Below are 52,936 nucleotides of genomic sequence, written 5' to 3' on the forward strand. Positions count from 1 at the left end.
ATTTACACCTAGCTCAATAGCAGCATTTGGTGAAAGTACACCTAAAGACAACACACCTCAAGTAACTATCCAAAGACCTAATACAATGTACGGTGTTACAAAGGTAGCAGGAGAAAACCTATGCGACTATTACCATCACAGATTCGGTCTTGATACAAGAGGAGTAAGATATCCCGGTATAATTTCTTATAAGACATTACCTGGAGGCGGAACAACTGATTACGCTGTTCATATTTACTTTGAAGCTCTTAGAAACAAAAAGTATACTTCATTTATAGCTGAAGGAACCAAGATGGATATGATGTATATGCCGGATGCATTAAAAGCTGTTGTGGATTTAATGGAAGCAGATCCTGCTAAATTAATAAACAGAAATGCATTTAACATAACTGCAATGAGTTTTGCACCTGAAGATTTAGAGGTAGCAATTAAAAAACTTATGCCTGAATTCGTTCTTGAATATGATGTAGACCCAGTAAGACAAGCTATAGCTGATTCTTGGCCAAATTCACTTGATGATAGTGCTGCAAGAGAAGAATGGGGTTGGAGTCCTGAATTCGACATCGACTCAATGACTGCAGATATGCTAAAGAACATCAAACTATAAAACTGAATAAGTCATAATAAAAACGCTGATTTCATTAGAAATCAGCGTTTTTTTAATCTTGACAACTTTGGTAGGATATAATATAATTGTCTAGAAATCGGAGGTGGATCGTGAGATTATCAACTAGAGGAAGATATGGATTAAGGGTAATGCACTATCTTGCTAAACAACAAAACGACAAGCCCATAGCTCTATCTAAAATCTCAACGGATTTAGATTTACCGCTAAATTATTTAGAACAATTGGTGAGAAAGCTTAGGGAATCCGATTTGGTAATAAGCATTAGAGGTGCACAAGGCGGATATAAGCTTACAAGAAATCCTGAAGATATTAGCGTTGGAGAAATTCTAAGGGTTTTAGAACAATATATGTCCACTACGGAATGTGCTGAAGGTGATAATGTTTGTGAAAGCGAAAATCACTGTGTGGCCAGGATAGTATGGAAGAAGATACAGAATAGCATCAATCTCGCTGTAGACAACTATACTCTTCGAGACATGCTGGAAGATGAAGATAATATTGAAAATACGGGGGACTGTTAATGAATAGATCAATTTATATGGACAATGCTGCTACAACCAGAATTTCAGACGAAGTTCTAGAAGCTATTATGCCATATTTAAAAGAAAACTATGGAAATCCATCAAGTATTTATTCTCTTGGTGGAAAATCAAAAGTGGCAATTGAAGACGCAAGAGAGACAGTAGCTAATTGTCTGGGTGCTAGTAAGAAGGAAATATTCTTTACATCCGGAGCGTCTGAGTCAGACAACTGGGCAATCAAAGGAATAGCTGAGGCGTTTGAATCGAAGGGAAACCATATAATCACTTCTAAAATTGAACACCATGCAGTTCTTCATACTTGTGAGTATCTTGAAAAGAAAGGCTTTGAAGTTACTTATCTGGATGTAGATGAAAATGGTGTCATAGATCTTGAACAATTAAGACAGAGTATAAATGACAGGACGATACTCATAACAATAATGTTTGCGAATAATGAAGTTGGTACTATACAGCCAATAAAAGAAATCGGTGAAATTGCAAAAGAAAATGGAATTATCTTCCATACAGATGCCGTACAAGCAATAGGAAATGTAAAGATAGATGTCAATGAATACAATATCGATATGCTATCCTTAACCGGTCACAAGATACATGCACCTAAAGGTGTTGGAGCTCTGTATGTTAGATCGGGTATTAGGATACCAAACCTACTCCATGGAGGTGCTCAAGAAAGAAGAAAAAGAGCGGGTACTGAGAACGTGGCTTCAATAGTAGGATTGGCTAAGGCGATGGAAATCTGTTCTTCAAACTTTGAAGAGCGAACAAAAAGAATTGCAAGCTTAAGAGACAGGTTAATAGAAGGTATAAGTACCAATATTGAAGAAGTCAGGTTAAATGGTCATCCTGTAGATAGACTATGTAATAATGTGAATATGTGCTTTAAATATATTGAAGGTGAGTCGCTACTGTTAATGCTGGATATGGAAGGTATACAAGGCTCGAGCGGATCGGCTTGTACTTCAGGTTCACTTGACCCTTCACATGTACTTTTGGCATTGGGATTACCTCATGAGATAGCTCATGGATCATTAAGATTATCTCTATCTGAATATAATACTGAAGAAGAAGTAGATTATGTCATAGAAAAATTGCAAGGAATAGTGCAAAGACTTAGAGATATGTCTCCACTATACCAAAGAGCTTAAGGAGAGAGTTATGTATTCTGAAAAAGTAATGGAACATTTTAGAAATCCAAGAAATGTTGGAGAAATTGAAAATCCAAGTGGTGTAGGCGAAGTTGGAAATGCAAAATGTGGAGATATAATGAAAATGTATCTCAAAATAAACGAAGACGATATAATTGAAGATGTAAAGTTTAAAACTTTCGGTTGTGGTTCAGCAATAGCATCTTCAAGTATGGCTACTGAGTTAATTAAAGGTAAATCAGTAAGTGAGGCGATGCAGTTAACAAATAAAGCCGTAGCTTCAGCACTTGACGGACTTCCACCTGTTAAAATGCACTGTTCTGTATTGGCTGAACAAGCCATAAAGGCTGCCTTATGGGATTATTCTAATAAGACAGGTAAGCATATAGAAGGCTTAGAAGATTTTGATCCGGATGATGATGGACATGATCATATGGAGGAAGAAGATTAGAGTTCCGATTTTTAGGGAATAATTTGAATTTAAGGTAGATAGATTCGAATGAATTTATCTACCTTTTTAGATTTTTAACAGTGTATTTACAGAAGGGCTCTAATTAGTGAGAATATCACAGAAGGTATCCGTTTCTAATATTTTTTATAATCCATATATTAATTTAGATAGTTCTACTTAATAAGCTCAAATAAAAATTCAATGAGTTAGAAAATATTATTGATGCTACATAGCCGGTTTGATTATAGCTTTTTGTTTTTTGAAATCCGGATTATATTTACCATATTAATATTTAGTTAAATATCAACTGAGAATTGGAATAATCTTAAACAAGTGGTATAATTACAATGATGGTTATCTTTATTATCAGGATACAAATTGAGTTTATTTTTGATTAGAATAATCAGAGTTTTTTGATAAATCAAATTATTAATTTGGCAGAAGGAGGCGAAGATGGGACAACTTTCAATAAATAATGTAATATCGATTTTGGTAGTAGTCTTACTACTTACTATAATATATTATTTGATAAATATAGGAAATAAATATGTAAAACCTAGCAATATGATTGTTTTAACAAGAGTTAATGTCATGAGAACCGTTTTGGCATTGGCATCGATTATTATAATTTTTATTGTATTTAGAAATTATCCAATAATTCCTACCACACTGGTTACAATAATTCTTGCGATTACAGTGGCGTATATAATTAATCCATTGGTAGTTTATTTTGAGAAAAAGGGATTTAAGAGAATAGTTTCACTGATTATAGTATATGTGCTTATAATTGGACTATTCGCAATCTTGCTTGGCATCGTAATTCCAAAGACTGTTAATGAGTTAAAAAATCTTATACAGGCACTTCCTAATATAGTGGATCAAACTCAAGAACAAATCCTAAAGTTTACAGATAGTCTTTTTAAAGACAATGCAATTCTTAAGGATAATAAACTTTTGGATGATATTGGTGAGAATTTTGACAAGAATTTTAAAGAGTTTATTTCAAAGATACAAACTTCTTTCTTTGCATGGTTATCAAATTTAGCTGATAGGGCACCAAATTATTTTTCATCAATGTTAAGAATTATCTTGGTTCCTGTGGTGAGTTTTTATATTTTACTTGATAAGGAAAAACTGATTGGAAAGACTAAAGATGCTATACCACAAAAATACAAAAAAGAAACTCTTTCACTTTTTAGAGATATCGATGATACTTTAACAGAGTTTGTAAGAGGAAGATTGTTGATGGCAGTTTTTGTCGGTATCTTGACCGGGGTTGTACTTTTAATACTCAAGGTCGATTTTGCGATCGTAGTCGGAATAGTAACTGCTGTGGCTGATATTGTTCCATATATAGGTCCTTTTATAGGATTCTTACCGGCAGTAATACTGGCCTCGATACAAAGTCCTATGAAGGGTGTATGGGTTGCGATTATCTTTGTTTTGATACAATGGGCTGAAAACAATATAATAGGTCCTAAGATACTGGGAGAATCGGTAGGACTTCATCCTTTGGTGATTTTGCTATCATTAATAATAGGTGGTGGAGTAGCAGGTGTACCGGGAATGATTTTTTCAGTACCGATACTGGCCACTCTAAAGGTGGTATTTAAACATATCGGTCCAATTATAAAAGAAAATATTTTAAAATTAATACGAGATTGACACTGTATTATTATATTCATATAATCTATCTATAATAACATTGGGGGTAAATATGAGAAAATTAGGAATGAACGAACTAAGAACAGAGTTCTTAGAATTTTTTAAAGAGAAAAATCATAATATTTTAGAGAGTTTTTCATTAGTACCTGTCAATGATGACAGTTTACTTTTAATAAATGCCGGAATGGCTCCTCTTAAAGATTATTTTACAGGTATTAAAAAGATGCCTAGAAACAGAGCTGCATCGAGCCAAAAATGTATTAGAACTGCTGATATTGATATGGTAGGAAAGACAGCAAGACATGGCACATTTTTTGAAATGCTTGGAAACTTTTCTTTTGGAGATTATTTTAAGAAGGAAGCTATAGCATGGGCATGGGAGTTTATGACCAAAGTTATGGAGATAGATCCTGAGATACTGTGGGTGTCCGTATATGAAGAAGATGATGAAGCTTTTGATATCTGGCACAATGAAATTGGAGTTCCAAAGGATAGAATTGTAAGACTTGGCAAAGAAGACAATTTTTGGGAGCTTGAAGTTGGACCATGCGGACCATGTTCTGAGATATATGTAGATAGAGGCGAAAAATACGGTTGTGGGGACCTTGATTGTAAGCCAGGTTGTGAATGTGACAGATTTATGGAAGTTTGGAATCTGGTATTTACTCAGTTTAACAAAGACGAAAACGGGGTTTATCATCCATTAGAGCATCCGAATATTGATACGGGTATGGGGCTGGAAAGACTTGCCCTTGTAAGCGAAGATGTAAACAATATTTTTGAAGTTGGAGTAATTAGGAATATTATCTCAACAATAGAGGAGCTTAGCGGAAAAGAGTACAATAAAGATGAAAGAGTTGATGAGTCAATCAGGGTTATAAGTGACCATGTAAGAGCTATAGTATTCTTAGTTTCAGACGGTGTCGTTCCAAGTAATGAAGGTAGAGGTTATGTACTTAGAAGACTTATAAGAAGAGCAATAAGACATGGAAGGTTAATCGGTATTAATGACGAGTTTGTTACTAAAGTTGCAAAACCGGTTATCGACTCATATAAAGGCAATTATCCTGAAATCGAAAGAGATCAAGAGAGAATTTTCAAAATCATCATTGCTGAAGAAGATAAGTTTAGAGAAACTATAATCCAAGGTTTAGAGAGATTAAATAGTCTTATTGAAATGTACGACAAAAAAGCTCTAAAGACCATCGATGGTAAAGAAGTATTCAGACTTTATGACACTTACGGATTCCCACCTGATTTAACTAAGGAAATAGCTTCTGAAAACCAACTTGAAATCGATGAAACGGGATTCCATGAGATGATGAAAGAACAGAGAATGAGATCCAGAGAATCCAGACAGGACGACGGCGGTTTCCACTCTTCTGAAATCATTATCGAAACAGAACTTAAGAATACCGAGTTTACAGGTTACAATAATATGATGGAACAAGCATCCATTCTTGAAATCTACAAAGACGGAGTTATGGTAGAGTCTCTTTCTGAGGGAGATCAAGGGGCAATAATCACCGATAAAACCTGTTTTTATGCAGAGAGTGGTGGTCAAGTAGGCGATATAGGTACTATCAATACAACCGGTGGTAAAGCAAAAGTACTTGATACACAAAAAAATGCGAGCGGTGCTGTAATTCATTATGTTGAAGTAATGGAAGGAATTATAAGATCAAATGAATCTGCAGGACTATTGGTAGATGAAGATGCCAGAAAAGCAACCATGAAAAATCATAGTGCCACTCATTTATTACACAAGGCGCTTAGAAAAGTACTTGGAGAGCATGTCAATCAGGCAGGATCACTGGTTGATAAAAACAGACTTAGATTCGATTTCTCTCATTATGAAGCAATTTCTAAAGATCAATTAATGGAAATCGAGAGAATAGTAAATGAGTTAATAGAGAACAATCTAAAGGTTACTTTTAACGAAATGAGTTTGGTCGATGCAAATAAGATGGGGGCAATAGGACTATTCGAAGACAAATACAAGGACATTGTAAGAGTAGTTGCGATGGGTGAACAGTCCATAGAGCTTTGCGGTGGAACCCATGTTAATCAAACATCTGAAATCCAAATGTTTAAGATTTTATCTGAATCCGGTATTGCTGCGGGTGTAAGAAGAATTGAGGCAATAACAGGTCATAATGTATACAATTATTTAAATAATTTGCAAAATAATCTTGAGATTATTGCCGTAAATTTAAAATCGAACTTAAATGATGTGGTTAAGAGAAGCCAGCATATAGTCGAGGAGTTAAAAGAAAAAGAAAAACAGATAGAAAAAATTAAACTTAGCTTAAAATCTTCATCTATTGATGATATACTTAAAGGAGTAGCTGAAGTTCAAGGTATTAAAATCTTAACTCATAAATTCGATGATGTGGATATGGATACGCTGAAAAAACTTGGAGATCAGATTAGAGATAAAATAGGCTCTGCTGTAGTTGTACTTGCAAGTCAAATGGATGGAAAGGTAACATTTTTAGCGACTGTTACTAAGGATTTAGTTAAAGAGGGAATTAATGCCGGTAATATAGTAAGAGAAGTTTCTAAGATAGCAGGCGGTAATGGAGGCGGAAGACCGGATTTCGCTACTGCCGGTGGTAAAGATGTATCTAAAATAGGAGAAGCATTAAATACTGTTATCAAATTAATAGAAATGGGTATAAACAAGTAATAATTAGTAGGAGGATGCGACTGTGAACGATAAATTTAACGAAACTATGAAATTTGAAGCGCCAAAGGAAAAATCAGTCATAATTTCCGGCATCATTAAGTCTGTTTATGAAGCGTTGGAAAAAAAGGGATACGACCCTAAGAATCAAATTATCGGGTACATTTTATCAGGTGATCCGACATATATTACCAGTCATGAAAATGCAAGAAATATGATTAGACAAATCGATAGAGATGAGCTGCTGGATGAACTTTTAGATTGTTATCTGGAAGCTAGAGTAAAATAAACTAAGGAATTCGGGAATAGATTTCTATTCCCGAATATGTTAATTATGGAATATATTAAATTGGGCAGTACTGATATCGTTGTTTCTAAGCTTTGTTTTGGTTCCCTTACGATTACTCCTTTCCAAGGGAATCTTTCCATTGAAGATGGTTCAAAGCTTATTAAGTATGCTTATGACAAGGGTGTAAACTTTATCGATACTGCAGAACTATACGATAATTATAATTACATAAATAAGGCTTTAAAACTAATTGGAAGACAAAATTATATCATAGCTACTAAGACATATGCCTATGATGCCGAAGGAGCTCGCAAGAGTCTTGAAAATGCACTTAGGGAACTTGAAACTGATTACATAGATATATTTTTGTTACATGAACAGGAGTCTGTTCATACCATAAAAGGGCATTATGAAGCCATTGAGTATTTTGAAAAACAAAAACAAAAAGGGATTATCAGAGCTATAGGAATATCAACTCACAAAATAAGTGGAGTTCACGGATTCAATATGTATGATAATCTCGATATCATACATCCTATGATAAACTATACCGGATTGGGGATACTTGACGGGACCAGAGATGAAATGCTCGATGCCATAGATATCGCACATAAAAGAGGAAAAGGGATCTATGCAATGAAGGTTCTAGGAGGTGGCCACCATATTCCGGAAGTAGAAAAAGCTGTCAATTTTATTAGGAATATCGAAGCAATCGACTCCTATGCTATTGGCATGCAATCTGAAGATGAAGTAGACTGTAATATTATTTTAGTAGGTACAGGTAAATACCCCGAGAGGTTTAGAGACTCTTTAAGTAAAGTAAAAAGGCGTCTAATAGTTGCGGATTATTGTCGGGGTTGCTCAAAATGTGTCGAGATGTGTAGACATAATGGAATAGAGCTTATAAATGGACATGCATATGTAACAAAAAATTGTATTCTATGTGGTTATTGTGCTAATTATTGTCCTGATTTTTGCATTAAAGTAATTTAGATTATTAGTTTATTAAATTGATTTACAAATTTTAATTAGTTTTGAAAGAGTGAAAAAATGAAAAGAGTTGCAGGTTTGGATGTAGGTGATAAAACAATAGGAATAGCCATTAGTGATCCAATGAGGATTATTGCTCAAGGACTAACCACGCTTAGAAGAACTAAGCTTGACGATGATTTAGATGTGGTTTTAAAAATACTTTTAGAGCATGATGTTGAATTAATCGTAGTCGGAATGCCTAAAAACATGAATGATACCATTGGACCGCAAGCACAAAGGGTTATGAATTTTGCCAACAGATTGAGAGATAAATCCGGTATAGAGTTAATATACCAAGATGAACGTTTAACAACTGTTTCGGCAAATAAAGTTTTAATAGAATCCAAAGTACGTAGAGAAAATAGAAAAAAATATGTCGACAAGATAGCTGCGACTTATATTTTACAGACATATTTAGATAGGAGTTAAAATGAACAAAATTGAATTAATTGACGAATCCGGCAAAATAGAAGAGTTTCAAGTTATTGATACCTTCGGAATGGATGATAATGACTATGCTGTACTAATGCCGGTTGAGGACCACGACGACACAACCATGATATTGAGGATTGAGTACGGTGCGGATGGTGAACTGGTCTTGGTAAGTATAGATGATGACAATGAATTTGAAGATGCAGTTGAAGTTTATGAAGAATTGAAAAATGAGAAACTTCAGTAAGAGAGGTAGTAATGGATTTTAAATTAGCAAAAGAGATAATGCAAAGTGCAGGATACAAAGCTACAGGACAACGAAAACTGGTATTTGAAATACTGGAGCGTTACAATGAAGAACACTTAACACCGGAAGAGATCCACAAGTATGTCAAAAAGGAAAATGAGAATATTGGGATTGCGACAGTGTATAGGACCTTATTATTATTCGACAATCTTGGTATTGTACAAAAATTAAATATTGATGATAGTGGTGCTAGATATGAACTGGTTGAAGAACTTGAAGGACATCACCACCACCATTTAATCTGCTCAAAATGTTCAGGAGTTGAAGAAGTTAGAGTGGATTTACTGGATGAAGTAGAGAAAAAAATTGAAGAAAGTCATGGTTTCAAAATAGAAAATCATGAATTAAAGTTTTATGGTATTTGTAAGAATTGCAACGAAGAAGGAGAAATTTGTGAGTAAAAAAAGTAAAGAAAAGTTAAAAATAATTCCCTTGGGAGGATTAGCTGAAATAGGGAAAAACATGACCGTGGTTGAATACGGTAATGATATAATAATAGTCGATTGTGGATTGACATTCCCTGATGAAGACATGTTGGGGATAGATATAGTAATTCCGGATATTAGTTATCTGGAAAAAAATACGAAGAAAATAAAAGGGCTGATAATTACGCATGGTCATGAGGACCATATTGGAGCTATACCCTATGTATTAAAGAAATTGAATATACCCGTATACGGTACCAGACTGACACTTGGTTTATTAAAGAATAAGTTTCAGGAGCATAAACTGAATACAGATTGTTTAAATGAGATTCATGCAGGCACTCCATTTAAACTAGGTGTTTTTAAAATTGAACCGGTTCAAGCGTCACATTCTATACCGGACAGCGTATCTTTTGCAATAGATACACCGGTAGGTATGGTAATTTTTACGGGAGATTTTAAGATTGATTATACTCCAATTGACGGAGATTTAATGGATCTGCCAAGACTGGCCACACTAGGTGATAAAGGTGTATTGGCACTGCTGGCAGACAGTACAAATATTGAAAGAGAAGGATACTCCATGAGTGAAAGACATGTTGGAGAAACTTTTAAAGATATATTTGCGAGAGCTGAGTCTAGAATAGTTGTAGCAACATTCGCTTCAAACCTTCATAGAGTTCAGCAGGTAATCTCGGCATCCGAGTATTTTGGAAAAAAAGTAGCTATTTCAGGAAGATCTATGGTAAACACCATTGGAGTTGCACTGGAACTCGGTTATTTAAATGTAAAAGACGGAACTATTATAGATATTAATAATGTAAATAAATATCCGGGAGATCAGGTGGTAATACTGACTACAGGCAGTCAAGGAGAACCAATGTCAGCATTGTCACGAATGGCAAATGGAGATCATAGACAGGTTCATCTCGTACCTGAAGATACTGTTGTAATATCAGCATCACCAATACCGGGAAATGAAAAAACAGTTTTTAATGTATTAAACAAACTTACTGAAATCGGGGTTAAAGTAATATATCAAGCCTTGGCTGATGTACACGTATCCGGTCACGCATTTAAAGAAGAATTAAAGTTAATACACACACTTGTAAGACCTAAATACTTCATACCGGTTCATGGAGAACAAAGACATCTAAAACTGCATGCTAAGCTTGCTGTAGAGCTTGGTATGGAGGAAAAGAATATTGCTCTTGGAGCTAATGGTACGATTTTTGAATTGGATGACAGGGGCATTAATATTGCAGGAACAGTACAGGCAGGCAATGTACTTGTAGATGGACTTGGCGTAGGAGATGTTGGGAATATCGTCTTAAGAGACAGAAAACATCTATCTGAAGATGGTCTTTTAGTCGTCGTCATCACCATAGATAAACAGGATAAGTCTGTAATAGCAGGTCCTGACATAATCTCAAGAGGATTTGTGTATGTAAAAGAATCAACAGATCTAATGGACGATGCTAAAAAAGTAGTAGAGAAAACACTGGAAAAATGTGGAGATAAAAATATAACGGATTGGGGAACTTTAAAATACAATATACGAGATGCACTGAAAGGGTTCCTATATCATGAAATAAAGAGAAATCCAATGATTTTACCAATAATCATGGAAGTTTAATCTGGAGGTATTTATGAATATATATGATAAGGCTCATGAGCTGGCACGTGAACTTAAAAATTCGGAAGAGTTTCAAGAATATAAAAAATTAAATGCTGAAGTTATGCAAAATGAAAAGCATAAGGAAATGATTGAGGACTTTAGGGCAAAAGTTATAGATTTTCAATTAAAGAACTATGGTAAAGATGATCAAAATCCTGAAGAACTTGAGAAAATTCAAACTCTTCAAAATGCATTGATGATGAACTCGGAAATCTCAAAGTTTTTAATAGCTGAACTTAGATTTTCTCAAATGTTTGAAGACATAAATAAAATCATAGTTGAATCAATAAAATTGGACGAATAATAATGACGGGTATTTGCGAACCATATATAGTAGATTATCTAAGGGGTCTTTATTCAGATCAAGACCCCTTTTTATTGAGTTTAGAGGAGTATGCAGCCAGGTATGAAGTCCCAATAATAGAAAGGGAATCATTAGCACTTCTTGAACTGATGGTTAATTTAAAAAATCCAAAGAGGATTCTCGAGATTGGAACAGCTATCGGATATTCTACAATTGCAATGGCTAAGATTTCATCTAATGTGATTATTGATACCATAGATATTGACGAAGAGAACCTTAGTGTGGCTCAACTAAATATAGCAGAAGCCGGATATGATAATAGAATATTTCTGCATTATGGAGATGCAAGTGATGTATTAGATAATTTAAAAGAAAAATATGATATGGTATTTATAGATGCAGCTAAAAGTCACTACAGGGAGTATTTTGATAAATGTTTAAATCTGGTCAATGATAATGCACTTATCATTTCTGACAATGTACTATTTAAAGGCCTTATAGCAAATGATGAACTGGTCAATAGAAGAGCTAGAACTCTAGTAAGAGCTATGAGAAATTATTTGGAATTTTTAACTCATACCAAAGGCCTAAGCACTTCTGTATTACCGGTAGGTGACGGAGTGGCAATAACTAAGATAGATTTAAAAGAATTGGAAATTGAACCGGAAAGGAAATAAATTTGAAAAAAGTAGAATTATTGGCTCCTGCAGGAGATTTGTTAAAACTTAAAACGGCGATAGAATACGGCGCCGATGCAGTTTATTTAGCGGGAAAAAACTTTGGTCTTAGAACTGCATCTAAAAACTTCACTGATGATCAGATAAAAGAAGCAACCGAGTATTGTCATAGCAGAGGAAAGAAGATATATATCACTATGAATATAATTCCCCATAATTCCGATTTGGTGGGTATTGGGGAATATGTAAGAACGCTTGAAGAAATCGGAGTAGATGCAGTTATAGTCTCAGATGCGGGTATGGTATCGATTATTAGAAGAATTACCAAGACTCTGCCGATTCATTTAAGTACACAGGCAAGTGTAACAAATTATGAAACTGTAAACTTTTGGTATGATTATGGTTTAAGACGTGTGATACTCGCAAGAGAATTATCACTTGACGAGATAAGCGAAATAAAACAAAATATACCGGATGATATGGAATTAGAAATGTTTGTACATGGGGCAATGTGTATATCTTATTCCGGTAGATGTCTATTGAGTAATTATATGGTAGGTAGAGATGCTAACCTTGGAGATTGTGCGCATGCTTGTAGATGGAAATACAGTCTGGTAGAAGAAAAAAGACCTGGTGAGTATTTTCCGATTTCGGAGGATGAAAGCGGAGCCTTTATACTAAACTCAAAAGACCTATGTCTACTGGACGGTTTAGATAGAGTCCTCAAAACAGGTGTGGACAGCATTAAAATAGAAGGTAGGGTTAAGAGTCAATACTATGTTGCAACGGTCGTAAGGTCGTATAGAATGGCTGTAGATGCATACTATGAGAACAGACTTACTCCGGAACTTGCTCAGAGTTTAATTACTGAAATAAGAAAAGCTTCTCATAGAGATTTCACAAGCGGGTTTACTTATGAACAGCCCGATGAGAATGCACAGATTTACGGATCTTCATCCTATATAAGGAATTATGACTTTGTAGGTGTCGTATTGGATTATGATATTGAATCCAAGATGGCAACTGTCGAACAGAGAAATAAAATTGAAGTCGGAGATAAATTAGAAATCTTTGGACCGAATATAGAGCATTTTGATTACGAAGTAGTAGAGATGAAAGATAAAAATGGCAAGGACATAGAATCTGCACCTCATGCACAACAGATTATTAAACTAAAAATAGATCATGAGGTCAAACCATGGTATATGATAAGAAAGCCAATCTAAATATGATAAAAGATTTTTATTGGATATATAATTAAAAATTATTGTATTTAGTAAATATATATGTTATACTATTTAGGCATGTAAAACGGGTGTTCCTCTGCTCGGTTGTAAGGGTATGAACATTGTAAGAAAAGGAGGGTTTTTACAAATGGATATTATAAGACAAATTGAAGATGCTCAACTTAGAGAAGATAAACTGGATTTCAATACCGGAGATACTGTTAGAGTACACTACAGAATCAAAGAAGGTACAAGAGAGAGAATCCAGACATTTGAAGGTACCGTACTTAAAAAACAAGGTACAAACTCTAGAGCTACTTTTACAGTAAGAAGAATATCATATGGTGTTGGAGTAGAAAGAACATTCCCAATCCACTCACCTAGAATTGAAAAATTAGATATCTTAAGACGTGGTAAAGTAAGAAGAGCTAAGTTAAATTACCTAAGAGAAAGACAAGGTAAGGCAGCTAAAGTTAAAGAAAAGAAAGCATATTAAAAATTGGGACTTGTCCCAATTTTTTTATTTGGAGGTATACATGAATATTAACTGGTATCCGGGACATATGAAAGTAACTATCGATAAACTTAAAGAATCGCTTAGACTCGTAGATATTATTGTAGAGATTATCGATGCAAGAATACCGCTAAGCAGTAGGAATCCTAAGTTAGATAGTTTAATTGGCGATAAGCCCCGAATAATAATATTAAATAAAGCGGATCTGGCAGATCCCAATGAAAATGCTAACTGGAAAAAGTACTTTGAATCCAAAGGATACGGGGTTCTAATCGTAGATGCACTTAAAAATAAGGGGCTTGAAAAATTAAAACAAGTTTCAGAACTTCAACTAACAGAAAAAAGAGCAAGAGACGGAAGACGAAATATTATAGACGAGACTATAAAAATGATGATCGTAGGAATACCAAATGTCGGTAAATCAACGATTATCAATACACTAACCGGTAGACGTGGAGCAAAGGTGGGAAATAAACCGGGTGTTACAAGATCAAATCAATGGATTAAATCCAGAGACGGACTTGAATTGCTCGATACTCCGGGAGTACTGTGGCCAAAATTTGAAGATAAAAGAGTGGGACTAAACCTGGCTTATACAGGTGCAATTGAGGATACAATACTGGATACGGAGGAGATCGCTCTTAAGCTAATAGAAAGGATTAACTCGATTAATCCAAAGCTATTAAAAGACAGATACAAGATTGAAACCGACGGCTTGAGTCCTTTGGAAATCATGGAAGAAATCGCAAGGAAAAGAGGTGCACTTTTAAGAGGTGGACTATTAGACTATACCAAGGTGTCTATGATAATTTTAACTGAGTTTAGAAGCGCAATGATTGGAAGAATAACACTTGAGAGGGTTAGCGATGGAATATTGTATTGAGGATGATATAGTAGAAAGACTTGTTTGCGGCATTGATGAAGTTGGAAGGGGCTGTTTGGCAGGTCCTGTCGTTGCAGCTGCCGTTATTATGCCCGGTGACAATAGAATAGTCGATGTCAATGATTCGAAAAAAATATCTAAAAAAAAGAGAGAAAGATTAGATGCTGAGATCCGCAAATCGGCACTCGCTTACGGAATTGGCATAGTTGATGAAAAAACAATTGACAACATTAATATTAAACAGGCAACCAGGGTTGCTATGAAAATGGCTCTGGAAAATTTAGTGTTGGATTATAGATTAAATCCTGAAATAGTACTGATTGATTTGGAAGAAATAGACACTTCATTTCCACAAAGGGCTTTAATTAGAGGAGATTCTATCAGTTATAATATTGCCTGTGCTTCGATTTTAGCAAAGGTATATAGAGACTCGTTATTTATAGATTTTAGCAAGCAATATCCAGGATATTCATTTGAAACGAATATGGGTTACGGAACAGCAGCGCATATTAAAGGAATAGACGAATTTGGAATTACACCAATACACAGGATGAGTTTTCTTGAAAAGATTCTAAAGAGGATGGACTGATGAGTTTAGATATCGGTAAGAGGGGCGAAGATCTTGCAGTTGAATATCTGACGAAAAAAGGAATGTTAATAATAGACAGGAATTACAGGATACCTATGGGTGAGATTGATATTATTGCCGTCGAAGGTGATATACTCGTATTTATCGAAGTAAAGACCAGGTCATCGGATGCATTTGGAGCTCCTTCAGAGTTTGTCAGTCCCGACCAAAGAAGAAGGATAATTTGCACAGCAGAGATATACATGAAGACAAAGAATTTAACGGATATGCAGCCAAGATTTGATGTTTGTGAGATATATTCTAACTCAGGTGATATTAATTATCTTGATAATGCATTTCCTTATGTTTAAAACTATATTAAAACCTTGACCCATTTTTTATAAGATATTAATAAGATGTGATATTTAATTAAATATATGGGTATATAAGGATTAGAGAATAATTTTTTTATTCGATAATCAAGGAGGTATAAAATGAAAAGAGAAGATGTAATAAAAATTATCAATGATTCAGTAAGTAATTTAAATCCTGATGAATATGAGTTAAGTGGCAAGGAAATGACCGATTGGCTAAGTGAAGAAGCTGAAAAAAGAGGTCTTTATGAGATGGCTGAAGGTGTATGTAACGAAGATGGAGTACCATGGTGCAGTATAGAGTTTACAGAGGAAATTGCAAAGTTAATAGACTCTAAGAAAAAATAGTACTTAGAGATTTTATCCACTAGATTTATCTAGTGGATTTTTTTGATTTAAATCATTTCCGTGTAAAATTTATTTAAGAAAGATAATAAAATATTAGAGTAATATGCATGCAATGCTATATTCGCAAATTGCAGAAAATTAGTAAATTTGTTAAGATTAAAGGTAATGACTTAATGGAGGTATATATGTATTCAAAATTAACTACATGTGTTCTTATGGGACTTGATGGATATGATATAGAAGTTGAAGCTGATATCGCAAAGGGGTTGGCTAATTTTACAATAGTCGGTTTACCTGACACTTCGATTAAGGAATCAAAGGAAAGGGTAAGATCGGCAATAGTTAATTCAGGACATAGATTTCCACTGGGAAGGATCACAATAAATCTGGTACCGGCTACTCTAAAGAAAGAAGGATCTCAACTTGATCTTGCAATCGCTATTGCAGTTCTGGATGCTATAGGAGTAATAATTCCGGAGATTAAAAAGGAATTAATTTTTATTGGAGAATTGTCACTTGATGGACGTTTAATGCCTATAGAAGGTGCATTGCCAATGATTATAGCGATGCGAGAAAGGGGGTATAGGGATTTTATAATTCCAAGAGACAATGCGAGAGAATGTTCTCTAGTAGAGGATGTAAATCTATATCCTGCAGACAGTTTAAATCAAATTGTAGATCATCTAAATGGGGAAAAGTTATTGGAGGTACATATTTCCGACTTAAACTTTGATTCAAAAGAGATAGTTTATGATTTGGATTTTAGTGATATTAAGGGTCAAGAGGACTTAAAAAGAGCACTTGAAGTAGCAGCTGCGGGAGGGCATAATGTTTTAATAATCGGACCCCCCGGTGCAGGTAAAACTATGGCGGCAAAGAGATTACCGACCATACTGCCATCCTTAAGTTTTGAAGAGTCTATAGAATGTACTAAAATTTACTCCATAAGCGGATTACTTGGAGAAGTTGGACTTGTGGAACAAAGACCGTTTAGAGCACCACATCATACTGCATCAGCTGTATCTTTGATAGGTGGTGGAAGGATACCGAAACCGGGAGAAGTGAGTTTGGCACATAATGGAGTACTTTTTCTGGATGAGTTACCGGAATTCAGTAAGCATGTACTTGAAGTATTAAGACAACCTATGGAGGATGGAATTGTAACTGTATCAAGAGCAAATGCGACTCTAACCTATCCTTCCAATTTTATGCTGATAGGATCGATGAATCCATGCCCATGTGGAAACCATGGAAATCCACTGGTTGAATGTACATGTACAAATCAGATGATATCGAAGTACTTAAATAAAATAAGCGGACCGTTACTGGATAGATTTGATATACATATTGAAGTATCTCCCGTTCAGTTTTCAGAACTTTCCGACAGGGCAAATGGAGAGAGTTCAGATGAAATTAGACAAAGGGTCAATAGAGCGAGAGATATACAAATAAAAAGGTATAAAGATGAAAAGATAATTAATAACGACAGACTAAGTTCCAGACAAATAAAAAAATATATTAAGCTATCACCAAATGTTGAAAAAATAGTTTCTATGGCTTTTGATAAGTATAATTTCTCAGCGAGAAGTTTTACCAAGATACTAAAAATATCCAGAACTATAGCTGATCTGGATTCTTCTGAGGATATAACAGAAACACATATCTTGGAGGCTATACGTTATCGGAGTCTAGACAATAAGTATTGGGGGTAACTGATGTCAAAGGGTGAATCATTACTTTATTTAAATGCCATTGGTTTAAATCATGACGAGTTAAAATATATAACTCAAAAATTTGAAGATCCTTTTAAAATTATTGATGATGTAAAAAATCTCAATGAGGAAATTCGAATTGAGTCAAAAATTAAAGAAAAAATAATTCAAGAATCAAAATTATTTGATTTGGATAGATATGTAAATTACATGCATTCAAATGATATTTCGTACACGACAATCTATGATAAAGAATATCCGGAAATACTTAGGTGTATTGACGACAGTCCAAAGCTGTTGTATATTAAAGGTTGTCTTGAAGACAAAAGACCGGGGCTGGCAGTTGTAGGTTCGAGAAAGTGTACCGATTACGGTAAATGGGCTGCTGAAAAGCTCGTATCGGATCTTAGTGATTACGGAGTTAATATAATTTCGGGGCTGGCTTTAGGTATCGATAAAATAGCACATACCACTGCAATAAAGTCAGGATTGAAGACGATAGCTGTACTTGGCTGTGGTGTAGATATGGTGTACCCTGCATCCAATAAAGGGGTTTATAATGATATAATAAATGGAAATGGTGCAATTATTTCTGAATTCAGACTTGAGACACCGCCACTGCCTTATCACTTTCCATTGAGGAACAGAATAATATCAGGTTTAGCTCTAGGTTTGATTATAATTGAAGCCAAAGAGAAATCAGGCACCTTAATAACTGCAAACTATGCAGCTACTCAAGGGAAAGAAGTCTTTAGCTTGCCCGGAAATATCAACAGTATTTACAGCAAGGGCACAAATGCTTTAATTAGAGACGGTGCAAAAATAATTACCGATGTAATGGATATTGTAGACGAGCTTCCTGAGCTTCCAAGAAATACGTGAGAATATTAAGATGATAGACAAAGATCTCTCAAGACTTAGTGAGAATGAAAAAAAGGTATACGAAGTTATTGTTCTTAAACCTATGAGCATTGATGAAATCAGTCAAGTTGTGAATATGCCTATAAGTCTATTGATGAGTGTAATTACGATGTTGGAATTAAAAGGGATAGCAACCGAAATAGATAATAAATGGAATATAGTATTTTGATTTTATATAATTTGGAACGGGGAGATAATATTGGCAGATAATTTAGTAATAGTAGAGTCGCCGACAAAAGCAAAGACCATAAGTAAAATGTTGGGATCCAGGTACAAAGTCGTTGCAACTGTCGGACATTTGAGGGATTTACCTAAAAGCAAAATAGGTGTTGATATTGAGAATAATTTTGAACCTCAGTATATAAATGTTAGAGGTAGAGCGCCCAAGATAAATGAGTTAAAAAAACAAGCAAAAGCTGCAAAAAAAGTTTATCTTGCAACCGACCCCGATAGAGAAGGAGAAGCTATATCATGGCATCTAGCGTATTTGTTGGGTTTGGATATAGAAGAGGCTAATAGAGTTGAATTTAAGGAGATTACCAAGGACTTCGTAAAGCATTCAATAAAGAATCCAAGAAAAATCGATATGCAGTTGGTTAATGCTCAGCAAGCCAGAAGGGTTCTGGATAGAATCGTAGGATATAAATTGTCACCGATTCTCTGGAAGAAGATTAAGAACGGACTATCAGCAGGTAGGGTTCAATCAGTAGCATTAAAATTAATCTGTGATAGAGAAGAAGAGATACGAAACTTTGTACCGGAAGAGTACTGGAGTATTGAAGCTCTTTTTAATAAATCAAATATAGATTTCAAGTCAGCTTACTATGGTGAGTTGGTGGATGGAAAAGAAAAGAGAACAAATAGAATCACGGATTCCAAAAGTGCTGAAGCCATCATAAAAGGACTTGATGCAAACAAGTTTGAAATATTTGATATTGAGAAAAAAAGCAGAAGGAAGAATCCCTTTATGCCATTTACCACAAGTACACTACAGCAGGAGGCAAATAAAAGATTAAACTTTTCCACTTCCAAGACTATGAGTGTTGCACAACAGCTTTATGAAGGTGTGGACATAGGTAAGGAAGGAACAGTGGGTTTAATTTCGTATATGAGAACGGATTCAACGAGGCTTTCTTCTGCAATAGTCGGTGAAGCAAAGAATTACATCGTTAGTAATTATGGTGAAAAATACTCAAATGGCGGCAGAACCTTCGAGAAAAAGAAAGCCGGTTCTCAAGATGCTCACGAAGCTGTTCGTCCAAGTTCAATATACAGAGATCCAAAATCATTAAAGAAATACCTTTCAAAAGATCAGATCGCTCTTTATGAGATGATTTGGAATAGAACTGTTGCATCGCAGATGAAGCAAGCTATTTATGAAGTTACTACGGTCAAATTCAACTCAAACGACAGATTATTTAGAACCAGTGGAAATATAATGAAGTTTGACGGGTTTATGAAGATTTGGACAACTGCTGAAAAACAGTCTGAATTACCGGAGTTTAAAATCGGTGAAGTATTAAAACCCAAAAAAATTGAGAAAAACCAGCATTTTACTAAATCGAAAGCAAGATATACCGAAGCTTCATTAGTTAAAGCACTTGAAGAAGATGGAATAGGCAGACCGAGCACATACTCGTCGATAATAAAAAACCTTCTGTCCAGGGCTTATGTGGAATTGGAGAATAAACAATTTGTACCCACCCAGATTGGAGAAAATGTCAACAGCCTTTTAGCTAAACATTTCTCAGAGATAGTAAATGAAGAATTTACTGCCAAGATGGAAAGAGGACTGGATGATATTGTCGATGAGAAAACAGATTGGAAAAAACTTATATCAGATTTTTATTCAGGATTCGAAGTACTCTTGGATAAGGCCATTAAGGATTCAGGAGACTATAAGATAGAAGATGTCGTGCTGGATGAAAAATGTCCGGAATGCGGTAAAAATCTAGTCGAAAAAACGGGACGAAATGGAAAATTCATTGGATGTTCAGGCTTTCCTGAATGTAAATACACAAAATCCATAATAATCGGAACTGGTGTGGAATGTCCAAAATGTGGTCATGAAATAGTAGAGAAGATTTCCAAGAGAGGTAAATTGTTCTATGGATGCAGCAATTATCCATCTTGTGATTACGCTTCTTGGAATAAACCGACCGGCGAAAGATGTCCTAAGTGTAATGATTTATTGACTAGAAAGAAAAATAGATATGGTGATTTCATAGTTTGTAATAACGAAAATTGTGATTTCGAAAAACCTAATAAGTAGATAAATTATTAAAAAAATGTAACAATTCACTAAATACCATCTAAATTGTATGCGTTTTGATGATTTTTAATGAAGTAAAATAGGAGGCTATATAAAGTACATGATATAGCCTTTTTATTTATGAATAAATGTGAAGGAAATATCAATAATAACCATCGTATTACCAAGTGTGAATGTTATGAAATGAAGCATCTCAATGTATAATATCACATAGAAATTAATCTAAAATTAATGTAAATTTTCTTGACTTTTGTTTCCGTTTATTATATTCTTAGAGCGATTGCGAAAGGATGTGGTTGAAATATTTGCAGAAACACATAAAGAAATAGCAAGAAATATCAACAAAGAAATTTCAAGATTATATAATATAGAATTAGATGAAAAAAGATTTGTGTGGGGTTCGGTAGCTCCTGATTATAATCCCAAATACAAGCTTCATAGACATTATGCTGATGAAAGCTTAGACTTTATAGTAAATGAAATAAAGAAATTAATTTTCTTAGGTAGATTTATAGATATAGATAATGAGATTTTTGATGGTTTATCAAAAAAGCTCTTTAGCAGAAAACTGGGTATAATTTCACATTACCTTTCTGATTTTGTCTGCAGACCACATTATGAAAGATGGACTTTTCAAGAAGCTATGATAAAACATATTAGCTATGAAAAGAAACTTAATCAGATTGCAGAAGGATACAAATTTAAAATAAACGGTATTGAAGATATTGAACTTAGAACCGATGAAAATGGAAAATTCGACATAAATCAAATAGTCCTTGATTTTGTCAACAGAGTAATAGATGAATATTCTATGAATCCGGGCTATGATCAAGATTTACAATTTGCTTTTAATTTAAATCTTAGAATGTCATATTTTGTTCTAGATACAATAAAACTATACAATCTGGAAAGAAATATACAAAAAGCATTTGTATTTTAGTATATTATGCGTCAAAAATGAAATTCATTTTAGACGCTTTTTTTGTCCATTTCCTACTGTTATGTCTAGATTAAATATAATTTGTGTTAATTTTTTTAATTGTTTAATAAGAAAATAGATTAAAAATACAAGAAATTTATTTAATTTTGTAGTATAATGATATAACAGCTAGGAGGAGAGCAGATGGCACTACCAATTAAAAATATTAAAAAGCTACATAAAAGTCTGGAATACAACTTTTTATATAATAATGACTTAAACTCGATGCATCTGCTTCTTTCAATGCTTGAAAACGAAGTCAGATTAAAGAAGTTAAGACCCAAGTATATCTGTATGACGAGCATAAAGAGATCTCTTAAGAGGACTCTTAAGTACAGAAGAGATAGGGATTTGATTATAAGAACTGTAAATAAATTGATAAATGACGATGTCAACAGACTTGAACTTTCGATTTATATAGAGTCCTATTCAAGCGGATATCAAGAAGATGAATGGGCAAATAAATTAGAGAGCTTGGCAGTAAAGACCTTGCCTCTGGAAGATATATGTCAGAAGTCGATACTATTTAATGAATCAAAAAACCCGGATGTAGTAAAACTCAGAAATGAATTGTACAATCATCTTGATTCAGACAATATCTTAAATGACAGAATTAAGAGAATAGCATTTACTTATTGTGAAAAAGTTATAAAGAAAAAGATCTACTCAATAAATGATAATTTAGATAGACAGTTGATGATAAGCTATAATGATAGCGATAAAATAGTAAATGATGAAGAATTTCTTACCATACCTGAATTAACCAATATTTATCAAAAACTTATGACATCATATATCAAAAGTATTTTAAGGATTTATAGATCATCATATTGGTATGGTATCAATGACAGAGTATTAAACAGGTATTAATGATAAAAATCTCTCCGAGGAGAGATTTTTAAAATTAAGGAGATATTTATGATAATATTGGGAATAGACCCCGGGATAGCCATTGTCGGATATGGGGTGATAGAAGTCGATGGCAATAAACTTAATATGCTCGAATATGGCTGTATAACAACTTCTTCCAAGTCAGATATACCTACGAGGCTTAGAGTAATATACGAAGAGTTAATAGATATAATAGATGAACATAAACCCGATGAGATGGCTATTGAGGAGTTATTCTTCAACAAGAATGTGAAAACGGCAATAACGGTTGGTCAAGCGCGCGGAGTTGAGATTCTGGCCGGTGTGAACAAAGGCTTGGACATTTATGAATATACTCCGCTACAAGTCAAACAAGCCATTGTTGGCTACGGAAGAGCAGAAAAACATCAAATACAAGAAAATGTTAAAATGATATTGAATATGAAACAAATCCCAAAACCCGATGACGCTGCTGATGCATTGGCAATAGCAATTTGTCACAGCTTTTCACTTAGGTTTAAGGATTTATATAGGATGAAATAGGAAATAAAAGGAGAAAAAATGCTGGATTACATAATTGGTGATATAAAACGTATTGGTGAAGATTATATAGTGCTGGATAACAATGGGATTGGCTATTTAATTAATACTTCTTCATATTCTATATCAAACTTTACACTATATGAAACATATCTGGTTCATACCCATATGGTAGTAAGGGAAGACGCAATTCTGCTCTATGGTTTTTATGATGATGAAGAATTGGAAATGTTTAAACTCTTAACTACCGTTAGTTCCATCGGTCCCAAAATCGGACTTGGCATACTATCTTCACTTTCCGTTTCTACCATTTCAAAGGCAATTCGTACAAATGATATCAATATTCTTACAAAAGCACCCGGAGTTGGAAAGAAGACTGCATCCAGGATTATTTTAGAATTATCTGACAAGATTGCAAAGATGAACTTTAAAGAAGATGCTGAAACAGTAGAAATAACGAAAATGGATGATGAAATTGAATCTGCAGTTGAAGCACTTACAAATCTCGGGTATATTAGAAGTGATGTATTAAAAATAATTAGATCTCTAAATACTGAGAACATGGGGATAGAAGAGATAATAAAACAATGTATCATCAGGCTTGCAAGATAGGTTTATCTCTTATTTGAAACAAGGAGTTTAAAATGGATAAAAATGAAAGAATAATCGGAGGTTCAGGGATTAGAGAAGATGAGGAGATAGAAACTACCCTTAGACCCAGATGGATGTCCGATTATATCGGTCAAGATAAGGCAAAAAATAAACTTAATATATTTATAAAGGCAGCTAAGCAAAGACGAGAACCAATTGACCATATACTATTGCATGGTCCCCCGGGACTGGGGAAAACAACTCTTGCCGGAATTATTGCAAATGAGATGGGAGTAAATATAAAGATTACTTCAGGTCCAGCAATAGAAAGGCCTAGTGATCTTGCCAGCATACTTACCAATTTGACAACTGGAGATGTACTTTTTATAGATGAAATTCACAGGATTAATCGAAGTGTTGAAGAAGTCTTGTATCCCGCTATGGAGGACTTTGCACTTGATATAATAGTAGGCAAGGGGCCTAGTGCAAGAAGCCTTAGAATTGATTTAGATCATTTTACGCTAATTGGTGCCACTACCAGAGCAGGACAACTTTCTTCACCTTTGAGGGACAGATTTGGAGTGCTATTGAATCTTGAAATCTACAATGAAGACAGTCTTAAGACCATTGTCAAGAGAAGTGCAGGGATTCTCGACGTACCGATTGACGATTTCGGAGCTTCTGAAATAGCTAAAAGGTCTAGAGGAACTCCTAGAATTGCCAATAGACTTTTGAAGAGAGTTAGGGATTATTCTGAAGTTATGGGTGATGGTCATGTCAATCAGGAAATGAGTAAAGAAGGTTTGGATATTTTAGAAATCGATGAGCTTGGACTGGACCATACAGATATCAGAATAATTAAGACGATAATCGAGAATTTTGGCGGTGGCCCTGTCGGTATAGATACAATTGCTGCGTCAACAGGCGAGGAGAGTATAACGATAGAAGATGTATATGAACCTTATTTATTGCAAATCGGTTTTTTGACCAGGACACCGAGAGGAAGAGTTTTAACCAAAAAAGCCTATGAGCATTTGGGTTATAGATATATGGAGAAATAATGAGAACTGAAGATTATGATTTTTATTTAGAAGAAAGTAGAATTGCTCAGCATCCAATAGATAAAAGAGATAAATCCAAACTATTGGTACTGAGAAGAGATACAGGAGATATAGAGCATAAGAGGTTTTATGATATAAAGTCTATCTTAAGACCTGGAGATGTACTTGTTATCAACGATACAAAGGTCATCCCAGCAAGATTATTCGGTCATAGGAAAGATAAGACGGAAACCATTGAAGTGTTGATGCTTAAGAGAGTTGAAAAGGATCTTTGGGAAGCGCTCGTTAGACCCGGCAAGAAGATGAAGATGGGTTCTGTCGTTTATTTTGGCAATGGAGAATTGAGCTGCGAAGTAAAAGGAATAACCGATGATGGAACCAGATTGGTCGAATTCGTGTATGAGGGGATATTTGAGGAGAGACTGGATGAACTGGGAGAGATGCCTTTACCTCCTTATATTAAAGAAAAACTTCAAGAAAAAGATAGATATCAAACAGTATATGCCAAGCAAGATGGATCTGCAGCTGCACCAACTGCAGGACTGCATTTTACGCCTGAGTTAATTAAAGAAATAGAAGATATGGGAGTTAAAATAGTCAATGTCACTCTACATGTAGGCTTAGGAACTTTTAGGCCGGTAAGTGTCGAAGATGTAAGTGAACACAAAATGCATAGCGAGTACTTTAATCTGCCTAAAACTACCTGTGATGCCATCAATGATGCCAAGAAAAATGGTAGAAGGATAATTTCCGTAGGTACAACAACTACCAGGACACTGGAGTCTGCAATAAGGGGAAAAGAGGTCCTCGAGCCTATGAGTGGAAATACAGATATATTTATATATCCAGGTTTTGAATTTAAGGTAATCGATGGACTTATAACTAACTTTCACCTTCCAAAATCAACTCTATTGATGCTTGTGAGTGCATTTTCAACTAAAGAGAGAGTTTTTAAAGCTTATGAAGAAGCGATTAAAAATGAATACAGATTTTTTAGTTTTGGTGATGCAATGTTAATTATTTAGTAGAGGTGATTGGAAAAAATGAATTTTAAATTTGAATTAAAGAAAACTGATACGAAATCAAAAGCAAGATTAGGTAAAATATATACAGCTCATGGTGAAATAGAAACTCCTGTTTTTATGCCGGTCGGTACAAAAGCGACAGTAAAGACCATGACTGTTGATGAACTATACGATATGGACACTCAAATAATACTAGGTAACACTTATCATCTATATCTTAGACCTGGTCAGGATATCATCAGAAAAGCCGGCGGCTTGCATAAGTTTATGAACTGGAATAGACCAATTTTAACCGATAGTGGTGGATTTCAAGTATTCAGCTTAAGTGACAATAGACATATAACCGAAGAAGGCGTTGAGTTTAGATCGCATATTGATGGTGCTAAACATTTTATTTCGCCGGAAAAATCTATGGAAATACAAAATGATCTAGGATCCGATATAATAATGGCCTTTGATGAATGCGTGCCATATCCTGCTGATTATGAATATACTGAAAACTCTCTACACAGAACTATAAGATGGCTAAAAAGATGTAAAGATTACCATAAAAAGGAAAATCAAGCTTTATTTGGGATAGTTCAAGGTGGGATGTACAAGGATTTAAGAAAACTTAGTGCAGAGCTTACAACTGATATTGATCTGCCTGGATATGCAATTGGTGGACTTAGTGTAGGGGAACCCAAGGATTTAATGATTGAGATATTGGAATATACAACAGATTTTCTACCTACAGATAAGCCCAGGTATTTGATGGGAGTAGGTTCGCCGGACTATTTGTTTGAAGCAGTAGAACATGGAATAGATATGGCAGACTGCGTATTGCCGACCAGGATTGCACGAAATGGTACGGCTTTGACTTATAATGGAAGAAAAGTAATACGAAATGCAAAATATGCTGAAGATTTTAGACCGATTGATGAAAACTGTAATTGTTATGCTTGTCGAAATCATACCAGAGCTTATATTAGACATCTCATCAATGTTAATGAAATATTGGCGTCAAGACTTCTGACAATTCACAATCTATACTTCCTTTCCGATTTGATGAAAAACATCAGAATAGCGATTAAGGAAGATAGGTTTTTAGAATATAAAGAAGAATTTTATAATAAATATGGATATAACGATTAAAATAGGTTATAATAGTATAAGATTGTAAAAAATATCTAATTGCTTTTTATTTGCGTAAAAGGTATTTTCTCAAGATATAGATTTTATTATTTTGGGTATCTAGATAAAATAAAAAGGAGTGATTAAATGCCACAATTAGGACAATTCGCATCGCTACTACCTCTAGTACTTGCACTTGTGTTTCTTTATTTCTTCATGATCAGACCACAGAAGAAAAGAGAAAGAGAAGTTCAGGAAATGAGAAGTGGTTTAAGAGTAGGGGATGAGATTTTAACTGTCGGTGGAATTAAAGGTAAAATCATTAAAGCCGGAGCAGATTATATTACTATCGAGACTTCAGGAAAAACAAGAATTGAGTTTACCAGATCAGCAGTCTATAAACTTCTAACTGATGAGGAAAAAAGGGCAGCAGTTGAGGAAGAAGTCGTTATAGAAACTGAAGAAGATAATGAATAATAGCTTTAATGCTATTTTTCATTTGGAATTATAAAATATTTTATAAATTAACCTTATAGGAGGTTCTAATGAAACATATTAAAGTACTTAAAAAATCAAATATTAAAGATACTACCAGACATATAGGATGTGGCGAATGTCAAACTTCATGCCAATCTGCATGTAAAACATCTTGTACAGTAGGAAATCAAAAATGCGAGTCTAATGAATCAGACAGATAAAAAAAGTGGTGTATAACACCATTTTTTTGTTTTAGGAGGATTAATGAAAAAGATACACAAATTTGAGTCTAATGGAAAATTTATAGTCTTAGATATTTTTTCGGGAAGTATATTTGTAGTTGATGAGCTGACTTATTCCATGATTGACTATTACAATAATGGGGTAGATTATATATTAGAAAAACTTCCGGAATATGACGAAAATACTATTAGAGAAGTCTATGGTGAATTAAAAAGACTAGTCGAAGACGGATGTCTGTTTTCGGATGAAGTAGATGCTGAAGACATCAAATACAATAGGGAGAATATAATCAAGGCCATGTGCCTTCATGTATCACATGATTGTGACCTTAGATGTAAGTACTGTTTTGCCGGTCAAGGAGACTTTAGCGGCGAAAGAAGTCTAATGAATGTCGAAACCGGGAAAAAGGCATTGGATTTCTTGGTGGAAAACTCCGGTAATCGTAGAAATTTGGAAGTTGACTTTTTTGGAGGAGAGCCCTTATTAAACTTTGAAGTCGTTAAAGAATTGACTTTTTACGGAAAAGAGTTAAACAAAAAGCATAATAAGAATATAAGATTTACAATTACTACTAATGGTCTTAGACTCGATGACGATAAAATAGACTTTATTAATGAACATATGTCAAATGTGGTTATGAGTCTGGACGGTAGACGTGAAGTCAACGATTTGATGAGACCAACTGTTAATAATAAAGGGTCTTATGACATCATCGTTCCTAAATTCAAAAAATTGATAGCTAAAAGAGGCGATAAAGACTATTATGTAAGAGGTACTTTTACTTCAAACAATCTGGATTTCTCTAAAGATGCATTAGAATTTTACAATCTAGGCTTCAAAAAAGTTTCCATTGAACCTGTAGTAACTGAGGAAAAAGAACCTTATGCATTAAAAGAGGAGCATCTTGATGCAATCCTAAAAGAGTATGAAGAGTTTTCTAAACTATATAAGGATATCAATGAAAAAGATGACTTTTTATTCTTTCACTTTGTGATAGATCTGAACGATGGACCTTGTTTGGCAAAGAGATCTGTAGGTTGCGGAGCAGGTGCGGAATACATTTCTGTTACTCCTGAAGGAGATATCTACCCTTGTCATCAATTTGTCGGTGATGAAAAGTTTATTATGGGTAATCTTAATGAAGGTATATTAAAATCTGAACTTAGGGAAGTGTTCAAATCTTCAAATGTCTTTACTAAGGAAGATTGCAGAGACTGTTGGGCAAAGTTCTATTGTAGTGGCGGATGTCATGCAAATGCCTATTACAATAATGGAACCATTACTAAACCTTATAAACTGGGATGTGAGATGGAGAAAAAGAGATTGGAATTATCTCTATCACTACTTGATACTGAGGAAGGGGAAAATTAAATGGTTTTATTGGTAATTATCTTATTAATGCTATTATTGGTAGCTGTATTTGCACTTAAAAACAGCCAGGTTATAATAGTGGATCTGTTCTTTAATAAAATCGAAATGTCACAGGCAATACTGATATTATCCTGTGTAGCTCTGGGTATTTTTATAATGCTGGTATTTTACTTTATTCAGAGATTCAAAGCATCCAGAAGGATTAAAAGCCTTGAAAAGGAGCTGCTACAAACTAAGAATGACCTTGAAAAAGCAAGAGCACAAATAGCTGTTGCTGAAAGTGAACTTAGGTCAGGTACTTCAAAAACTTTAGAAGAGAGCATTCTGGATCAAAGAGTTACAGGATTTGATGCCAAGGATGTAGTGGTTGAAGAGAATCCTGAAAACAGTCGATTTGAAGACGATAAAAATTTAGCAAATGAAAAAGTAAACGAAGACGAAAATAATTTTGAGACCAAAAAATTTCATATTTAATATGATCTAGAAAGTACGGGATATAAATTGAACAATTGGATGATTTTTAACAAGAATATCTCATCACTTAAGAAGGATTTAAATTTAAGTGATGAGATTTTGCACATATTGGCAAATAGAGGACTTACGACTAAATCAGAAGTTGATGAATTTCTTAATCCTGATTTAGATAAACTTCACGATCCGTTTTTAATGAAGGATATGGACATTGCAGTTGATATTGTACTCGATTCAATTGAAAAAGATGAACATATTCACATAGTCGGTGATTATGATCAAGACGGAAATTCAGCTACTGTTACCCTGATAAAGGGTTTAAAGGTGCTGCATGATAGAATAACATATGCCATTCCTGATAGGATAGAAGACGGATACGGTATTAATACTTCCATGGTGGATACTGCTATAAGAAATGGCGTAGATTTGATTATAACATGCGATAATGGGATAAGTGCCCATGAAGCTGTAAGTTATGCAAAAGACAAGGGTTTAAAAGTAATAATAACCGACCATCATCAGGTTAAAATAGACGAAGACGATAAGCAGTCACTACCGGCTGCCGATGCAGTAATCAACCCGCATAGACTAGATTGCGATTATCCTTTCAAAGAATTATGCGGCGCTGGGGTTGCATACAAACTCATATGTGGTATTAATGAAGCTGTCGGTATCCCCATTGAGGAGTCGTATGAATTATTACAATACGTTGCGATGGGAACGGTTTGTGATGTAGTAGATTTACTTGGAGAGAATAGGGTAATTGTAGTAGAAGGACTTAAGCGTATAAACAATACAAGTAATCTTGGGCTACTTTCATTGATAGAACAAAATAGTTGGAACAAGGATGTAGACGTTTATGCACTGGGCTTTGTACTTGGACCATGTATAAATGCTTCGGGTAGATTGTCTACTGCAAGACTGGGAGTAGAGCTTTTTCTGGAAGAAGACGAAGAACTTGTAGTAAATTATGCTATGGAATTGGTCAGGTTAAACAACGAGAGAAAAGCAATTACACAGGATACATTAGATGGTGTAATTGATGAAATTGAAGAGAAGGAACTCTATAAAAATGATATTATTGTAGTCTACTCTTCAAAAGCTCACGAGAGTATTGTTGGGATAGTTGCAGGCAGAGTGAAGGATAAATACCATAGACCTACGATTGTATTTGCCGAATCAAAAGACCACGGAATCATCAAAGGTTCGGGCAGGAGCATCGAAACTTATGATATGCATGCTAAGCTTACTGAAGCCAAGCATCTCCTAAAATCATTCGGCGGGCATAAAATGGCTGCAGGTTTAAGTTTAGAGATGGATAATTTAAAGACATTGGAGAAATTTTTAAACGAGAATAGTCTTCTCACAAAAAAAGAGCTTCAAAGAGAGATTACAATAGATGTAGCTTTTCCGACCGAGAAAGTAGATGAGAACTTTATCGATGAATTAAGCATACTGGAGCCATTTGGTAAAGGAAACTCAAAACCTGTATTTGCAGATAAAAACCTTGATCTATTAAACTATCAAATACTTGGCCAAAATAAAAATGTCATAAAACTAAATATTGCTAAGGCGGGTAGAGTAATTGAATGTATCGGATTTGGAGATGTTTCGAGTATAGAAGAATATCTACAAAATAGATTTGGCACTCAAATTTCAAACGGTTACTCGACAAATAACAGAAAGCCTAATTATATTGATTTGGTTTATTTTCCTAAAATAAACGAGTTTAGAGGCAATATTACCGTTCAATTGCAGATAATTGATATAAGATGATGAAATAATGTTGAAAATTTGATATAATCGAGAGTTAAGAAGTAAAAAATGAATAAGGAGGTGGCGTAATGGATAGACTTTCACTAGAAAGTGTTTTAATGGAGATGGATAAAAACAAGATTGAATACGATCCTAAATTGGTAAAAAAGGCGTATTACTTTACTAAAAATGCACATGAAGGACAATTAAGGAATTCAGGAGAGGAGTACTTTATACATCCTGTAAATGTTAGTCTGATACTTATAAATTTAAATATGGATGAAGCAACCATTATTGCCGCCATGCTGCATGATGTATTAGAGGATACTGAGATATCATTTGAGGAAATAGAACATGAGTTCAGCAATGAGATTGCCGTATTGGTGGATGGAGTTACAAAATTAAAGAGACTAAAGTTTAAGTCCAAACAGGAATCTCAAGCAGAAAATGTAAGAAAAATGGTAATGGCCATGGCTAATGATATTAGGGTTATTATTATTAAACTTGCAGATAGATTACACAATATGAGAACACTCGAATATATGACCAAGGCTAAACAATTCGAGAAAGCTACTGAAACTCTTGAAATTTATGCGCCTTTAGCTCATAGACTAGGAATCAATACCATAAAATGGGAACTTGAGGATCTTAGTTTAAGGTATCTTGAGCCTGAAACATACTATGAATTAGTTGAAATGATAGATATGAAGAGGGCTGAAAGGGAAGAATATATATCTTCGATTATGGAGATACTTCGTGAAAACATTGCAGAGCTTGGCTTTGAATGCGATATCACCGGTAGACCCAAGAGTATTTACGGTATCTATAATAAAATTAAAAAGCAAGGAAAGACTTTTGACCAAATTTTCGACTTAACAGCGGTTAGAGTAATAGTTAATACGGTTAAAGACTGTTATTCTGTGCTTGGAGTTGTGCATTCGTTATGGAAACCAATACAAGGTAGGTTTAAAGACTATATTGCCATGCCTAAAGCAAATATGTATCAGTCCTTACACACTACGGTAATTGGTCCAAAAGGTGAAATTTTCGAAGTTCAAATCAGAACTTGGGACATGCATAAAACTGCCGAGTACGGTATTGCTGCTCACTGGAAATACAAAGAAGGTGGACGCAAAAAAGATAATTTCGATGAAAAATTGCAGTGGTTAAGACTTTTAATGGATTGGCAGAAAGATCTGACTGACTCGAAAGAGTTTATGGAAACTTTGAAAGGTGATTTCTTCTCCGATGAGGTTTATGTATTTTCTCCAAAGGGAGATGTCATAGGACTTCCTGCCGGATCTACTCCAATCGACTTTGCGTATAGGGTTCACTCGGCTGTTGGAAATCACTGTGTTGGTGCGAAAATTGACGGTAGGATTGTACCGATTAATACAAAGCTAAAGAATGGTAATATAGTAGAGATTCTTACTTCACCGAGTTCCTCAGGACCAAGCATAGATTGGCTAAAAATTGTAAAGAGTCCACAAGCCAGAAACAAGATTAGACAATGGTTTAAAAAGGCTCAAAAAGATGAAAACATTATTAAAGGTAGAGATGCACTGGAGAAGGAAGTCAGAAGACAAGGTTTTAACTTCAATGAAATCCTTAAGGATGAATGGCTGGAGGGTATTGGTAAGAAACTTAGTTTCAACAATTTAGATGATCTCTTTGCCTCTATCGGATATGGCAGCACTCCGTTAACCCAGATACTACCTAAACTTAAAGAACTTCATAAAGAGCATTACAAGACTGATGAAGATATAGATCAGATAAGCATAAGTAAGAGTGTAAAACCTAGAGCCAGATCGGTTCAAGGGATAAGGTTTGAAGGGATAGACAATCTGGAAGTTAAATTTGCAAAGTGTTGTAATCCGGTGCCGGGTGATGAGATATTGGGTTATATAACCAGGGGCAGAGGAGTTTCTATTCATAGAGCTGATTGTCCGAATATGGCAAATATTGACATAGAAAGAGTAATCCCTGTTGAATGGGATACCACTAAGGAGAGTTTTTTCAATGTACATGTTAATATACTTGCCTATGATAGAGTAGGGTATTTGGCAAATATTTCGAAAATCATACAAGACATGGGGCTTAATATTGCAAATCTTAGTGCAAGGATTAATAAAGACAAGACATTTATGATTGATTTATTAATTGAAATAAAACAAAAAGAACAAATTGATGAACTATTTAAGAAAATAATGTCTGTTGAAGAAACAGTTAAGATATTTAGAGTAAAGGCGCAGTGATATGAGAGCTATCGTACAAAAAGTAAAAAAAGTATCAGTATCTATAGAGGGAGAACTATATTCAAGCATTAATTCCGGATTATTGGTTTTTATTGCCGTTACACATACCGATACTGAAAAAGACAAAGACTATATGATTGATAAGATACTGGGACTTAGAATTTTTGAAGATCAAGAAGGTAAAATGAATCTATCCCTGGATGATGTAGGTGGAGAGATAATGGTAATTTCACAATTCACTCTATATGGTGATGTCAGAAGAGGAAAGAGACCATCTTTTACTAGGTCAGCAGGTGGAGATTTTGCTGAAAACATGTACCTGGATTTTGTCGAGGGAATAAGAGCCGGTGGATATGATGTAAAAACCGGAGAATTCGGTGCCGATATGAAAGTGCAGTTGATAAATGATGGGCCGGTCACAATACAATTAGACAGTGAAAAGCTTTATTGATGGAGGTTTTATGGAAATCTATAGAATGATGGCAGGAATATATGCAGCCAATTGTTTTTTAATATATAATGACGAAAAAAATGCCTTTATCGTAGATCCAGGTGGGGATTCCGATGATATAATGTCTACAGTTGAAAAACTTGAATTAGTACCTAAGTTTATTCTCTTAACACATGGACATGGAGATCATATTGGAGCTGCAGAAATATTAAGGGGAAAATACAGTATTCCAATTTTAGCACATGAAAATGAAGTGAAATTATTACAAGATGCAAATATTAATATGAGTGCCTATATGCCGATAAAAAGAGTTGAATTAACTCCTGATAAGACTTTTAAAGACGGAGATATAATAGGAGACGGATTTGGTATAAAAGTAATCCATACTCCGGGTCATACTTCTGGGAGTTGCTGCTTCTTAATGGGTGATGATTTGATTACAGGCGATACAGTTTTCAGAGGAAGTATCGGAAGAACTGATCTTGAAACAGGAAACTATGATGAGATTATAGAATCAATTAAGAATAAGATATTGGTTTTGGATGATAAAGTCAAAATTTATCCCGGTCATGGACCGATTACTTCTATGGAAATAGAAAAAGTAAGCAATCCGTATTTTGCAGATTTGCTTGTTTAAATTTTATAGTATGTAAGTTTTAAAACTTTATTTACAAAATATTTGACATATTAGTAAAAATACTATATACTACAATAGTGTTATCGAGAATGAGCTCGATAAAATCGATTAAGTAGAAGTATCCGCTTCTCACCTTGGAAATTATAGTTTCCGGGTAATAATTTAAAACTTTAGTTAACTTTTGTTGACGGATGTTTTAGCGGGTATTTTTACCTGCTATTTTTTATTTGGAGGTGTAGGACATAAAAGAGCTTCAAATCAATGAAGACATCAGAGTTAAGGAAGTCAGACTAATTGGTGCAGATGGAGAACAGATTGGTATAATTGCTACTAGAAAAGCATTGGATATGGCTAGAGATAAGAAATTGGATTTAGTTGTAGTCGCGCCAACTGCTAAGCCACCGGTCTGTAAAATAATGGATTACGGGAAGTATAAATACGAAGCCGTAAAAAGAGCAAAAGAAGCGAAGAAAAAACAAAGTGTTATAACGGTGAAAGAAATCAGAATGTCACCTAATATTGACACACATGATTTAGAAGTAAAGGCAAGACAAGCTGTAGATTTTTTCTCATCCGGAGACAGAGTCAAAGTATCTGTGAGATTTAGAGGACGAGAAATGAATCATACTGAAATAGGAAGACAAGTACTTGAAAAGTTTGCCGCATTGACTAATCATGCAGGAGTAATAGATAAGAAACCTAATATGGAGGGACGTAACATGGTGATGTTTATGAGCCCTAACAGTGAACAATAGGAGTTGAGATTATGTCAAAAATGAAAACACACAGAGGTTCAGCTAAGAGATTTAAAAGAACTGGTACAGGTAAAATCAAAAGATATCATGCTTTCAAAAGCCATATAACAGGTAAAAAATCACCTAAGAGAATCAGAAGCTTAAGAAAATCAGCATTAGTAAGCAGTGGCGATCAAAAAAGAATCGACAATATGATTCCAAGATAGTGATATAGAAGGGGGCAATTTAAATGGCAAGAGTTAAACGTGGTGTAGCCACAAAGAGAAAACATAAAAAAGTATTAAATCAAGCAAAAGGATATTATGGTTCTAAATCAAAACTATTTAGAACTGCAAATCAAGCTGTAATTAAATCTTTATCATATGCTTTTATCGGACGTAAACATCGTAAGAGAGATTTTAGAAAATTATGGATTTCCAGAATTAATGCAGCTGCAAGACAAAATGGTTTAAGCTATAGCAAGTTTATGCATGGTTTGAAGTTAGCAAAAATTGAAATAAACAGAAAAGTTCTTTCAGAAATGGCAATTCATGATCCTGAAGGATTCAAAAAATTAGTAGAACTAGCAAAAAATGCATAAGGTTTCCATGTGAAACTTTATGCTTTTTTTTCAGTTTAAATCGAGGTTAATATGAGTTTTATATCAAAGATAGTATTAGAAATTGAAAAAAATCCACCTAGGCTAATAGCACTTAGCTTTGTTTTGGTAATACTTATAGGTTCTATATTACTAACATTACCTATCTCAAGTGCAACAGGGGAATTTACAAATCCTTTAGACTCTACATTTACTGCAACATCAGCGGTATGTGTAACTGGACTTGTAACTAAAAATACATATGAGCACTGGAGTAATTTTGGGCATTTAGTCATAATTACATTGATCCAAATAGGTGGTTTAGGTTTTATGACATGGGCTATCTTGATTTCATTGGTTATGAAGAAGAGGATTACTCTTAAGGAAAGACTCATAATTCACGAACAAATGAATACATTATCGCTTAAAGGGATGGTTAGGCTGGTCATTTATGTAATTAAAGCAACCTTGGCAATTGAACTTTTGGGTGCAGTACTGCTTTCATTTACATTTATACCTCAATTTGGAATTTGGAAAGGTGCTTGGTATAGCATATTCCATTCCATATCGTCTTATTGTAATGCAGGTTTTGATATCATCGGACCTAATTCCATTTCGCCTTATGTTAAATCAATAGGGGTTGTACTGCCCATAAGTTTTTTAATAATCTTAGGCGGAATTGGATTTAATGTATTTATGGACATTTCCAGTAAAAAGTCTTTCAAAAAGCTAGCTGCGCACTCAAAACTAGTATTGACAATGACCGCGTATTTATTAATAGGCGGAGCTATAATATTTTTTATTTTGGAGTATAGCAATGAAATGACCATAAAGTCTTTTTCTCTACCTGAAAAGATACTTGCTTCATTTTTCCAATCTGTAACGACGAGAACAGCGGGATACAGTTCAATAAATCAAGATTTAATCAGAGACTCGAGTGCGATTGTATCAATTATCTTGATGTTTATTGGAGGTTCTCCTGCCGGAACTGCAGGAGGAATAAAGACGACAACTTTAGGACTATTACTCTATTCTACGAAATCAGAGATTAAAGGAACTGAGGATGTCGTGCTTTTTAGAAGAAGGATTCCAATAAGTACAATACGTAAAGCACTTGCAATTGTTATGATTTCAATGACTTGGGTTATGGGAATATCATTGATTCTGACTATAACTGAAAAAACTTTGTTTATCGATATACTATATGAGGTGACTTCGGCTTTTGGAACCGTTGGTTTAAGTAGAGCACTGACACCTTCACTGACAGTTATAGGTAAGCTATTAATAATGCTGACCATGTATTTAGGGAGATTAGGACCTTTAACATTTGCATTTGCGTTTTATAAAAAAGAAAGAAAAGAGCAGTATCGCGAACCAAAAGGTGATATTTTAGTTGGATAGGAGGAAGATATGAAAGATATAGCTGTAATAGGCTGTGGTCAATTCGGTAGCAGTGTTGCACTGACTTTAAGCGAACTTGGTCATGATGTTCTTGTAATAGATGAAAATGAAGATTTAATCGATGCCATAGCGGATAAGGTTTCACATGCGGTAGTGGCTGACGTTATGGTCGAGGGAACTTTAAAAGACTTAGGAATCGGTAACTTTGACGTAGTTATAATTGGTATGAGTACAAGTTTCCAAGCTTCAATCATGGCTACAATAATCGCCAAAGATTTAGGGGTTCCCATGATTGTTGCAAAAGTACGTGATTCTCTGCACGGTAGGGTTCTGAAAAAAGTAGGGGCAGATAAGATAGTTATCCCTGAAAAAGATATGGGGACCAGACTGGCTTATACATTAACTAATAAAAATATAATAGAGTTTATTGAAGTTTCCGAAGACTACAGTATGATAGAATTGGAAGTTCCAAAAAAATGGCTAAATATGTCTATTTTTGATTTAAAAGTGAGAGAAGAATTTGGTGTTAGTGTCGTTGCAATCAGGACCAAAGAAGAGATAATTATAAACCCGACTCCTGAAATCAAGCTAACTGAAGGAGCGACCATTATAATAATAGGGAAAAACGAAGAAATCAAAAGAGTGGAGTCATTATCCGATGCATAATCACTCTATAATCCATAGCAAGGAAAACAAGACCTTTCAATTAATCAAGTCTTTAAATAAGAAAAAGTATAGAGTTTTAAATAGACTATACTTGGTGGAAGGCATTAAAATGACTCAAGAAGCAAATGAGCTGAAATTAATTGAAATGCTAATAGTAAGAGAAGCTGATATAAACTTAATAGAAACTCTTTTTAATGATATCGAAGAGGATAGCATAATAGTTTTAGCTGATAAATTATTTGATGAGATCACAAATATGCAAAACTCTGAAGGGGTTATGTCAGTGATTAAGATTACCGAGTTCGAAGAAGAAATCAGCTCTAAAAGAGTTCTATGCTTGGACGGCATAAAAGATCCCGGTAATATGGGAACGATAATAAGATCAGCTGAGTCATTTGGCTTTAATGAAATTATTCTGACAAATGAATGTGTGGACATTTATAATCCCAAAACTCTGAGGGCTTCAATGGGGTCTGTTTTCAGAATAAAATTTAAGTATTTAGAGACAGTAGATATATTAAAATTAAGAGGAGAATATCGTCTGTACACGACCAGTTTAAAAGACAGTATATTACTTGATGATGCACCTAAAGATGAAAAGATTATACTGGTTATCGGATCTGAGTCGCATGGAGTTAGTCATGAACTAATTGAAAGTGCAGATCTATTAGTTAGAATACCGATGAATGGAGATTTAGAATCGCTGAATGCTGCGATTGCTGCGTCTATAACTATGTATGTATTTAGACCTTAGACTTTAGCATCTAAGCTGCCTTTTGGCAGCTTTTGTTGTAATTTCCTAATTCATTGCAATAAAGGCTTTATTTGTTATATAATATTCTTTAGAAGATTTATAAAAGAGAGATATTTAATTAAATATCTGTAAGTAAAAGTGATGGAGGAATTATGAGAGAAGAATTATTGGCTTTAAAAGAAAGAGTAATTGAACAGATAAAAATTGCAGAACAGCCTTCGCAATTAGAAGAAGTAAGAGTTAAAATTCTAGGCAAAAAAGGAGAATTGACTGCTGTTTTAAGAGGAATGGGCAAGTTATCTAAAGAAGAAAGACCTGTAATTGGTCAGCTTGCAAATGAAGTAAGAGATGAAATAGAATCTGCTTTAAAAGACAAGGATATTATCATCACTGAAAAATTGAATCAAATTCGTATTAAAAAAGAAACTGTAGACGTTACTGCAGAGCTTGGAAAATCAAAAACAGGATACAGACATCCGTTATACACTACTGTTGAGGAGTTGGAATCCCTATTTAGAGAACTTGGTTTTATGGTGGTAGATGGACCGGAGATAGAAACTGTAAATAATAATTTTACTATGTTGAACTTCCCTGAAGACCATCCTTCTATAGGTTTATCCGACACTTTCTATATAGATGATAATCATCTTTTAAGAACGCATACTTCTCCAGTACAAATTAGATATATGTTAGATAATAAACCTCCAATAAGAATGGTTTCAGCAGGAAGAACTTTCAGATATGACGATGTAGACGATACTCATTCACCGATGTTTCATCAGATTGAAGGTTTGGTAGTAGACAAGGGAGTAACAATGGCCAATCTCATTGAAACGCTGAATCTTTTTGTCAAAAACCTGTTTGGAGCAGAAGTAGAAACGAGATTTAGACCTCACCATTTCCCATTTACTGAACCAAGTGCAGAAGTTGATGTTTCGTGCTTTGAATGTTTAGGTAAAGGCTGTGAAAAGTGTAATTTCACCGGATGGAGTATGGAACTTCTCGGATGCGGCATGGTACATCCAAATGTATTGAGAAATTGCGGAATAGATCCGGAAGTCTATTCGGGATTTGCCTTTGGTATGGGTATAGATAGAATTACGATGATAAAATATGGAATAGACAATATTAGATTGCTCTACGATAATGATAAAAGATTTTTAGAACAGTTTTAGTGAGGAGATTATAGATGTTAGTACCTATTAATTGGATGAAAGAATATGTAAATATAGATGCTGATGCAAAAACTATTGCCGATGCTGTAACCTTATCAGGTTCTCATGTCGATTCAATAAACTTTGCTGACAATGGTATAAGTGGTATAAAAGTGGGGAGAATAATAGAAGTTAAACAACACCCCAATGCTGATAAACTCGTTGTAACTAAGGTCGACCTAGGAGATAGAGAAGTTGTAATTGTTACCGCAGCTAAAAACGTCTTTGAAGGTGCATTAGTACCGGTTGCACTGTCTGGTGCAGTACTTGCAAGTGGAGACAAAATAGGTAATCATGATTTTAGAGGGATTATTTCAGAGGGTATGTTCTGTTCCTACCAAGAACTTGGATATTCGGATTCTGTAATACCTAAAGAGTATAGGGACGGAATTCTTATATTAAAAGATGATATTGAACTTGGATCAGATATTATCAAAGCCTTGGACATGGAAGACAGTATTATTGAATTTGAGATTACTCCAAATAGACCTGACTGTCTATCAATCTTGGGTATGGCCAGAGAAACTGCCGCAACATTTGACAAAGCCATTATAATGCCTGATATAAAAGAAAACTTCAAAGATAGTGATGAAGAGCTATTCGGTGGAGTTGAAATCAAGACGGAGAACTGCGACAAATTTGTGTTAAGAGTATTAGACGATGTAAAAATAGAAGAATCTCCAAATTGGTTACAAAATTACCTTATGAAAGCCGGAGTTAGACCTATAAACAATATAGTAGACATCACTAATTTTGTAATGTTTGAATTTGGTCAACCCCTTCACGCATATGATTTAGACAAAATAGAAGGTAATAAACTATTTGTTAGACAGGCCGAAAATGGTGAAGTTGTAAAATGTATAGATAGTAAGGAAAGAGAACTGGATTCAAAGGATATAATAATTGCTGACGAATCGGGTCCAGTAGGGATTGCAGGTGTAATGGGTGGATTTAATACTGAGGTAACAAATTCCACTAAGAGAATTCTACTTGAATCTGCCAGATTTGATAGGGAATCCATAAGAAATACCTCTAAGAGATTGGGGTTAAGATCAGAAGCATCAACTAGAGCTGAAAAAGGTATACCTATAGAATTAGTAGAACAAGCAGCGGCGAGATTTTGTACGATGGTTGAAAAATTGGGAGCTGCAAAAGTGTTAAATGAAAAACACATTGCGGACAATTCCGATTATAAAGCTATAAAAATCGAAATGAAATACGAAAACGTAAATAATCTACTGGGAACTGAGATTGACAAAGAGCAAATGATTAAGTACCTTGAGAGATTAGAATTTATTTGTCAAGATAATGGCAGCACTTGTACTGTTACAGTTCCGGGATTTAGAACCGATGTTGAAATCGAAGCAGATTTAATTGAAGAGATCGGAAGATTATATGGTTTTCATAATATAACACCGAAACCTCTATGTGGTCAATTAATTAAAGGTGGAGTAACTCTAATCAGAAAAGTTGAAGATTTACTTAAACGAGACTTATATGCACTGGGTTATTTTGAAGCTCTTTCATACTCTTTTATAAGTCCAAAAGCCAACGATAAATCAGGAATTGAAGACGATAACTCTAAGAATTTTATTAAACTGATTAATCCATTAGGTGAAGAATTCAGTGTTATGAGAACTAGTATAATTCCAAATATGATTGATATCCTAGCTAAGAATCAAAAACAAAAAGCTGAAGAAATTGCGATTTATGAGCTAGGCAATATCTTCGTAAAGGATAATACCGAAGATGATCCTCTTCAAAAGAGAAGGTTATGCTTAGGTATGTATGGGGATGTAGATTTTTATACTATGAGAGCCGACATTAAAGTTTTACTAAACCATATAGGAATAAGAGATGTAAGATTTAAAAAGAATGCTGATACAAAGACCTTCCACCCAGGAAGATGCGCTGATGTATTTGTAGGGGATATAAAAATAGGTATTATGGGCGAATTATCATATGAAATATCTGATAAATATGACCTAAATAAAAGAGCGTATATTGCGGAATTAGATGTAAATCTAATTTCTGAAAATACGGTATTGACTAAAAACTATGAGAAGATAGTAAAATACCCTTCAATAAACCGTGATATTGCATTGGTACTAGACAAAGGAGTTACAGCAGAAGAAATAGAAGATGTTATTAGATCCGTAGACTCTGATATTATCGAAGATGTAAAGCTGTTTGATATATTCACCGGAGCACAAATCGGTGAGGACAAGAAGTCTATGGCATATGAAATCATCTACAGATCAAAAGATAGAACATTGGTGGATGATGAAGTAAATGTAGTTCAAGAAGAGATTGTAAACAGGTTAGAGTCAAAATTTGGAGCATCACTTAGAAACTAGGAGGAGCTATGAGTAATTCGAATAAAGTAGAAGTTATAATTGACGGCATAAAATACACTTTGGTTGCAGATGCCAATCAAGACAGAACGGTTAAGGTAGCTAAATACGTGAATGCCAAGATTGAAGATATGAAAACCAGTAATCCAAAATTAAATCAGACTATGCTTTATACTTTAACATTGATGAATGTAACCGGTGAACTATTTGAAATGAACGATAAATACGATGCACTGGTCGAAGAGTCAAAAGAACCTATCCAGAGGTTTAGGACAATATCTGAAGAGGTTGAAAAAGTAACGGAAGAAAAAGATGAGTTAGTATCAAGTATCGAGAAGCTTAAAGATGATTTAGTTACATCTCTGAATACTATCAGTGATATGAATAAAAGGTATTCTTCTCTCGATGAAGAGAATAAAGGTAATATCAAAACTATTGAAAGTAAAAACAAACAGATGTCTGAACTTAATGAAAATATGACTAGCATGCAAGAAGAGATGTCTGCATTGCAAAAACAATATCAAGAGATTTTAAAGAGAGTTAATTCCTTAATAAAAAGTGAAAGTAAATAATGAAGAGTTTTGAAGTATTGGCTCCTGTTGGAAATATGGATATGCTCTATGCAGCAATTGCAGGTGGTGCTGATGCAGTTTATTTAGCGGGAACCGATTTTGGTGCTAGAGCATATGCTGACAACTTCAGCTTGGATGAATTATCCGATGTTATAAAAATATGTCATTTATACAATGTAAAAGCTTATATAACAGTAAACACATTGATTAAAGAAAATGAGATTCAAGATGTTTTGGAGTATATAAATAATCTATACAATATAGATGTTGATGCAATTATTATACAAGATCTTGGTCTTGCAAAGCTGGTAGTAGAATTATTTCCAGACTTAGAGATACACGCAAGCACTCAAATCTCAGCTAATTCAGTACATGCTGTAAACTACCTAAGTGAAATAGGTTTTAGTAGAGTAGTGCTGGCTAGAGAATTATCCCTTGATCAAATTAAAGAAATTGCCGAGAACTCCAAGATAGAACTTGAAGTTTTTGCACATGGGTCACTTTGCGTCTCGTACTCAGGCAAGTGTTTAATGAGCTCAATGATAGGTGGAAGAAGTGGCAATAGAGGTAGATGTGCCCAGCCTTGCAGGAAAAAATACGATTTGACAGACCCTACCGGAAAAATAATTTTGAAAGACAAGCTATTAATCAGTCCAATGGATTTAGGATTATTAAATCAAGTTAAAAATCTATCGGACTTGGACGTTACATCTGTTAAAATTGAAGGTCGATTAAAAAAACCGGAGTATGTATATTCGACAGCATTATATTATTCTATGATTAAGAATGACAAAAATGCAGATGAAAACTTAGTCAAAGAAGTTTCGAATAGGGGCTTTACAAAAGGGCCTGTTTTAGGTTCTTTTGGCAAAAAATATGTGGATTTTAACGATGAAGCCGAAAGAGGAAATTTAGTAGGGAAAATCTCAAAAACAAATAAATTAGGAATAAGTTTAATAGATGATGTTTTCGAGAGGGATACTTTAGAAATAAAACTTGAATCTAAAAAATACAGTATCACAGTTGATAAGAACTATAAAAGGGGAGAATTTTTATCCTTAGAGAGTTTTCAAGATGCAATTATTGACAGTCCCGTTTATAGGATTTCCAGTTCCAGACTTAGAGAGATGGACTTTAAAAAAATGTTAAAAGACAAGTCTATAAAAGTATCTATGAAACTTAGGGCATATGTAGGTGAGCATGCAGAACTGGAACTGTATTCAAAAGGGAAAATGGTAATTGTTAAATCTGAAAACATTATAGAAGAAGGCAAGAGTAGGAAAGTCGATTACGATTACGCTTTTGGACAGATTTCAAAGCTGGGAGAGACATTTTTTGATTTAAAGAATCTAGAAGTTGAAACTGACGGTATCTCCTTCCTAAGCAATGGAGACTTGAATGCGCTAAGAAGAAATGGGATTATGAAAATTCGTGATGAAATCTGTAACTGGCACAGAAGGTCTACAAAAATCGATTATAGTAAATCAAAAACAAAAGTAAAAAGACACAGTAAAAAGCTGGAAATAGTAATCTCTATTAGGAAATTAAATGATGAAATTATTAATAATAAATATGTGAACAAGATTTATTTAAGGGATTTAAACGGCTTGGAGAATTTTGAACTAAAGGGTAAAAAAATATACTATGAACTTCCACCAATGGCTAATGAAAAACTATTACATGATTTAGCTCGTGAAATAGAATTGAAATTGAGTTTTTTATCAGGTGTAGTTGTTAATAATGCATGGGAGATGAAACTTACAGGTAGATTTCCAAGTCTTGATATAGTTTATGGAATCGGAACAAATGTTTTCAATACTGAGACCATTGAAAACTTTAGTCATAAAGATGAATTTAAGTCAGTTTATATACTAAGCCCAGAGCTTAGTATAGAGGAAATAAGTGATATTACACGCAATACAAACAAAAGAATTGGTGTTATGGCATATGGTAGAATTGACGAAATGATACTCTATCATTGTCCTGCATCGGTGTTGGGATGTAATAAGGTTTGTGAAGACTGTAAATACTCAAGTGATCATATTATAAAGTACGGCTCAGACAAGTATATCTTTGAAAGAGTCAACAATATAACTAGATTACGAAATGCATTACCCATATCAGGTTTAGAACACATGAGAAGATTTAAAGAGATCGGTATAGATGAAGTTCTACTAGTATTAGATAAACCCAATGAAATGACAAAAGTCATAGATATCTTTTCAAATGCAATAATAAATGAAAAGCTAACTGATAAAATGGTTCAGATGCTTGGTACTACTAAAGCAGGACATTTTAAAAGAGGAGTTAAATAGAGTAATATGAATGAGAGATCCATAAGAGTTCTTGAATTTGATAAAGTAAAAAATACTTTAATAGATTTTGCACAATCTGAAATTGGAAAAGAAAAATGCGAATCTATTAAACCAATAAACGATATTGATGAGATTAGTTTTTTACAAGAACAGACCTCAGAAGCAAATAGATTGATATCAAAAAGAGGGAATCCCCCTCTTTTTGGATTATACGACGTCATTGACGCAATTATATTTGCAGAAAAAGGTGGGGCACTCAGCCCTCTCAATCTGCTTAGAATTGCAGATGGTTTGCGAGTTGTAAGAGAGCTAAAGAAGTATATATCCTCAGAAGAAATTCAAGAGGATTCGGTCCATATTTCAGGACTTATACAAAATCTCTATAGTTTTAGAGAAATTGAAGAAGAAATAGATAGAGCGATTATTTCTGATACTGAAATTTCCGATAATGCAAGTAGAGAATTGAGAAGTATTAGGATGCAGTTAAGAAAGAAGAATGACGATATCAAGGCTAAACTTAATTCAATAGTGAATTCTAAAAATACTTCAGCAGCACTTCAAGATGCTATAGTGACTATAAGGGAAGGAAGATATGTAGTTCCTATTAGAAGTGAATATAAAAATAGATTTCCAGGAGTAGTCCATGATCAGTCTTCAAGTGGTGCTACAGTTTTTATTGAACCATTGGCTGTAGTAAACTTGAATAATGAAATAAAAATGCTCGAATTAAAGGAAACTGAAGAAATAAACAGAATTCTAAAAAGACTATCGGGAATGGTCGGCCAAAATAGAGCAGAAATAGCATCTAATCAAAAGATATTGGCAGAATTAGATTTTATATTTGCCAGAGGAAGATTGTCGGTGCATATGAATGCAGTAAAGCCTGAGCTGAACCTAGAAGGAATTATTGATTTAAAGAATGCCAAACATCCATTATTAAATGTTAAAAACATAGTTCCTATTTCTATAAGACTGGGAGACGGCTTTACAACATTGGTTATTACAGGTCCTAATACAGGAGGAAAGACCGTTACATTAAAGACGGTTGGATTATTGACATTAATGGCTCAATCAGGACTTCATATACCTGCCCAAGAAGGATCGGTTTTAGCTGTATTTGATGATGTCTTTTCCGATATTGGTGATGAACAAAGCATCGAACAGTCATTATCAACATTTTCATCACATATGACCAATATAGTAAAGATATTAAAACAGTATTCTTCAAATTCTTTAATTTTACTGGATGAGCTGGGTGCAGGTACAGATCCAACTGAAGGAGCTGCACTGGCGATGTCAATATTAGACATACTGCTGAAAAATAATATTCGAACAATAGCCACAACGCACTATTCTCAGCTTAAGATATATGCATTATCTACGGAAGGGGTAATGAATGCATCTGTAGAATTTAATGTAGACACACTTAGTCCAACTTATAGATTATTAATAGGAATACCCGGAAAATCAAATGCTTTTGAAATTTCCAAAAGGTTGGGTTTGGATGAGAGTCTTATAGATTATGCAAAAGATTTAATTTCCAGTGACAACAAAGAGTTTGAAGATGTACTATCAGGAATTGAGAAAGATCGTAAGCTTATAGAACAAAAACGGGAAGAAATAGAAACTCATAAGGATGAGATAGAGAAGCTAAAAATAAAATTAAATAAAGAAATAGAGAATAATATAAGTAGAAGAGATAGAATTATAGAGGAAGCTAAGAAAGAAGCCTATGAAATATTAAATGGAGCTAAAGAAGAAGCGAGTGAAATACTTAGAGAAATGAACACTATGAGAACATCTGTAGATAAATCTAAGATTTCAAAAGCTCATAAACTTACGGATGATTTAAGAAAGAGTATGGAAAATTATGATACAACCGATTACGATTTTTTAAATATAACGAGCGAAGAAGAAGTCGGAGAATTAAAGCTTGGAGATGAAGTCGAGATTATCACACTTGGACAGAGTGGACATGTAGTGGAACTCCCTGATTCTAAGGGCAATCTTACCGTAGAGATAGGAATACTGAAAGTAAATTCCAATATAGATCAGATAAAAAGAGTAAAAAGTGTAGAAAAATCCGAATCCAAAACCGGAATCAAGAATATTATCAAGCAAAAGTCCGGGCAAAACATTGGTAGTGAAATTGATATAAGAGGTAGGAATATAGAAGAAGCTATATTGGAATTGGATAAATACATTGACAATGCATATATTGTCGGATTGAAGGAGATAAGAATTATCCACGGGAAGGGTACCGGTGTCTTAAGAGAAGGTATAAAAAAATATCTAAGAAAACATAAGAATATTTCCAAGCAAAGACTTGGAGAGTTTAGCGAAGGTGGAGACGGAGTTACCGTAGCTACACTAAAATAGGAGGACATATGAAGAGTTATAAAGAAATAATTACTGAATTACTGGTAGCAAGTGATATTGGGTTGGCATATGATGAAATTCTTGAAACTATAGAAATACCGCCCGATAATGCGATGGGAGACTATGCATTCCCTTGCTTTAAGTTAGCAAAAATTAAGAGAAATTCACCGGTAAATATCGCTAAGGATTTGTCTGAAACGATTTCTAAACCGCAAGGGATAGCCAAGATAATAAACCAAGGACCTTATCTCAACTTTTTTATAGACAGGACAGATATCGTAAAAACCGTGATAGAAAATGTTAAGGAAAAAGGCGACAAATATGGCTCATCTGATATTGGCAAAGGAAAGAATGCAATAGTTGAGTACTCTTCGACTAATATTGCTAAACCATTTCATATTGGTCATATAAGATCTACCGTAATAGGAAATGTAATTAAAAACCTTTATAAATTTACCGGATATAATACTACGAGTATAAATTATTTAGGTGATCACGGTACGCAATTCGGAATGATGATTGCTGCTTATAAACTTTGGGGCGATGACGATAAAATCAATGAAAACCCAATTAAAGAACTTCTAAAACTCTATGTAGATTATAATGAATTAGCTAATCAAGATCCTGAAAAAATGGATGATGCCAGAAGATGGTTTAGTGAACTGGAATCAGGCAATCCTGAAGCTGTAAAATTATGGGAATGGTTTAAAGAAATAAGTCTTGGTGAATTTAATAGAGTATATGATATGTTAGGAGTTGAGTTTGATTCCTATAATGGAGAATCGTTCAGTTCTCAGTTTATAGATGATGTAATTAAAGAACTGAGAGATAAAAACCTTCTGGAGATGTCAGATGGAGCAGAAATAATAAACCTTGAAGATGAAGGTCTTCCGAATATGATAGTTATTAAAAGTGATGGCAGTAGTACCTATATTACAAGGGATATTGCAACCGCTCTTTATAGAAAGAGGGAATATGACTTTCATAAAAATATATACGTCGTTGGTTCGCAGCAGATACTCCACTTCCAACAGCTAAAAGCATGTTTGAAAAAGATGGGATATGAATGGGCTGATGATTGTATCCATGTTCCTTTTGGAATGGTGAGTTTAAAAGATCAGACACTCTCTACAAGAAGAGGGCAAGTAGTTTTTTTAGAGGATGTTCTAAATAAAGCTGTAGAAAAAACAGAAGAGATAATAAATGAAAGAAATCCAAACTTAGAAAATAAGGATGAAGTTGCAAAACAGGTAGGTATCGGTGCGGTTATTTTCCAAGAATTATTCAGTAATAGAATTAAAGACTATGTCTTCGATTGGGATAATACACTGAACTACGATGGAGAAACAGGACCTTATGTACAGTATACGATAGCTAGGGCTAATAGCATACTTGAAAGAGCCGGAAAAATCAATAATGAAGCTATTGATTATTCATTAATTATAAGCGATTCTGAATTCGAACTCGCTTCTACTATTTATAATTTACCGCAAAAGATACTTGATGCAGTAGAGAAATACGAACCAAGCTATGTTACTAGACAATTAGTTGAAATAGCAAGTGCATTTAATAGTTTCTATAATGCATGTCCAATTTTAAATGCAGAATCAGATATTAAAAATGCAAGGTTGGAGTTAGTAAGTTGCACTGCTAGTGTGCTTAGATCTGGACTAAAATTATTAGGTATTGAGTCTCCAAACAAAATGTAGGTGGACTAATGACTAAAATTGCACTAGTAGGATTAAATGCCAGATATAGTCATTCTAATTTAGCAATAAAGTATTTAAAAGAATCTACTAAGGACATTAAAACTGTAGATATATACGACTTCACAATTAACGATGAGATTGAAAAAATTATTAGAGTTTTATTAAAACAGAATTATTCTCATATTGGTTTTTCAGTCTATATATGGAATAAACAAGAAATCTTTAGACTAATAAAAGCAATAAAAAATATCAATCAGGATACTAAAATCATCGTTGGAGGACCCGAAGTCTCATACGACGGAAAATCATTAATGGTAGAGAACGACAATATTGATTATGTACTATCCGGAGAAGGTGAAGAAAGCTTTAGGCATCTTGTTCATTCCCTTGTAAATGATAAGGACCCTGAACATGAATCTATACTCTTTAGAAAAGATAGTGAAATCCTCGGAGGCACTGTGCCGGGTATTATTTCAAACATAAATCATATACCTAATTTGTATATGGATGAGAAATACTTGGATGAAAACAAATATGTTTACTATGAAGCTTCCAGAGGATGTCCTTTCAGATGCGCTTTCTGCCTTTCTTCTACAACTGCGGGAGTGAGATTTAAAAATATTGAGACGGTCCTTAAAGAACTTGAAACGCTCTTAAATAATAATGTAAAACTAGTAAAATTCATCGATAGAAGCTTTAATTCAAATCCTAAACAGAAGGAGATAATTCAGTATCTAATCGACAATGATAATGGGATAACTACTTTTCACATGGAATTACATCCGTCTTTAATAAAGGAAGAGTTTATTGATTTAATCAAGCTTGCAAGAAAGGATTTATTTCAATTTGAAGTAGGACTTCAAACCACGAATATAAAGACTGCGAAAGAAATAGAAAGAGTCGGAACCTATGATGAAATACACAAGATATGTAGCGACTTGATAAAGGTTGGAGCTCATATCCATATAGACCTAATAGCTGGACTACCATATGAAGACTTGGAAAGTTTTTCTAAATCATTTAATGATTTATACAATATTAAACCTGATAAAATACAATTGGGATTTTTGAAATTGTTAAAAGGTTCGAGACTTAGAATCGATGCTGGAAAATATAATTATAGATTTTTTGAAGATGCTCCTTATGAGTTTATTTCCAACAATTGGATTTCATACAGTGAAGTGCTTCAATTAAAGGCAGTTGAAGATGTGGTAGAGAGATACTACAATGAAGGTTTTTTCAGCAAAACAACAGAGTATCTAATACAGTCTAACTATAAAAATGCCTGGGATTTTTACCTGTCACTTTCTGTTTATTGGGATAATAATGAATATATGTATAACAATATATCCCGAATAGAGCTGTACAATGTATTATACCGATACTGTGTGCAGGAACATCCCGAGGATTTAGATATAATAGCTGAATTATTGATATATGATTATTACAAGTCGGGGAATAGGAAATCTAGCAAATTTGTCTTAAGTGATTTCCATAAGAATATTGATAAAGAGACAATCCAAGAGTTGTTGAGGGAAAATGCCAATACAATTGAAGGTAGAACTGGAATTGTGGTTACCGAAATATTAAAGCATTCCATTATTGAAAGTTTTAATATCAATCCCAAACTGGATAATAAGACTTTTTCGAAGGAATTTGAAGACAAAGTTTACATTATCTTCGTTAATTTACAGAAAACAGTAGAAGATATAATTTTAAAATTAGAGAGGATATAATATGCTTCAAGACTTTTTATATGTACAAACTGAAACAATCAAGAACACTTTCAAAAATATCAAACATTTACCTGTGCTAATCCTTCATTTTATTGCATACAGCTTGATGTATACAATGGTATTAAGAGTGTTTTTATCTTTTGCCAGTGGATTGGGTTTAATAGGCGGAATTATAATGTATATTATAAGAGGAATGATATTTTCTCATCTACTATATACATTGGACTCAATTATTAACTCTGACAGAATATACTATAAATATTTAAAAGAAGGTTTTTTCAAATATCTATCACCCGCGATTACCGCGTTTTTCACCTATTATATATTAGAATTGGTTATCGGCTTTATTACGGGTGGAGGCTTAAGTGTAAATATCGTAATAATGTTGAGAATTTTAATATTTTTAGCTTTTTCGGCTGTTGCAGAATGCATTTATATAGCAAAAACTTACAGTTATGATTCGTTTTTAATGGGAATAAATATTGTGTTTGAAAACCCAATAAACTGGTCTTTAATTCAGTTATTGTTTTTTATAGGAGCATTTTTACTGAGTTTCAACCCGGATATCTTTAATGCATTTCCGCAGCCTTTCTATACTAAAAACTTGCTTACTGTGCTTATAAGATTGGTGTTTTTAAGTGTGTACATGCTTTATAGTGGCAATCTATTTAAATTAATCTATAATACCACTGCCAGAAAAAGAGAATATATGAGAAAATAAGGAGAACCATGAAGGCTATAGATGAATATTTTAGAAAGTTTACAGATAAAATCTCTTTTATAGAATTAAAACAAGATAGCAATATCAGAGTTATAAATAAAGAGGTTCCGTACCCGATATATACTGGCCAACTTGTAGATGGTATAACTTCAGGAGAATTTAATGAAGGCGTTTCTTTTGAGGCAATAGCAAGGGGCATGATAATAACTGTTGCGATTGATCCTGAGTTTAAATATGCTGAGTACTATACCAAACTACTTTCTGAAATACCTAAAATTAAAGAATTTATACTATCTGAGGGGATAAAATACCTTCAGAGCAATAACGAAATTGCAATATACTATTTTAGATATATGTATTTAGAAAATCTGTCTACCTCTTTTAGTAACTACAACTATGCCAGATTATTATACAATGAATACGAATTGGAAAAAGTAGATATTCTGAGAGTGGAGAGTATTAGAATACTTGAGGAAATTATTAAAAATGATGAATCCTTCCCATTGTCATACTATGAATTGGGGATAATAAACCACAAGGAAAAGTATTACAATAAATCCTATTCATATTTCAAAAATGCATTAAATCGAACAGAAGACGAGCTTGTGCTTGAAGAAATAAGAGAATATATGAGAGAAGTCGAACCAAATGCCAAAATTGAGCTTGGCATTGACTCTATAAATCGTGGAGACTACGAAAATGCGTACAAACTGTTTATGGAGAGTAAAATACTCTATGATTCGAATCTGGCAAACTATTATTTAGGGCTTATAAGTCAATTAACGGGAGAGTTCGATTTGGGAATTGAATACTACCTTAAAGCAATAGATAAGGGAGCAAAATTCAAAGAAGTCTATCAAAATTT

General features: G+C 34.1%; 54 protein-coding genes and 1 other annotated feature (2 of these 55 only partly in view). All 54 genes read left to right on the forward strand.

What is annotated here, in order from left to right; translation table 11 throughout:
- Positions 1 to 607 carry the 3' portion of an L-threonine 3-dehydrogenase gene (locus tag VZL98_04420; protein WVH64189.1) on the forward strand. Its footprint begins 338 nt before the window's first position, so the window shows 607 of its 945 coding nt (coding positions 339-945); its start codon lies off the left edge, out of view; it ends in the stop codon at positions 605 to 607.
- Between the two features lie 110 nt (positions 608 to 717).
- The gene (locus VZL98_04425) at positions 718 to 1,149 is read left to right on the forward strand and encodes an Rrf2 family transcriptional regulator (protein ID WVH64190.1); all 432 of its coding nucleotides are present in this window, start codon (positions 718 to 720) and stop codon (positions 1,147 to 1,149) included.
- Positions 1,149 to 2,315 (forward strand): cysteine desulfurase NifS, encoded by a 1,167-nt coding sequence (gene nifS / locus VZL98_04430; GenBank protein WVH64191.1) that lies wholly within the window; start codon positions 1,149 to 1,151, stop codon positions 2,313 to 2,315. Before VZL98_04425 ends, nifS begins: the two co-directional genes overlap by 1 nt.
- Before the next feature lie 10 nt (positions 2,316 to 2,325).
- Complete coding sequence (gene nifU / locus VZL98_04435; GenBank protein WVH64192.1) at positions 2,326 to 2,766, forward strand: Fe-S cluster assembly scaffold protein NifU; 441 nt, start codon at positions 2,326 to 2,328, stop codon at positions 2,764 to 2,766.
- Between the two features lie 453 nt (positions 2,767 to 3,219).
- The gene (locus VZL98_04440) at positions 3,220 to 4,431 is read left to right on the forward strand and encodes an AI-2E family transporter (GenBank protein ID WVH64193.1); all 1,212 of its coding nucleotides are present in this window, start codon (positions 3,220 to 3,222) and stop codon (positions 4,429 to 4,431) included.
- Positions 4,432 to 4,483: 52 nt separating this feature from the next.
- On the forward strand, positions 4,484 to 7,120 hold the full coding sequence (alaS, locus tag VZL98_04445; GenBank protein ID WVH64194.1) for an alanine--tRNA ligase: 2,637 nt from the start codon (positions 4,484 to 4,486) through the stop codon (positions 7,118 to 7,120).
- A 22-nt stretch (positions 7,121 to 7,142) separates the two neighbouring features.
- The gene (locus VZL98_04450; protein ID WVH64195.1) at positions 7,143 to 7,406 is read left to right on the forward strand and encodes an IreB family regulatory phosphoprotein; all 264 of its coding nucleotides are present in this window, start codon (positions 7,143 to 7,145) and stop codon (positions 7,404 to 7,406) included.
- Positions 7,407 to 7,451: 45 nt separating this feature from the next.
- On the forward strand, positions 7,452 to 8,399 hold the full coding sequence (locus VZL98_04455; protein ID WVH64196.1) for an aldo/keto reductase: 948 nt from the start codon (positions 7,452 to 7,454) through the stop codon (positions 8,397 to 8,399).
- A gap of 57 nt (positions 8,400 to 8,456) precedes the next feature.
- Positions 8,457 to 8,867 carry a Holliday junction resolvase RuvX gene (gene ruvX, locus VZL98_04460; protein WVH64197.1) on the forward strand — a complete coding sequence of 137 codons (411 nt, stop codon included), beginning with the start codon at positions 8,457 to 8,459 and terminating at the stop codon, positions 8,865 to 8,867.
- A 1-nt stretch (position 8,868) separates the two neighbouring features.
- Entirely contained in the window at positions 8,869 to 9,117 is a 249-nt protein-coding gene (locus VZL98_04465) for a DUF1292 domain-containing protein (GenBank protein WVH64198.1), read from the forward strand.
- Between the two features lie 11 nt (positions 9,118 to 9,128).
- Positions 9,129 to 9,578 (forward strand): Fur family transcriptional regulator, encoded by a 450-nt coding sequence (locus VZL98_04470; protein WVH64199.1) that lies wholly within the window; start codon positions 9,129 to 9,131, stop codon positions 9,576 to 9,578.
- Positions 9,571 to 11,238, forward strand: coding sequence for a ribonuclease J (locus tag VZL98_04475; protein WVH64200.1), 1,668 nt, complete (start codon positions 9,571 to 9,573; stop codon positions 11,236 to 11,238). Before VZL98_04470 ends, VZL98_04475 begins: the two co-directional genes overlap by 8 nt.
- A gap of 13 nt (positions 11,239 to 11,251) precedes the next feature.
- Positions 11,252 to 11,584 (forward strand): YlbF family regulator, encoded by a 333-nt coding sequence (locus VZL98_04480; GenBank protein WVH64201.1) that lies wholly within the window; start codon positions 11,252 to 11,254, stop codon positions 11,582 to 11,584.
- 2 nt (positions 11,585 to 11,586) lie between these two features.
- Positions 11,587 to 12,261: an O-methyltransferase gene (locus tag VZL98_04485; GenBank protein WVH64202.1), complete on the forward strand. Its 675-nt coding sequence runs from the start codon at positions 11,587 to 11,589 to the stop codon at positions 12,259 to 12,261.
- Between the two features lie 2 nt (positions 12,262 to 12,263).
- Positions 12,264 to 13,487: a U32 family peptidase gene (locus VZL98_04490; protein WVH64203.1), complete on the forward strand. Its 1,224-nt coding sequence runs from the start codon at positions 12,264 to 12,266 to the stop codon at positions 13,485 to 13,487.
- A gap of 148 nt (positions 13,488 to 13,635) precedes the next feature.
- Positions 13,636 to 13,983: a 50S ribosomal protein L19 gene (gene rplS, locus VZL98_04495; GenBank protein WVH64204.1), complete on the forward strand. Its 348-nt coding sequence runs from the start codon at positions 13,636 to 13,638 to the stop codon at positions 13,981 to 13,983.
- 40 nt (positions 13,984 to 14,023) lie between these two features.
- Positions 14,024 to 14,884, forward strand: a complete 861-nt coding sequence (gene ylqF, locus VZL98_04500; GenBank protein ID WVH64205.1) for a ribosome biogenesis GTPase YlqF — start codon at positions 14,024 to 14,026, stop codon at positions 14,882 to 14,884.
- A complete protein-coding gene (locus tag VZL98_04505) occupies positions 14,868 to 15,473 on the forward strand; it encodes a ribonuclease HII (GenBank protein ID WVH64206.1) in 606 nt (201 codons plus the stop codon). Before ylqF ends, VZL98_04505 begins: the two co-directional genes overlap by 17 nt.
- A complete protein-coding gene (locus VZL98_04510; protein ID WVH64207.1) occupies positions 15,473 to 15,823 on the forward strand; it encodes a YraN family protein in 351 nt (116 codons plus the stop codon). Before VZL98_04505 ends, VZL98_04510 begins: the two co-directional genes overlap by 1 nt.
- A 123-nt stretch (positions 15,824 to 15,946) precedes the next feature.
- Positions 15,947 to 16,174, forward strand: a complete 228-nt coding sequence (locus VZL98_04515; GenBank protein WVH64208.1) for a hypothetical protein — start codon at positions 15,947 to 15,949, stop codon at positions 16,172 to 16,174.
- A 185-nt stretch (positions 16,175 to 16,359) separates the two neighbouring features.
- On the forward strand, positions 16,360 to 17,886 hold the full coding sequence (locus VZL98_04520) for a YifB family Mg chelatase-like AAA ATPase (protein ID WVH64209.1): 1,527 nt from the start codon (positions 16,360 to 16,362) through the stop codon (positions 17,884 to 17,886).
- Between the two features lie 3 nt (positions 17,887 to 17,889).
- A complete protein-coding gene (dprA, locus tag VZL98_04525) occupies positions 17,890 to 18,768 on the forward strand; it encodes a DNA-processing protein DprA (protein ID WVH64210.1) in 879 nt (292 codons plus the stop codon).
- A 10-nt stretch (positions 18,769 to 18,778) separates the two neighbouring features.
- Complete coding sequence (locus tag VZL98_04530) at positions 18,779 to 18,976, forward strand: helix-turn-helix domain-containing protein (protein WVH64211.1); 198 nt, start codon at positions 18,779 to 18,781, stop codon at positions 18,974 to 18,976.
- A 30-nt stretch (positions 18,977 to 19,006) separates the two neighbouring features.
- Complete coding sequence (gene topA, locus VZL98_04535) at positions 19,007 to 21,079, forward strand: type I DNA topoisomerase (GenBank protein WVH64212.1); 2,073 nt, start codon at positions 19,007 to 19,009, stop codon at positions 21,077 to 21,079.
- A 292-nt stretch (positions 21,080 to 21,371) separates the two neighbouring features.
- Positions 21,372 to 22,019 carry a zinc dependent phospholipase C family protein gene (locus VZL98_04540; protein ID WVH64213.1) on the forward strand — a complete coding sequence of 216 codons (648 nt, stop codon included), beginning with the start codon at positions 21,372 to 21,374 and terminating at the stop codon, positions 22,017 to 22,019.
- Between the two features lie 183 nt (positions 22,020 to 22,202).
- A complete protein-coding gene (locus tag VZL98_04545; protein WVH64214.1) occupies positions 22,203 to 22,928 on the forward strand; it encodes a hypothetical protein in 726 nt (241 codons plus the stop codon).
- A gap of 48 nt (positions 22,929 to 22,976) precedes the next feature.
- Positions 22,977 to 23,471 (forward strand): crossover junction endodeoxyribonuclease RuvC, encoded by a 495-nt coding sequence (ruvC, locus tag VZL98_04550; protein WVH64215.1) that lies wholly within the window; start codon positions 22,977 to 22,979, stop codon positions 23,469 to 23,471.
- A gap of 18 nt (positions 23,472 to 23,489) precedes the next feature.
- A complete protein-coding gene (ruvA, locus tag VZL98_04555) occupies positions 23,490 to 24,080 on the forward strand; it encodes a Holliday junction branch migration protein RuvA (GenBank protein WVH64216.1) in 591 nt (196 codons plus the stop codon).
- Between the two features lie 32 nt (positions 24,081 to 24,112).
- Positions 24,113 to 25,120 (forward strand): Holliday junction branch migration DNA helicase RuvB, encoded by a 1,008-nt coding sequence (ruvB, locus tag VZL98_04560; protein WVH64217.1) that lies wholly within the window; start codon positions 24,113 to 24,115, stop codon positions 25,118 to 25,120.
- Positions 25,120 to 26,145 carry a tRNA preQ1(34) S-adenosylmethionine ribosyltransferase-isomerase QueA gene (gene queA, locus VZL98_04565; protein WVH64218.1) on the forward strand — a complete coding sequence of 342 codons (1,026 nt, stop codon included), beginning with the start codon at positions 25,120 to 25,122 and terminating at the stop codon, positions 26,143 to 26,145. The genes ruvB and queA overlap by 1 nt, the downstream gene beginning before the upstream one ends.
- An 18-nt stretch (positions 26,146 to 26,163) precedes the next feature.
- Positions 26,164 to 27,279 (forward strand): tRNA guanosine(34) transglycosylase Tgt, encoded by a 1,116-nt coding sequence (gene tgt, locus VZL98_04570; protein WVH64219.1) that lies wholly within the window; start codon positions 26,164 to 26,166, stop codon positions 27,277 to 27,279.
- 126 nt (positions 27,280 to 27,405) lie between these two features.
- Positions 27,406 to 27,735 carry a preprotein translocase subunit YajC gene (yajC, locus tag VZL98_04575; protein WVH64220.1) on the forward strand — a complete coding sequence of 110 codons (330 nt, stop codon included), beginning with the start codon at positions 27,406 to 27,408 and terminating at the stop codon, positions 27,733 to 27,735.
- Between the two features lie 68 nt (positions 27,736 to 27,803).
- A complete protein-coding gene (scfA, locus tag VZL98_04580; GenBank protein ID WVH64221.1) occupies positions 27,804 to 27,956 on the forward strand; it encodes a six-cysteine ranthipeptide SCIFF in 153 nt (50 codons plus the stop codon).
- 43 nt (positions 27,957 to 27,999) lie between these two features.
- Positions 28,000 to 29,349, forward strand: a complete 1,350-nt coding sequence (gene scfB, locus VZL98_04585) for a thioether cross-link-forming SCIFF peptide maturase (protein WVH64222.1) — start codon at positions 28,000 to 28,002, stop codon at positions 29,347 to 29,349.
- On the forward strand, positions 29,350 to 29,823 hold the full coding sequence (locus tag VZL98_04590) for a LapA family protein (protein WVH64223.1): 474 nt from the start codon (positions 29,350 to 29,352) through the stop codon (positions 29,821 to 29,823). It abuts the gene before it with no gap.
- A 39-nt stretch (positions 29,824 to 29,862) separates the two neighbouring features.
- On the forward strand, positions 29,863 to 31,596 hold the full coding sequence (gene recJ / locus VZL98_04595) for a single-stranded-DNA-specific exonuclease RecJ (GenBank protein WVH64224.1): 1,734 nt from the start codon (positions 29,863 to 29,865) through the stop codon (positions 31,594 to 31,596).
- A gap of 68 nt (positions 31,597 to 31,664) precedes the next feature.
- Positions 31,665 to 33,830, forward strand: a complete 2,166-nt coding sequence (locus VZL98_04600; GenBank protein ID WVH64225.1) for a bifunctional (p)ppGpp synthetase/guanosine-3',5'-bis(diphosphate) 3'-pyrophosphohydrolase — start codon at positions 31,665 to 31,667, stop codon at positions 33,828 to 33,830.
- Position 33,831: 1 nt separating this feature from the next.
- Entirely contained in the window at positions 33,832 to 34,281 is a 450-nt protein-coding gene (gene dtd, locus VZL98_04605) for a D-aminoacyl-tRNA deacylase (GenBank protein ID WVH64226.1), read from the forward strand.
- 10 nt (positions 34,282 to 34,291) lie between these two features.
- The gene (locus VZL98_04610; protein WVH64227.1) at positions 34,292 to 34,918 is read left to right on the forward strand and encodes an MBL fold metallo-hydrolase; all 627 of its coding nucleotides are present in this window, start codon (positions 34,292 to 34,294) and stop codon (positions 34,916 to 34,918) included.
- A 104-nt stretch (positions 34,919 to 35,022) separates the two neighbouring features.
- Positions 35,023 to 35,149, forward strand: a sequence feature (ribosomal protein L20 leader region).
- A 62-nt stretch (positions 35,150 to 35,211) separates the two neighbouring features.
- Positions 35,212 to 35,673, forward strand: a complete 462-nt coding sequence (infC, locus tag VZL98_04615) for a translation initiation factor IF-3 (GenBank protein WVH64538.1) — start codon at positions 35,212 to 35,214, stop codon at positions 35,671 to 35,673.
- Between the two features lie 11 nt (positions 35,674 to 35,684).
- Positions 35,685 to 35,879, forward strand: coding sequence for a 50S ribosomal protein L35 (gene rpmI, locus VZL98_04620; protein ID WVH64228.1), 195 nt, complete (start codon positions 35,685 to 35,687; stop codon positions 35,877 to 35,879).
- Between the two features lie 23 nt (positions 35,880 to 35,902).
- Positions 35,903 to 36,253, forward strand: coding sequence for a 50S ribosomal protein L20 (gene rplT / locus VZL98_04625; protein ID WVH64229.1), 351 nt, complete (start codon positions 35,903 to 35,905; stop codon positions 36,251 to 36,253).
- Between the two features lie 51 nt (positions 36,254 to 36,304).
- Complete coding sequence (locus VZL98_04630; GenBank protein ID WVH64230.1) at positions 36,305 to 37,651, forward strand: TrkH family potassium uptake protein; 1,347 nt, start codon at positions 36,305 to 36,307, stop codon at positions 37,649 to 37,651.
- Positions 37,652 to 37,660: 9 nt separating this feature from the next.
- Positions 37,661 to 38,317 carry a TrkA family potassium uptake protein gene (locus VZL98_04635; protein WVH64231.1) on the forward strand — a complete coding sequence of 219 codons (657 nt, stop codon included), beginning with the start codon at positions 37,661 to 37,663 and terminating at the stop codon, positions 38,315 to 38,317.
- Complete coding sequence (locus tag VZL98_04640; protein ID WVH64232.1) at positions 38,310 to 39,071, forward strand: RNA methyltransferase; 762 nt, start codon at positions 38,310 to 38,312, stop codon at positions 39,069 to 39,071. The genes VZL98_04635 and VZL98_04640 overlap by 8 nt, the downstream gene beginning before the upstream one ends.
- Before the next feature lie 152 nt (positions 39,072 to 39,223).
- The gene (gene pheS, locus VZL98_04645) at positions 39,224 to 40,246 is read left to right on the forward strand and encodes a phenylalanine--tRNA ligase subunit alpha (protein WVH64233.1); all 1,023 of its coding nucleotides are present in this window, start codon (positions 39,224 to 39,226) and stop codon (positions 40,244 to 40,246) included.
- A 14-nt stretch (positions 40,247 to 40,260) separates the two neighbouring features.
- Positions 40,261 to 42,642 carry a phenylalanine--tRNA ligase subunit beta gene (gene pheT, locus VZL98_04650; GenBank protein ID WVH64234.1) on the forward strand — a complete coding sequence of 794 codons (2,382 nt, stop codon included), beginning with the start codon at positions 40,261 to 40,263 and terminating at the stop codon, positions 42,640 to 42,642.
- A gap of 8 nt (positions 42,643 to 42,650) precedes the next feature.
- Positions 42,651 to 43,211: a cell division protein ZapA gene (gene zapA / locus VZL98_04655; GenBank protein ID WVH64235.1), complete on the forward strand. Its 561-nt coding sequence runs from the start codon at positions 42,651 to 42,653 to the stop codon at positions 43,209 to 43,211.
- Positions 43,211 to 45,526 carry a DUF3656 domain-containing protein gene (locus VZL98_04660; protein ID WVH64236.1) on the forward strand — a complete coding sequence of 772 codons (2,316 nt, stop codon included), beginning with the start codon at positions 43,211 to 43,213 and terminating at the stop codon, positions 45,524 to 45,526. The genes zapA and VZL98_04660 overlap by 1 nt, the downstream gene beginning before the upstream one ends.
- 6 nt (positions 45,527 to 45,532) lie before the next feature.
- Positions 45,533 to 47,905, forward strand: a complete 2,373-nt coding sequence (locus VZL98_04665; protein WVH64237.1) for an endonuclease MutS2 — start codon at positions 45,533 to 45,535, stop codon at positions 47,903 to 47,905.
- Positions 47,906 to 47,913: 8 nt separating this feature from the next.
- Positions 47,914 to 49,614 (forward strand): arginine--tRNA ligase, encoded by a 1,701-nt coding sequence (gene argS, locus VZL98_04670; protein ID WVH64238.1) that lies wholly within the window; start codon positions 47,914 to 47,916, stop codon positions 49,612 to 49,614.
- 8 nt (positions 49,615 to 49,622) lie between these two features.
- Positions 49,623 to 51,350, forward strand: coding sequence for a B12-binding domain-containing radical SAM protein (locus VZL98_04675; protein ID WVH64239.1), 1,728 nt, complete (start codon positions 49,623 to 49,625; stop codon positions 51,348 to 51,350).
- Between the two features lies 1 nt (position 51,351).
- Complete coding sequence (locus tag VZL98_04680) at positions 51,352 to 52,071, forward strand: hypothetical protein (GenBank protein ID WVH64240.1); 720 nt, start codon at positions 51,352 to 51,354, stop codon at positions 52,069 to 52,071.
- A gap of 8 nt (positions 52,072 to 52,079) precedes the next feature.
- Positions 52,080 to 52,936, forward strand: the 5' portion of a protein-coding gene (locus VZL98_04685; GenBank protein ID WVH64241.1) for a hypothetical protein. The gene runs 235 nt beyond the window's last position; only the first 857 of its 1,092 coding nucleotides appear in the window; its start codon is at positions 52,080 to 52,082; the stop codon falls past the right edge of the window.

Source organism: Peptoniphilaceae bacterium AMB_02 (assembly GCA_036321625.1).
Classification (GTDB): Bacteria; Bacillota; Clostridia; order Tissierellales; family Peptoniphilaceae; genus Microaceticoccus; species Microaceticoccus formicicus.

Bases quoted from the DNA above. Each gene is read 5' to 3' on its own strand.
- VZL98_04515 (WVH64208.1), top strand. From the start codon at position 15,947: ATGAAAAGAGAAGATGTAATAAAAATTATCAATGATTCAGTAAGTAAT.
- VZL98_04635 (WVH64231.1), top strand. From the start codon at position 37,661: ATGAAAGATATAGCTGTAATAGGCTGTGGTCAATTCGGTAGCAGTGTT.
- dprA (WVH64210.1), top strand. From the start codon at position 17,890: ATGTCAAAGGGTGAATCATTACTTTATTTAAATGCCATTGGTTTAAAT.
- VZL98_04480 (WVH64201.1), top strand. From the start codon at position 11,252: ATGAATATATATGATAAGGCTCATGAGCTGGCACGTGAACTTAAAAAT.
- scfB (WVH64222.1), top strand. From the start codon at position 28,000: ATGAAAAAGATACACAAATTTGAGTCTAATGGAAAATTTATAGTCTTA.
- VZL98_04590 (WVH64223.1), top strand. From the start codon at position 29,350: ATGGTTTTATTGGTAATTATCTTATTAATGCTATTATTGGTAGCTGTA.
- yajC (WVH64220.1), top strand. From the start codon at position 27,406: ATGCCACAATTAGGACAATTCGCATCGCTACTACCTCTAGTACTTGCA.
- VZL98_04660 (WVH64236.1), top strand. From the start codon at position 43,211: ATGAAGAGTTTTGAAGTATTGGCTCCTGTTGGAAATATGGATATGCTC.
- VZL98_04520 (WVH64209.1), top strand. From the start codon at position 16,360: ATGTATTCAAAATTAACTACATGTGTTCTTATGGGACTTGATGGATAT.
- rplS (WVH64204.1), top strand. From the start codon at position 13,636: ATGGATATTATAAGACAAATTGAAGATGCTCAACTTAGAGAAGATAAA.
- recJ (WVH64224.1), top strand. From the start codon at position 29,863: ATGATTTTTAACAAGAATATCTCATCACTTAAGAAGGATTTAAATTTA.
- VZL98_04470 (WVH64199.1), top strand. From the start codon at position 9,129: ATGGATTTTAAATTAGCAAAAGAGATAATGCAAAGTGCAGGATACAAA.
- VZL98_04665 (WVH64237.1), top strand. From the start codon at position 45,533: ATGAATGAGAGATCCATAAGAGTTCTTGAATTTGATAAAGTAAAAAAT.
- VZL98_04510 (WVH64207.1), top strand. From the start codon at position 15,473: ATGAGTTTAGATATCGGTAAGAGGGGCGAAGATCTTGCAGTTGAATAT.
- zapA (WVH64235.1), top strand. From the start codon at position 42,651: ATGAGTAATTCGAATAAAGTAGAAGTTATAATTGACGGCATAAAATAC.
- VZL98_04675 (WVH64239.1), top strand. From the start codon at position 49,623: ATGACTAAAATTGCACTAGTAGGATTAAATGCCAGATATAGTCATTCT.
- pheS (WVH64233.1), top strand. From the start codon at position 39,224: ATGAGAGAAGAATTATTGGCTTTAAAAGAAAGAGTAATTGAACAGATA.
- nifS (WVH64191.1), top strand. From the start codon at position 1,149: ATGAATAGATCAATTTATATGGACAATGCTGCTACAACCAGAATTTCA.
- ruvA (WVH64216.1), top strand. From the start codon at position 23,490: ATGCTGGATTACATAATTGGTGATATAAAACGTATTGGTGAAGATTAT.
- rplT (WVH64229.1), top strand. From the start codon at position 35,903: ATGGCAAGAGTTAAACGTGGTGTAGCCACAAAGAGAAAACATAAAAAA.
- VZL98_04680 (WVH64240.1), top strand. From the start codon at position 51,352: ATGCTTCAAGACTTTTTATATGTACAAACTGAAACAATCAAGAACACT.
- ruvX (WVH64197.1), top strand. From the start codon at position 8,457: ATGAAAAGAGTTGCAGGTTTGGATGTAGGTGATAAAACAATAGGAATA.
- dtd (WVH64226.1), top strand. From the start codon at position 33,832: ATGAGAGCTATCGTACAAAAAGTAAAAAAAGTATCAGTATCTATAGAG.
- nifU (WVH64192.1), top strand. From the start codon at position 2,326: ATGTATTCTGAAAAAGTAATGGAACATTTTAGAAATCCAAGAAATGTT.
- ylqF (WVH64205.1), top strand. From the start codon at position 14,024: ATGAATATTAACTGGTATCCGGGACATATGAAAGTAACTATCGATAAA.
- scfA (WVH64221.1), top strand. From the start codon at position 27,804: ATGAAACATATTAAAGTACTTAAAAAATCAAATATTAAAGATACTACC.
- tgt (WVH64219.1), top strand. From the start codon at position 26,164: ATGAATTTTAAATTTGAATTAAAGAAAACTGATACGAAATCAAAAGCA.
- alaS (WVH64194.1), top strand. From the start codon at position 4,484: ATGAGAAAATTAGGAATGAACGAACTAAGAACAGAGTTCTTAGAATTT.
- ruvC (WVH64215.1), top strand. From the start codon at position 22,977: ATGATAATATTGGGAATAGACCCCGGGATAGCCATTGTCGGATATGGG.
- VZL98_04440 (WVH64193.1), top strand. From the start codon at position 3,220: ATGGGACAACTTTCAATAAATAATGTAATATCGATTTTGGTAGTAGTC.
- rpmI (WVH64228.1), top strand. From the start codon at position 35,685: ATGTCAAAAATGAAAACACACAGAGGTTCAGCTAAGAGATTTAAAAGA.
- VZL98_04600 (WVH64225.1), top strand. From the start codon at position 31,665: ATGGATAGACTTTCACTAGAAAGTGTTTTAATGGAGATGGATAAAAAC.
- VZL98_04505 (WVH64206.1), top strand. From the start codon at position 14,868: ATGGAATATTGTATTGAGGATGATATAGTAGAAAGACTTGTTTGCGGC.
- VZL98_04610 (WVH64227.1), top strand. From the start codon at position 34,292: ATGGAAATCTATAGAATGATGGCAGGAATATATGCAGCCAATTGTTTT.
- argS (WVH64238.1), top strand. From the start codon at position 47,914: ATGAAGAGTTATAAAGAAATAATTACTGAATTACTGGTAGCAAGTGAT.
- VZL98_04485 (WVH64202.1), top strand. From the start codon at position 11,587: ATGACGGGTATTTGCGAACCATATATAGTAGATTATCTAAGGGGTCTT.
- VZL98_04545 (WVH64214.1), top strand. From the start codon at position 22,203: ATGGCACTACCAATTAAAAATATTAAAAAGCTACATAAAAGTCTGGAA.
- VZL98_04640 (WVH64232.1), top strand. From the start codon at position 38,310: ATGCATAATCACTCTATAATCCATAGCAAGGAAAACAAGACCTTTCAA.
- VZL98_04465 (WVH64198.1), top strand. From the start codon at position 8,869: ATGAACAAAATTGAATTAATTGACGAATCCGGCAAAATAGAAGAGTTT.
- ruvB (WVH64217.1), top strand. From the start codon at position 24,113: ATGGATAAAAATGAAAGAATAATCGGAGGTTCAGGGATTAGAGAAGAT.
- VZL98_04455 (WVH64196.1), top strand. From the start codon at position 7,452: ATGGAATATATTAAATTGGGCAGTACTGATATCGTTGTTTCTAAGCTT.
- VZL98_04530 (WVH64211.1), top strand. From the start codon at position 18,779: ATGATAGACAAAGATCTCTCAAGACTTAGTGAGAATGAAAAAAAGGTA.
- queA (WVH64218.1), top strand. From the start codon at position 25,120: ATGAGAACTGAAGATTATGATTTTTATTTAGAAGAAAGTAGAATTGCT.
- VZL98_04630 (WVH64230.1), top strand. From the start codon at position 36,305: ATGAGTTTTATATCAAAGATAGTATTAGAAATTGAAAAAAATCCACCT.
- pheT (WVH64234.1), top strand. From the start codon at position 40,261: ATGTTAGTACCTATTAATTGGATGAAAGAATATGTAAATATAGATGCT.